Consider the following 55,867-nt stretch of genomic DNA (forward strand, 5'->3'; position numbering starts at 1 on the left):
CTATCTGATTGGCAGATGTAAGGGTTTAATGCGGAGCCTTTGTTAAAATTTATTGTACCCATTTGCTTTTACTGAAACTATATAGGGCTATATGAACGCGAATGCCTAGTAATTTAAAGAGGGCTGATTTCAATAGATGCCGCTCAATCACCGCAACAGCACTCGCTAAATCACCGGAACGCCGCCCACTCATTCACCGCAACGGCGGCCGCTAATTCACTAATTCACTCAATCACTAATTCACTAATTGTCTCCACAAATAACACCGTGTGATGAATTATATTGATTTGGTAAATCATTTCTGGCGATTGGATGACGGTGCTCAATTTACGGGTTGGGAAACCAAGCTGTATTTTTATCTATTAAAAACGGCTAATGGTTTAGGTTGGGTAAATGAATTCTGGCATTCAGACGGGCGGGTGTCTGCCAATGTCGGAATGAGCATTAATACGCTGAAGACTTCGCGTAACCGTCTGAAACAGGCCGGATTGATAAACTTTATTGCCGGAGGCAAGGGGCATGGTAACAAAACCAGGTATCAGATTCTGCCGCCGGAGGTCTGGCAGAAAGCCAGAGCAGAAGCAGGGGCAGAGGGCAGCAAGGGGGGCTCGCGCAGTAAATATATGCCCGAAATGCCCTTGTTTATGAAACAGAACGACACTGGGCCGTCTGCCATGCCTGCCCATTTGCATGCGGAGTCGACGGAGCAAGACCAGGCCCTAAACAAAAACCCAGACGCGCTGCCCTTTGTTGAGCAACACCGCAAGCAGGCCGCCGGACACAGAATTGAGCCTTTTACGAAAGACGACCTGCGCGCCGATTTACAGGATAGCGAAATATGTAAAATGGCGGCAGGTAAAAATGATATTAAGCCTGAAGAATACGCCTTGGCAGTAAACACTTTTGTGGAAATGAAATTTGGCCTGGACAAGCAAAAACAATGGAAAGATATAAGCAGCGCGCGCGAGAATTTTTTGTATTGGCTGCCCTACTATAAACAGAACAACCTCAATAAATATGGAAAAAGTAATGCCCACAAGACCACCGGCCGACAGATTGTTGAACAACCTGCCGACGACCACTCAGTTGTTGAGCAGGGAGCTGACGGGGTCTTACGCCGAATTTCGGGAACGGGAGTACAGACCTTTGCAGGATGAACTGTTCAAGGCTATTTTTCCGGTGCTGAGCAGGCATGCCAATTCGGCCAGGCTAAGCCAGGCCATGCAGCAGGCTTTTGTGCAGGAGCTGGCCGACAGGCTGGCGAGCGAGTATTTCTCTAAAGCATTTGACTACCTGAAAATACAACAGAAACAGGAAGCCGCCGAAACCGCCAGAAAACTGCAGGAACAAAAAGAAACACGTATAGCCGCCATGCGGAGTATATCTGCCGCCGACTTTAAGGGCAGGATACTGGCAAATCTGGATGCACTGGTGGCAGCGCGCAACCCGGGGCGGAAATTCAGACTTGATAATTATTGTGTTAAAGCCTTTGAATTATGCCTCGGTTATTTTCATGCAGGGGGTGCCTCTGCCATGAACAAAAACAAGGGGATATGTTTGCTGGGCAAGGTAGGCACGGGTAAGTCTACCCTGATGGCGGCTTTTCAGGACAACCCGCTGGCGTCGTTCAGGGGTATAAAAGCGCAGGAAATTGTAGAAAGCTATGTGAATAACCCTGAGCAGGTTATTGACGAAATTCTGGCCGAAAAACCGCTTGCCGGTGATGAAAACTGCTATGGATTTACCAGATATGACCTGCTGATTGAAGAAGTAGGGCGCGAGCAACTATCGGTAAATGTAAGGGGCGAGTCTTACAAAACTACGCCCGTGAACGTAATGGAAAAGGTTTTGCTTGAACTCTACGACCGCCCCGGTGTGCGGGTACACCTGATATCTAATGCCGAAACACCCGAAAAACTCGCCACGCTGTATGGCGAAGCAGCCGCCAGCCGCATTTATGATATGTTTAATGTAATAACTTTTGACCCCAAAGCCCCCAACAGGCGGTATGGGGGCTGATTAGGGGTGAATTTTCTGTTCTTGATGCAGCCACCGGCAAACCGGTTTTGCCTGTTGGCTTGTTTTTTGATGGACCAGTCAGTTAAAAAGAATTTCATTGCACACACACTATTTACATGATTTTTGCAGCTTTTTAGTTTGTAAAATAATTACCATGAATCCTTAGCTTGACAAATTTACAGTAGTCAAAAACAAGTCAGTATCCTTTTGCCAAGCAATACCAGTAATTATTGATAAACAATTGATATAGAAACCATTACGGTCAGGAGCGCATCACAAACCATAGCGAGGTTTGGTATGGAAAGGCAATTAGAAGTGTGGCAACCTCCTTTAAAAATATTCAACTTATTCCGTTTAGTAAACAAGGGAAGCCTTGAGTTGCTCCCCTTGTAATCTGTGTAATTGGTTTAGCGTTTAGCTACAACCCCTGCACTCCATTTGCATTTAATTAAAATGCTTTTTTTTAAGCCACAGGCTTATTTTTACCAATAAAATCAGAACGGGAACTTCTACCAACGGCCCGATTACGCCTACAAATGCCTGAGGTGAATGGATTCCGAATACCGCTATTGCCACCGCAATGGCAAGTTCAAAATTGTTTCCTGTGGCGGTAAATGCAATGGCTGCGTTTTTGTCGTACGGAACACCCAAAGATTTATTAATAAAGAAGCTTAAGAAAAACATGAGTACAAAATAGACGACTAATGGTATCGCAACTTTCATGACATCCATTGGCAATTCTATTATTTTATCACCTTTCAGGCTGAACATCACTATTATGGTAAACAGTAAAGCATACAATGTAATAGGCGATATTTTGGGTACAAATTTACGGTTATACCATGCTATACCTTTTGATTTTACCAGGAAATAACGACTAAGAAAACCAGTCAAGAAAGGGATGCCTAAATAAATCAAAACACTTTCGGTCACGTCTTTTATAGATACATTTACATTGAAACTTGCCAAGCCTAATTTGTTTGGCAGTACATTGATAAACACCCAAACTAAGAAACTGTAGCTAAAAACCTGAAAGATGCTGTTTAATGCAACTAATAAGGCTGCGTATTCTCTGTTACCTTTTGCCAGGTCATTCCATACTATCACCATTGCAATACATCTTGCCAAGCCAATCAATATCAAACCAATCATATAATCCGGCTCATTTCTTAAAAAAAGAATGGCTAAACCGAACATTAAAATAGGTCCGATAATCCAGTTTAACAACAGCGAGATGCTGATAACTTTTTTATCTTTCAATACTAAAGGCAACAATGAGTAATCCACCTTTGCCAGTGGCGGGTACATCATCAATATCAAACCTATGGCCAACAGAATATTAGTAGTGCCAACAGATAGCGTATTTGTAATTTTTGAAAAACCCGGAAAGAAATATCCTAAGCCTAAACCAAGTGCCATTGCAAGGAATATCCACAAGGTAAGGTAACGGTCGAGAAATTTGAGTTTTGGTTGCATCGGCTACTTAGTGATTTTTGAAAAAACATAAAACATTTCCAATGCTATCTGTAAGCTCCTTTCTGCATATACTTTTGTCTGGTTAGTGGAATTATCTGAAATTTTTGGATCTTCAAATGTAATGGGAATCCTTTTTTCAGCACCAGCGATAAAAGGACATCCGCTGTCGGCTTGTGAGCAGGTCATTACAGCAGCAAAAGCAGATACTGGATTAAAAGGACTGTCATACTTTTTAGAAAATCCAATTATCGGTTGAGAATTATCACTATATTTTATGGCATAAACAGGATTAGCGCCATCATTTATTTTGAAAATATTAAATCCCTGATTGGATAAAGTTTCTGCTACTTTTGGAAACAATGCGGTTTCTTCTGTGCCTCCTGAATAGCAAATCACATGCTCAATATTGAAATGAGAGGCGGCTACTTGTGCCCAGACCTGTGATAAATGGCTCCTGCGCGAATTATGGGTACAAATGAAATTTATATTTATTTGCTGCCTGCTATTGACTTTCAACTGAATAAAATCAATCAATGGCTGTAAAGTACGTTTACGCTCATCGTTATTAAATTTTTCCCATTTTAACTGTTGAATGGTCTCAGATAACATTGGATACATAAATATTCTATTTAAGGGTTTAACAGCATCCTGAATTTGGGGTGCAGGAATTTGATTGATTTGGGGTTAATTCGGAAAGGCTTTTCTTTTGTTCTACGGAAGGAATTCTGCAAGCATCCTGAGCCAGGCAGGCCGTCGTTTTATTTTTCAATACAAATGTATTTCCATTGAAATCCAAATCGTACTTACCAATAGTATTACTTTGGTATTCTACTTCTATCTCCGCATCTTCAATTCCTAATTTTTCTTCTGAAAGTCTGATTATATTTAACAGCTTTCCTGGTTTCAATCGGTGCTCATAATCATTGGCATCCCACAATTGAAAATTGACTGCTTTTTCATTACGGATTACGCCGCCACAATCAATAAAATTTTTGTTGATTTGTCCGATTTCGGTAACGTGAAAGTGTTCAGGAACAAATGTTCCGTTTTCTAATTGAAATTCAACATTTTCTAATGCTGGTAAAATTTCTTTGATTTCAGATAACTTCATAATACTCAATTTAAAATGATAAAATAGATAAACGTTATATAGCAATATGGCGATGTTAAAATGTAAAAAAAATGCCTTAACAGCACTGATTTACGTTTACATTCTGATTGAAAAAGCCATTAAATTCCTCTTGAAATTGTTTCCATACCTTTTCGTCAATACAGTAACAAACTGATTTTCCTTCAATTGAACCTTGAATAATCCCTATGGTTTTTAATTCTTTTAAATGTTGTGAGATAGTTGCCTGCGCTAATCCTAATTCCTCAACCAGATTATTACAAATACATGCTTTTTGGTTGATAATATACTGCAGGATTGCTATTCTGGCCGGATGCCCTAATACTTTAAGAAGCGATGCAAGTTTATTTTGCTCGTCTTTATATATTTCTGTTTTTGTAACTCCCATTTCTATATCTGTTTACATCGTAATATTGCGATTTCATTGCAATATTACGATAATAGAATTAAATACAAAAGATTTTCGTTTTTTATTTTTGAAGGCTCACGATTTAACCTTTTAAAATCAACAAATAAATATAAAAAAATTGAATCATAACAGAGAAGCTGTTCTATATCAAAACAGAACCAGAGCCTGATTGAGATGGATGATAAAATAACCGCCAGATAGCATATCTGAATGAATGATTGCACGGGTATTTTCACCCAAAAAAAAGACAAGGTATAAAATACCCTGCCTTTCCGACTTAAAGTTTAACCTCTCGATTTCAATCTTTAAAACACATCAATTATTTACCCTAAAATGTTTTTAATTTTTTTCTGCAAGCCGGGCTTTGCCTTGCCCGATTATGCCTTTGGTTGTGGTATTAGAAGCGTTTTTTATAAGCAGGCAAATCAAATGCCATGCCAATTGCAGCCCGTAAATATTAATTTACGGATTTTTCAAATGCACTATGTAAGGGTATTTTAAGCAATAGAGGCAGAGGCAATAATGCCTTTGCAATAGAAAAGAATGTCATAAATAATAGGTTAAAAGTATTTAGTACTCTTGGTACTGGTGGCAAAATAATAAGAAAATATTTAAAACAATAATTTTCAGGTTTTTTTTTGGCCGGGGTATTGGGCGTGGGCTTTGCCGGGCACCGTAGGCAAGGCGGCATTTTTAATGATAAAAATCATAATTCTACCTAGCTGGTATCATAATTTATGTAAGGGCCTGATTCTAATTTTGAACCGCAATAAAGACAATACGGTAATGTTGCGCTGTAGTAGTTTAGCAAACATTCTTTTTTTTTTCGATTAGCTCATGTAGTTAGAAACGCGAAAAATTTACACAACAAGAGCTTAAAAGTATTTGTCAAGGGTTTGTAGAATTAGGTTCTAGATGAGGTCAAAAAGGCAGGCATTGCCTGCCTTTTTTCTACAATTGCCAGGTTGCAGCAGGTTTTTCATTTTAGTATGTAGTAAATAAGCGTGAACGGTTCGCACAATAGACATTGGTATAATGATTTTTATAAAAGCTTAGGATTAGAACAGTTAGGTTAGAAAAAGACAGGCCATGCCTGTCTTTTTTCTGATTATGGCATTTGGCCGTCGGCTATTCTGTTATAAGGGTAAACGTACAGCCTGTAAAATACTGGTTGAAAATTCTTTTAACAGGTAATGAATACTTTCTTAAAACTAAAGCTAATGTCTTGATGTTCAGGGTCTGACAGGCTTCAAACAATCTTGATAATGCAAACACCCGACTCTAAGTTTTTCTGGCAATATAATGTTTCAGACTGGGTTCAATGGCTTGGCAGTTCAGATACCGGCTTAACGGGGGCATCTGCGCAGCAGCGTTACAAGGCATCGCTTTCCGGCCGTAAAAGCAGGTCTGGTTTCAGAAAAGACCTTGATTTGTTTTTGGGGCAGTTTAAAAACCCGCTTATGCTTTTGCTGATAGGCGCGGTTATTCTTTCGGCTTTTCTGGGCGACAGCTCAGATGTATTCATTATTCTGTTCATTATCTTAAGTACAAGCGTGCTTAGTTTTCTGCAAGAACGCAACGCGGGGCGCATTGTAGAGCAGTTGCAGGGGCTTATCAGCCTGAAAGCCATGGTTATCAGAGACGGCCAGCCGCAAAAGGTGGCGTCGGCAGCGGTGGTGGCCGGAGACCTGCTTGTGCTGAAAGCCGGTGATATTTTACCCGGCGACTGCCTGCTGATGGACGCCAATGAATTATATGTAAACGAAGCAAGCCTGACGGGCGAGTCGTTCCCGGTCAGGAAAGAACCCGGACTGATAGAGAAAGAAACTGCGCTTGCCAAAAGAACCAATTGCCTGTGGGAAGGCACCAATATTGTAAGCGGCACAGCCAAAGCCCTGGTGGTTCATACCGGAGCCGACACCATTTTTGGCAGCATTATTAAAAGCAGCGGTGTTACCACAGAAACGTCGTTCGAAAAAGGCATCAGGGATTTTGGTTTTTTTCTGATGCGCATTACGCTCATCCTGTCTATTTTTATACTGGTTGTTAATTTGCTTGAACACGAAAGTGTGATAGAGTCGACACTCTTTGCGCTGGCTTTGGCCGTAGGTATGGCTCCCGAACTGCTGCCGGCCATAACCACCATTGCCATGAGTGCCGGAGCCAGGCGCATGCTGAAAAAGAAAGTAATTGTAAAAAAGCTGGCTTCTATTCAGAATCTGGGTGAGGTAAACCTGCTTTGCACCGACAAAACCGGCACCATAACTGAAGGCGTAATAGTAGTAAATGCGGTGCTTGACGGCACGGGTAACGACAGCCCGTTTGTAAAACAACTGGCGTTCTGGAATGCTACGTTTGAATCTGGCTACAGTAATCCGATTGATGATGCGCTCAGGCAAATGACAGTGGGTGATATACAGCCAGCCACCAAAACCGGAGAAATACCTTATGATTTTATCAGGAAGCGCCTGAGTATTGCCGTTGAAACCGGAGGCGAAAAGCTACTGATAAGCAAAGGCGCATTTACACAGATTACGGCTATATGCAGCCGGATACGGTTATCTGACGGCACTTTGAAGGCCTTTGATACCTACCGCGCCCAAACAGAAGACCTTTATGCCCAATATGGCAGCCAGGGGCTGAGGGTAATTGCTGTAGCCTATAAAACCATAACCATAGGCAACCCCGGAAAAGCTGAAGAGACCGACATGATTTTTGCAGGTTTTGTACTGCTGGAAGACCCCATTAAGGCTGGCATAACAGACACCCTTGCCCTGCTGAAACAATTGCACATAGATTTGAAAATCATTACCGGCGACAACCAGAACATAGCCCGCACCATTGCACAGAACATAGGCATTGTGCAACCGGTGGTAATGACAGGCAAAGAACTGATGCGCACCAGCACCGAGGCGCTGACACAAAAGGTAAAAAGTGTGCATATTTTTGCCGAGGTTGAGCCGCAACAAAAAGAGCGCATTATTCAGGCATTGCGGAAGTCGTACACGGTGGCTTACATGGGCGACGGCATTAATGATGTGGCTGCCCTGAACGCTGCCGATGTGGGGATATCGGTAGATAACGCCGTAGATGCCGCCAAAGAAACAGCAGATTTTGTGCTGATGGAAAAAGATTTATCGGTGCTGGCAGATGGCATGCGCGAAGGCCGCAAAACATTTGCCAATACGCTCAAGTACATATATATAAGCACGGGGTCTACCTTTGGTAATATGTGCAGTGTGGCTTTTGCCTCGTTGATACTGCCGTTTTTGCCCATGTTGCCCAAACAGTTGCTGCTTACTAATTTTCTTACCGATTTGCCTTACCTGATGGTGGCGTCTGACAACGTGGACGAAGAACAACTGGACAAGCCCGGCAAGTGGCGGCTTAAGGTTATCAGAAACTACATGGTAGTTTTTGGGATCCACAGCTCATTGTTTGATATCATTACGTTTCTAACCCTGATGTTTGTGCTGAAGGCCAAAGAGGCCACGTTTCAGACAGGCTGGTTTATTGAGTCTGTTTTGTCTGAGTTGTGCATCTTGTTTATCATTCGCACGCATAAGAATTTTTTCAAAAGCAAGCCGGGCGGCTCGTTGTTTCTGTTGAGTATAGCAGGGTTGGCGCTCACCATCGCATTACCTTATCTGCCGTTTGCGGCAAGCATTGGGCTGGTGCCTTTGCCACCTGTTTATCTGGGAACCATGCTGTTAATTGTGCTGGCCTATATTATTACGGCCGATATCCTGAAAGTCTGGTTTTTCAGGCATTTTCAGGGAGCCGGGAAGGGGTAACGCAGAAGAGTAAAGGCAATAAGCATTGAAAATAATCAAAATTGCAGCTTTAAGGCCATTAAAATGGCTAAATTATGGGTTAATACGGGTCTTTCCTGAGAAAGAACGAGCAGCACGCTTTTTTTCTTCAAGTAAAGAGTTGTCCTGTAAAGTTTCTGAAATTTCTTTTAATGTCTGCAATTTGGTCAAAAAACCAATAATTGCAGCTCTTTGTTCTCTTTGGGTAAATACATTTTTATCTAAAACATCTTTGAGCCATTCGGCAAAGCCATCAGTTAATGCCGGAGACGAACTGATGGAATCGTAGATGGCATCAGATACCAGATTGAAGTCTTCGCGTTTGATATGAAAGATTTCTCTTTGTTTAATATCTGTATCAGTAGTTGTCATAATATTAAAATTTCTTCTAAGGTAATTAACGTTTTTGTTCCTGATTTAGTTACCGCCAGCACCTCAAAACTTGTATTAGGTAAAAATAGAACCTCTTTTTCGTTTTGACCTGATTTTACTCCGAATTTAGAGAAATTTTCAATATCCCTGCCAGATTTGCCATAAATTGTAAACAAGGTATCACCTTTAGAAAACAGATTACCAATTAAGGAAGATTTGCTGGTAGACAAAAATAGTGGCTCCTGGATAGTGGTTCGAGAATTAAATGCTTCAATGTATCTTTGTTTTTGTAATTTATTTAGCTGGCAACCCCTGAATACCAACTGGTTATAAGCAGGTAATTTTTGTAAGGTTAAACTTAAAAACCTAGCATAATCACTCATTAGGTTGCCATTACTTTTAATCAATAATTCGTTTGTTGATTCATAGCCTTCCTCCGAATAATGATATATCAGCGCAATTTCAAAGCTAGTGAGTCGGGCATCAGATAAATCAAGTTTTTGAACGGCAGCAAGCGCTGAAGATAAATGCCTGATTACGTAATCTTCTAATTCCATTTTTTAGTCATGCCTATTTTGTTCAGCCACAGATTTTAATTTTAAAAGCAGTGGCTGAAAACGATTTTTGAAAAACCTGCTATCGGTTTTTAATGCTATGTGCCAAACAGAAGGCTAAATGGTTTCTTCTTTTATCTGCGTTACGTCAACCCCCAGTTTTGTAAACGCTTTTTCTCCTTCGGCGGTAATATAAAAATGTTTGTCGGTTGGTGTTTGTCTGGCAATCCAGCCCTGGTTTATAAAGGTTTCAGCCAGCAGCATGCCCAGTTTACCACCTATGTGTTCGTAGCACATTTTTGCAGGTTTTACTTTTTCAGTCATTTGATTGGTGTTTAAGTTTTACTCAGGCAATATGCTGTCGTTCCAGTCGCGTATGCTGAACGATTTCACCAGCCCTTCCAGTATAAACGGGTCTTCGGTTACAAATTGCTCGGCGGCGGCACGGGTCTTAAAAATGGCCATATTGCCAAAGTCGCTGAACGGCCCGATACCAATTACCTGGCCAGCCTCAATATATTTTTGAACTACAGCCAGGTGTCGTGGATACACGGCCATGATAGTCTCCATTGTTGCGCCAGACGGCTCGCCAATTACTACTGCTTTCATAGAAATCGAAAAGGTTATTGTTTTGTGTTCAGAGATGTTTTGGTGGCGTTTAACCCTCAGGCACACAGACAGGTACTTATGGCTTTGATTTTACCTGTTTTGCCCTAACTGATAGCCTTTGGTTAAAGCCCCGGATAAGGAATGGGCCAAGCCTGCAACCTTCCATTTAATGCCGGAAGCGCCTATGCAAAGATGCTGAAAAGCATGGGGTTTTCAAGGCCATTGTTTAGGTTTATTTTTAAGAGCTGCGGATGAATAATTTGATACAGATTGTATTACTAAATTGAAAATGCTGTTTTGATGCTGCAGGTAGAAATAAGACTTTTGGCAATGGTTGTAAAGACAAAATGAAAAACCCGGCAGGAGCGCTGCCGGATGGTACTTTAAGCGAATTTGCCAATATGAAATTAAGATGGTAACCCAAAATAGAAACTATCTATCTCCATAGGAGCCGGAGAAAAGCCACCTTTCAAAGTAATTTTCTCAATTCTTGGCGTTACCCATTTTTTCTTTTCTTTAGCCGTAGCTTTGTTGTTTTTTTGGGGGGGATGTTCTGTTTTCATGTTCTTAAGCAGTTTGTATGTTAAATTATTGATTTGCCTGACGAATGGGTTGGAAACCGAAAAATGCAGATGGGTGAAAAAGAAACAGCGATTGGTTTAATTTTTACACAGCAATTTTAATTGTCCCATGAAGTAAATATTTAAATTTAATTCAGTATTACAAAATTAAATGTATGTAAAAATAGGTTTTGTGGTGAGAAAGTTATCTGGCGGTGGTAAAAAATGTGCTGTGCCAGGTAAGCGGAAACAGACCAGGCTTTTACCAGAGGGGGGGTAAAAATTAAAAACCCGGCAGAGACGCTGCCGGATGGTAATCTAAGGGTATTTGTCAAAATGGATTTATGTTCAGGACTCAAGATAAAACATTGATATTTCAGAAGGAGCAGGGATAGTGCCATCTTTCAAAGTAATTTTTACAATTCTGGGTGTTACCCATCGTTCCTTTTCTTTAGCCGTAGCTTTTTTGTTTTTTTTGGAGGGGAGGTGTTCTTGTTTCATATTCTCAGAAAGTTTGTATATAAAATTATTGATTTGCCTGACGAATGGGTTGGTAACCGAAAAATGCAGATGGGTGAAAAAGAAACAGCGATTGGTTCAATTTTTACACAGTAATTTTAATTGTCCCATGAAGTAAATATTTAAATTTAATTCAGTATTACAAAATTAAATGTATGTAAAAATAGGTTTTGTGGTGAGAAAGTTATCTGGCGGTGGTAAAAAATGTGCAGTATCAGGTAAGCGGAAACAGACCAGGCTTTTACCTGAGGGGCGTTTTAAAAATTAAAGGGGTTGTATCAAAAAAATTTTATGCCAAACAGTCTTTGGCAAAGACCCCATCCCAACCCTTTCGCGCGACGGTCGCCCCAACAGTGGGGAGCGGACGCCGCTGCGATTGTTTAAAACCAAAGAATATTTTGTAACTTTTCTTTTTGAGTTAGCCCCGGTTTTTTAAGCAGAAACAGTTTTTTAAAGATTATGAATTTACGAAATATGCATAATTTTCAACTGAGGATGGCCAAATATTGCCATTGTTCACGGCTAAAATCTTCATTTTTGGTACTATCCATTTTTTCTTTTCTTTAGCCGTAGCTTTGTTGTTTTTTTTGGGGGGATGTTCTGTTTTCATGTTCTTAAGCAGTTTGTATATAAAATTATTGATTTGCCTGACGAATGGGTTGGTAACCGAAAAATGCAGATGGGTGAAAAAGAAACAGCGATTGGTTCAATTTTTATACAGCAATTTTAATTGTCCCATGAAGTAAATATTTAAATTTAATTCAGTATTACAAAATTAAATGTATGTAAAAATAGGTTTTGTGGGGAGAAAGTTATCTGGCGGTGGTAAAAAATGTGCTGTGCCAGGTAAGCGGAAACAGACCCGGCTTTTACCAGAGGGGCGTTTTAAAAATTAAAAATCCGACAGAGGCGCTGCCGGATTTTTGAAATGTAACTCGCAGGTTGTTTTGAGACGCCGTCTCTTTTTTTAAATTTCGCTTACGTTTTAGAATAAAAGATGTCTGTTGCAAACCTGTCAATTCTCTCAGGATATTTGATCGGTGTAATCAGACTCTTCTCTGTAATTATGGCGAGAGCCACTTCTCAAAGTAATTTTCTGTATTGTTGGTGTTCTCCATTTTTTCTTAGCAGGAGTTTTGGTGGTGTGTACGGTTTTCATTTCTTTTTGGGTAAGTTATAAGTTAATGTTGTTGGTTTAAGTAACGAATAAGCCGGTAATTGAAAAATGCAGAAGAAATTGGATTCAGCAAGCCTCACCTTTACCAAACCAGTACTTACTTAGTTAAGGATGGGGCTGACCAATAAGCAAATAGTGCCAAATAATCTTTGGCTCTATTTGCTTTTGAGTTAGCACCGGTTTTTTAAGCAGAAACAGTTTTTTAAAGATTATGAATTTACGAAATATGCATAATCTTCAACTGTGGATTTAAAAAAATAGCCACTATTCACGGCCAATATCCTCATTTTGGGTACTATCCATTGTTTCTTTTCTTTAGGTTTAGCCTGATTGTTGTGTTTTTTGGTTGGTTCTTTTTTCATTTTTTGGGTAGATTAATTGTTGTTGGTTTACGTAACGAAAGCGCAGCTCTGTTAAAATTGCAGTTGGATGAAAATTAGAACAGGATTCGGAGCCACTGCTTAGCAAGCCCAGTACCGGGATAGCCTGGAATGGGGCCGACCAAAAACTTTTGTGTTAGCCCCGGTTTAATATTCAAGAAGAAATTTTATGGCTTTATGATAAATGATCGTTATAAACTCCACTTTCAATCTCATCTCTAATAGCTCCACTATTCACGGCCAATTTCCTCATTTTGGGTATTATCCATTGTTTCTTTTCTTTAGGTTTAGCCTGATTGTTGTGTTTTTTGGTTGGTTCTTTTTTCATTTTTTGGGTAGATTAATTGTTAAAGTTGTTGTTTTGCCTGACAAATGGGCTGGTACATGAAAATAAGCAAATTGCTGAATACTGAAACAGGAATCAGCAAGCCACAGCTTCGCTAGACCAGAACGAGCATAGCCAGAAGACCGACAGAAGCGCTGCCGGATGAAATATTCATTTTTTATGAATTATTGAAACTTATGAAAATTAAGCTTCGTAAAGATTTTCAAATGGGCCGGGGTAATTCCCATTCTTAAAAACAATGGTATGTATTCTGGATGTTTGCCGCTTTGATTGGGCAGAAGTACTGGTTGTGTAGTTGTTTTTTTGTGTGTGTACGGTTTTCATTTTCTTTGGGTGTGTTATCTTACAAATATTAATTGTGCGTATATTTATAGCCGTCAATCAGCCATTGACGAATGAATAATTATGGGCGGTAGAAAGAAAGAGTGATTGAGTGGTTTAAACATTCACAGCAGTTTTCTTAAGCGTACCTGAACGCAAAAATGTTGAATGGTTTTAAAATTTCAAAAAATCAGGAAGCGAAAAATTAATAATCAATTAAAAACTTATTGAGCGGCAACATTTTACTTTTACAGCCAGAAATAGAAGAAACCAGGCATAAGTTATACCAATTGCTTAGTGTAGCGGATGCGCCGGATTTTGGCACCGCTTACTCATTTTTTAGTTTGTCTGGCAGCGCAATCCTGTAATTTTATTTAAATTGCCGCGCTGTTTAGTTTACAAGTTTCAACCTTTTCTTAATGAGCCACTACTGGGGCTGTATAAGCCTTTCGCAGGATTTTGACGCCCGAAGCGTATTTACCGCCATGCAGCAAAGCATGGAGTTTTTTAAATCCGATGCCCACGTTGATTATCAATCGCCAGAGGCGGTTTTAGCCAATGACATACAGTTTATAACGCCCGAGTCTGTGGGGCAAACCCGGGTTTGCCGCAATGAACGCTTTGTGCTGGTGGCTACATGCAGGCTTGATAACCGCCCCGAACTGGCCGGGAAGCTCTGTCTAAACGATGCCGATACCGATTATACGTATCTGCTGGAAGCCTACATTAAGTTTGGTAATGACTGTGTGAAGCACCTGGTGGGCGACTTCTCTTTTGTGGTTTGGGATACCCACAACCGCACGCTTTTTATGGCCAAAGACCAGCTTGGTATCAGGCCGCTGTTTTATTATCAGGATACCCAAAAGCTGGTTTTTTCAACCACCATGCAGGCCATCAAGGCAGTTATTACACCTGTACTGAACCAGCGCTACATAGCCATTGAGCTTAAAAATTATGTGCAGGATTACGCGCCCACCTTTTTTGAGAACATAAACCGGTTTTTACCTGCTCACTATGCGCTGGCAGATACAGCAAGGGGTATGTATGAAACCGCCAGATACTGGGAGCTGGAGGCCGAGGATATATCGGGGTTCAGGAACGAGGCCGAATTGTATGCCGAGCTTAACAGACGTTTTACCGAAGCGGTGGTATGCCGCGCCCGCACGCTTAAAAACGTGGGTTGCCAGCTAAGCGGCGGGTTAGATTCGTCGGCCATTGCGGTTTTGCTTTCAAGAAATATCCCTAAACAACGCCTGCATACGTATTCATTTGTGTTGTCTGACAAAACACGGCCGTATTCAGAGCGGGGTATTGACGAGCAGGGTACGCAGCAGGCCATTCTTGATTATGCGGGTTTGCTGCCGCAGAATCATCATAAAATAGAGGATTTTCATTTTAAAGATGTATATGAGCAACTGGAGCGCACCCATTTGATAATGGGTGGGTTTGCCAACTCTGACTGCCTGTGGCAGGACCCGCTGTTCATGACGGCCTCGGCCGATAACGTGGGTGTGATGATGAGCGGTTTCCCGGGCGATGAGGGGGTTTCCTGCTCCGGAAGTACCTATTATTATGAGTATTTCGGCAATTTGGATATTCCGGCTATATGCAGGTTCTTTATGAAATATCCGCTGCGCGGCCCCAAAAGAATGCTTGACTACCTGAAAGCCAGATGGCGGGGTTCGCTTGTAAAGGGCTATGATAAAATACAGCAGGACAGAAACCTGCTGCGTGCCGGCAGCCCCTGGCATCAGCAGCTGAAAGACGACAGCTTTTTGTTTTATCCTACATTTAAAAAATGGTTTAAACAACAGATAACCCGCCCGCATACCTGCCACCGGACAGAGTCTGAAGGTGCTTATGCCCTGACACATGGCATGGAAACGGTGTATCCGATGGCCGATATACGTTTAGTAAGGCTGGCATACAGCCTGCCCGTAGAAATGTTTGCTCCTGCCGGGTATAACCGTGCGCTTTTCAGAAATATGTGCAAAGATATACTGCCCGATGCCGTAAGGTTTCAACCCAAGTTTAGCGGAGCCATGACACTGGCATTTGCCGAATACTGGAAGAAAAAGAACATTGAAGACCTGAAGAATTACCAGATAACAGACCCTCTGCAAATGATGGTGCCAGATAAACGCTTGAATGCCGATGCCGGCCTGATGGATTTGATAATGAGGGTTAATTATTACTATATAGACTACTTTGTAAACAAATATTTGCCTCCAGAAACAGATTAGCATCCATACAAAACCCCAATGGTACAGGTTAGTTTAAAGTGTTTTTAACCCTCATTACCTCAGCTGGTTATCCGGGTGGGTTTATGAGTCTTCCAGAGAAGGATTCAGAGATTCACTTTCGGTATTTGAGGGGGTTAAACCGCCTTTTATCTGCAGTTTGATAATGGCTGGTGTTGACCATTTTTTTTTGGTATGCTCATGCGCAATGGGCAATGCACTAATTTTGGTAGTGGTTCTCATTTTGGTAGTAATCAGGTGGTGATGTTTTTTTTTAACAGTTTAGCCTTGCAGGCGCATGGCAAAAATATAAAAAAAAACACTCATGCCATAAAATATGCCGAGTGTTTAAGTCTATTTATTTCTTGCTGCTAAATCAACTTGGTCCTTGTACACCCATTATTTCTATAGGCAGAATAACTATCCCGCTATTCACTTTAACTACTTCAAATTGCGGAGTAGTCCATTGCTTTTTGAGGTTCACGGCTGTTCGCTCATGACCTGTTTTGGTCTGTTCAGAGTTCATTTTTTTTAGTGGTTATAAGTTAAAATAATTCAGAGAACCTGGAAATTTATATTGGCTATAATAGGTTGCAAAAAATATACCTGCACAGGTAACTGCGCTGTTCATCTTGAAAAAAAATGAGGGTTTTGACTTACAGTTTATAGGCTTGCTATAAAGCCGGCAGGTTTGTCCGGCGGTGTTACTAATTACTTCATAAAATTAGGTATTTTATTTTATTGTTTAATGACACAACTAGTTATTTTTTACTAGTTATTATTGAATAATTATCAGGCGGTGCTGTATAATCTGCTTCAGTCGGTTTGTTAAAACTCCTGGCTTTACGCATAACTATGCCATAAGCAAAAGCCTCCTTTTCCGGAAAAGAGAAAGAGGCTTTTGCTTATATTTAATTGCTTACATTAAAAGCAGGCCGCCGTCTACCACAATGGTGCTTCCGGTTATGTAGTCAGATGCTTTTCCGGCCAGAAACAACGCCGCATTGCCAATATCGTCAGGCTCGCCTATGCGTTGCAGCGGCAGGGTTTGAATAAACTGCGCTGTCTGGGCCTGCATAGCCTCCAGTTGCTCTTTGGGCAGGTTGTCGCCTGCTATTTTTTGTACACCCGGAGTATTTACCCCGCCCGGCGCAATGTCATTTACGGTTATGCCATATTTGCCGGCTTCTTTGGCAAAAGAGCGAGTAAGCATTCTTACACCACCTTTAGAGGCATCGTATTGAGCCAGGTTTCCGGTTGGTTTCAGGCTGTCAATAGACGAAATGTTAATTATTTTGCCGCCATGTTTTTTTTCGATGAGTGTATTAATAAAAGCCTTCGACAAAAACGCCACTGCTTTCAGGTTTAAGTTCAGGGTTTTATCCCATAGGTCTTCGTTCAGTTCCGTAATGGGCATATATTTAAAAATTCCAGCGTTATTCACCAGAATATCTAAGTCGCCAAAAGTATCAACCGCGGCCTTTACTATACCTGGTAAAAGGGCAGTATTGCTTAAGTCGGCCTGAATGTAGGCTACTTTACCACCCTGTTGCCTGATACCGTCTAAGGTAGGGGCGGCCTCCTGCTCACTTACGATGTCGGCAATCAATACCGACGCCCCGGCCAATGCCAGCCTGCCGGCAATACCTTTACCTATACCCATAGCGCCACCGGTTACAATGGCCGTTTTATTTTGTAGTCCGAATAAATCCTGAATGATGTTGTTCATAAAGCTGATAAGATTGAATGATAAACGCGGGGCAAAGCAACGAAAGCCGGCGAATAAAAATTATGAGAAAAATCATGAAGGATGATGCCCGACAAGTGCGGGATGTCAGGCACAGACCTGACCGGAATCATATATACGGCTGTCTGGTGTCAGCTTATGAATGGTAATTGTGTGGCAATTTTGTGGTGTAAATTTAAAGCCCGACATGAAAAAGATAATTTGCACAACCGACTTTTCAAGAGCATCCTCTAAGGTTTGCCGCTATGCCGCACAACTGGCAGCACAAACAGGGGCAGAGCTTTACCTGCTGCACGCCTCGCATCCATCCTATACATTCAACCCCGACCTTCAGGTTATGCCTGTAGAAGACGTATCTGTTGAGCTTTATTATCAGGCCAGGCTGAAACGCCTGGCAGCCAGACTAACCAGACTAACCGAAGGCACCGTTTATATAGAGCCAGTAAACAGGGTAGGGCTGGCAGCAGATGTAATTGCCGAAACAACTGCCCTGTTTAAACCAGACCTGCTGCTGATGAGCACCGTAGGGCAATTGCCGAGGAGCCCTGGGGTGTTTGGCAATGTAGCCAGCGAAATGATAGGCAAAGTAACCGTACCTACCATGTTTGTGCCACCCAGGGCAGGTTTTAAGCCTTATGAAAACGTGTATGTGGGCATAGATGTAACCGAAAAGATTGATGCTGTAGCCCTGCAACAGATGATAGACCGGCTGAAGGCCTTCAAGGCGGTAATTACCATTTTTACGGTGGTTAAAAACCCTGAGGCTCCGGCGGTGAAAGAGGTTACTACCAGGCTGCGCGAAATGCTGCACGAATACCCGCACGTAATAGACATTACCCAGGGAGAAAACTTTGCAGATGCTTTTCTGAGCCATGCACATGCCAATAAAGCAGACTTACTGGTGGTGTTTCCGAAACAGCACAACTGGCTGAAACGCTGGCTGACGGTATCTAATACCGAAGAGCTGGTTTTCAGAACCGGGCTGCCCATGATTGCCATAGCCTGATAACAAACCGCCATGATAACAAACCGCCATGATAACAAACCGATAGCCATGAATGCAGTAACAGATAAAATATGGGTAAGCAATAACCTGAACAATGCCGAAACCGCCACCGCCCTGAAGCACAAGCTGATGGCTTTGGTGGGCGTATTGCAGGTGCAGGTAAACCCTGCCGAACACTGGGTAGAAGTAGAGCATGAAGACTTTACAGATACCGAGAGTATAACCGCCACACTGGCAGCACTGGGTTATAAGGTGGCTTTTGTGGCATAAATATTAACAGCAATTTTAATTTTTTAAATTTTTCAATCTTTAAATGTATGAAATCGTTAGTGAAAAATCCGCTTGCAGATTTGTTTAAGGATGATTCGTTCTTTTCAGGTTTGCTACACAAAGACAACGTTCCGGCTATAAATATCAAACAGACAGAAAATGCCTACGAAATGGATATTGTTGCGCCGGGTATAAAAAAAGAAGGTTTTAAACTAGAGGTAGATAATGGTTTACTGACGGTGGCGGGGCAGGCAGAAAGCAGCACAGAAAACGACACCGGCAAGTATTACAGAAAAGAATATAGTTTTGAGTCGTTCAGCAGGCAGTTTATTTTGCCTGAAGGATTAGATACCGATAAAATTGCGGCCAGCTACGCCGACGGCGTGCTGAAAGTAACCCTGCCCCGGCAGGCAGAAGAAAAAACAGATAAGAAAAAGACTGTAGCAATTGTATAGTTATAGAGGTTTAATGTTAGCGTTGAAAGGCAGGGCAGGGTTTGCTCTGCCTTTTTTATGAGTTTTATCATAGGCGGCATTCAGCTTTGCTCATGTTTTAAAACAGGCCTGGCCATTACCTTTGTGGGCATCTATACGCACAAACACCAAACAACAATTCCGCTATGAAAAGCACTGCAAGCCAACACCCGCAACAGAAGCTCTGGCAGAAAGAACTGGAGCTGATGGCCGAAGACAACGACTTTATGCTAAGCCTGCTGGCATCGTTACAGGCAGAGCAGATTCTGACCCATAAGTATGACGACCGCACCAGTATTTTCTTCAACCATTTTCAGTATTTCTTTCATCAGTCGAAACACCTGCAGGAAGGGCTTGAGCTGATAACCAATGAAGAAACCCTGCCCGAAACCCACTATTGCCGCCTGAAGGAAGAAATCAACAACCTGATTGAAAAATATGAGGTTTTCAAGGGTAATTTCAGAGGGTTTTTGTCGTCGCTGGCTGTCAGAAAAACTGCCGTTACTTTTTATTGAGCCAGCCGCCAGCTAAGCAGGCAGGCTGTTTAATGCCCCGCCGATGAGCCCCACCAACTATATGTGCACTTATTGCCTTTCTACCCAATACTGAAAAAGGCGGCAGATGCCTTTGCGCAGGATATGCCAAAACGATAACTTGCGGAATGGCTCCTGCAGAATGTGGTTCAGCAACCTTTTAACCAACCAGTAAAGCTGATAACCACCAAAGCGGGCGCTTGCCACAGCATATCGCGGGTTAAATATCCCTGAAAACTATACACGCCGAAACGGCTTAGGTCTACCATAAAATCAATAAGGGCCGATTGGCCAGAAAAATATCTTGTTGTACATTAAATGAGGCCTGCGCCAGGCCTTTTACGGCTCTGCCCGTGCCAGGCCAGCCGGCCAAGCAGCAGAGATAATATGCCCGGCAACAGATGAAAACTCAGAAAATGATTGGCGACAGTTACAAAAAACACTGAAGAACCAAAGCCGCCTATGGTACTGATTGTTTCAGCAAGCAGGGGTCAGAGCTAAAAAAGAAAGCCGGGAGCGCAATACATGTACGGCAGGGTTTGCTGGTTAAAAAAGCATAATTGCGATACTTTTCTGATTTGTAACGATGAAAAGAAAAAAAATCAGGATAAAATCCTGATTTTTTAAGATTTTTTTGCTGTGACTAAAAAAGTTTGCAAATGTTGCAAGATTTTTTTTCAAAAAACAAACATGAAGAAAAAAAATATGCGTATAATTGTTAAAATTCTTTAATTTAGAAAGAATATAAAGTATAAAGCTAGCCAAAGGTGTTTCAGGGTATTACTGCCGATAGGCAATGAACGTCAGGACCTGGCCATGAGGCTAATGATTTTATTTTAAACCGGCTGATGGCCTGTTTTACAAATAACAAAGTAAACCAAAGATAGGAGTGAATACCATTTTGGCTTCAAATACAGATACTATTGATAATTGCTATTTGAGATTGATTTGTAATCTGCACCAAACCGGGTGATTTTTTGAAAGCATGGCCCGGTGAGTAGTTGAGTATGCTTGTTTTTGTTCTTTAGTTTTGATGCCGTGTTACCAGATTTGTCAGGCAGTGTAATACGGAAGTCAGAATTACGTTTTTACTACAACTGCTGAAACCCTATAATAGCTATTTGATTGATCCTTCTTTTGTAAGGTCTGAAAACCAATAATTTATAACCATCACAATTCATGCAACTATACCGGGGCATTATCTGCTTGTAATTTTTGGTATATGCGCCTGATTTACAGATGCTGTTTTAACTATTAATATCCGTCAGGCCATCACACACCAATTTTAGAATGAATAATAACTTATCAACAACAGACACCGGAGAACCGGTTTTGGATTCCGGATTAAAACTTATCCTTAAGTCGGGGTCGGTAAGAGAAAAAGAATTTGCATTGCTAAACAGGGCGCTCAGCAACGAAAACAGCCTGGGTAATATGAACCTGTTTCTGAAACTGATAAAAGACCCCGAGCTTGAAACCATTGCCTTTGTGTGCCTGGGCAAATTGCTTGCCCATGCGCCGGTAGTGAGCCTGCCGCTTGTGCTGCCAGTGTTAATTAAAGGCCTGGGTAGCGCTAAAGAAGCAGTACGGCAGGCCAGCCAGGCCGGGCTGGACAGCCTCATCAGGCCATCGGGCCAGCGGGAAGATGGCCAGGCGGTTGTTCATCTGGGGGTTCAGCTTAAACCCAGGCAGGTGCAGGAGTATCTGGAGTCTGATTCGGCAGAGGAAATCATTACAGCTCTGGTGTACCTTTACTACAAACCTCATAAAGATGCCGACCTGTTTGAGATTCTTGACAGCCAGCTTGATAAAAATATAGAAGCCGTTGATTGTGTGGTAGGTGCCATTGTAGATACCAAATTATGGGCGATTATCAGGAAAATAACCGACCTGAGTGACCTGAGCCTTAAAACCTATGCCCGTGCCAGGCACAAGGGTATGAAGTCGAAATCGTCGTGGGTGTACAGGCGGTTTGACTCCATGCGTGAACTGGCCCGCGAACACCTGAAGTTTATGAACGAAAGCGCCTGAAAACTCCATTTAACGCCCCGACTTAGGCGTAACCATGCCTGTGAGCTTTGATGGTTGCAGGTTATTAGCTGGTTTTTTCTGAATTTCGGCTCAAAGTTTAAACAAAGCCTGCCCAAAGCTGTTTCTACTATTGAAGAAAGAACCTTTACCCTGTTTCCTTTTCACCTATTATTTATATGAGTTTTTCTGATTTTTTTGACACGAAATCGGCCGGCAGTCTGTCTCATCAGTGGTCAGGCCACCTATCTGCTTATGCGCCATCCTTTCAAATCATTAAACTTTTATTCAGGCATAAACCCCATGTTAATACCCCGCACCTACTGGCAGAGCTGAAGACGGTTTTCGGAAATGCTGAATTGGCACCAGACGGTAGTTTTAGCGTGGATTTTATGCCCGAATACACCACAGCCACCAACCGCGAGCCAATGAAGGCTGCAGCAGCCATTATGCCCCAGGTAACCGAAGCAGCCACAGAAAAATATATAAACGCCACAAACCATGCCTGGCACTGGCCAGACGCCGCCGCTGAAATACAAAATTGCCGCTACGAAATATGCCTGCAAGAACTGATGCCGGCAGCTCTGCCTGCGGCCATTAGGCTTGAGTTTTTTCAGAAGTTTGCCGGGGTGGTTATCAGTGCCTGTAAGCCTGCGGTGGTTTATTTCGGGCACAGCCATAAGCTGGTGGATGCCTGTGATTTTCTGAACGCCCTGAGCCATGAACCACCTGCTTTTTTATACGGCGCCATGAGCGTGCGCCTGATACCGACGGCAGATGGGAAGGTGCTGGCAGATACCCTCGGGCTGAATGCCCTGGGCCTGCCAGACTTTGAATGCCTGCCCGGCGCACTTGAACCGGCTGGAATGGCAGGCACACTGACCGACCTGGCTTATGAAATGCTGGAAAGTAACCGGGTTATCAGTGATAACGAACTATTACAAGCGCCGGGCAGAAACGAAAGCTGGAAAACACGGCTGGAACCAGCATCAAACGGGCCTGACAGACTGGTAATTAAGCTGCTACCTGCCTGATGGTGGTTATGGCCGCACCTGTACTGAATGCACCCTGACAGACATGCCGTTTGTTATGGTTCATTAAGAATTTCTTATTTATTGTTACTGAATTGTGTGGATAAACGTTTCTGATTAGTTTTACCGGAAACTTAACCATAACAACCAACAATAATGGGACTATTCGACATTTTTAAGAAGAAATCTGCTGAGACTACTCCGCAAAGTATTGCACCTAACCAACCGGCTATTCAGTTTGTAAGCCTCTTTTATGAAAACAAACCTGAAATAAATACAGATGCTATTCTTGCTGAACTGAAACAACGTTTTGCCAACGTTGAGCCCTTGCAGATTGACGGCACAGCGGCATTTGCATTCCCTGATTTTATGACAGATTTTAACGGCGTAAACGTACCGGCACAAGGCCTTATTTTAAACACAGACGCTGAAATTGACCTGGATAAGTATAAAGAAGCCATTGCTGATTCGATACAGTGGTCTGGTGCTGAAGACGCCATGAAAAAGTGCAGGTATCAGGTAAGTGTTACCGAGCTGCTGTCTAAAGGTTTGCCGCATCAGGCAAGGCTGGAGTTTTTTAATACCCTGGTTTGTGCCGTGGTGCAGGCTACCGGTGCACAGGTGGTATATTACAGAAACAGTAATAAACTGCTGGATGCGACGAAATTTATGGAAGCCTGCGACGCGCAGGAGCCGGAGTTTCTGGAAGGCGCCATGAATTTCAGATTGTTTGAGCTGAGCAACGGAGAAATACTGATGGATACCCTTGGCCTGCATGCGTATGGCATTGCTGATTTTCAGTGTTCGTTTCGTAAGTACGAAGCACATGAAATAGCAGGTATGCTGAATATGCTGGCTTACTACGTGGTTGACACCGGCGATTTTATCAGAGACAATACCACCGTGCAGGGTATTGGTAAAAACCCTGTATGGAAAACCAGATATGAGGCTTCAAAAGTAGAACCAACCCGGCAGGTGGTAACCGTTATACCTAATTACTAGGGTTTTAAGCTGTTTGTAACCGTGCCAGACTCTTTTGCATAAGCATATTTGGTTTGGCACGGTTGCGGCGCGCCGCGGCTATTTCCACCGGCGGTTAAGGTAGGCTGCTTCCCAGAAATCATATTCCAGCCGGGAGGATGCCGCGAAGGCTTCTGTCATTTTAGCCCGGATGGCCTCTGTTGTTTGCGCCGCATTTCTGTCACATATATCTATGGCTGCCTGTACGGCCGCGCCAAATTCTTCTCCGGCATAAGTATCAATCCATTTCTGATATGGGTTATTTTCTTTTTGCTGATGCCCGTAAATGTAGTCACCAACGGCTTTGTAAATCCAGAAGCAGGGTAGCACGGCTGCCATGCCAACTTCAACGGCGTCAAGCGCGCAAGTGCTTTTCAGAAAATGCGCATAGTGGTGGCAGGCTGGTTGAATGTTGTCTTTGGTATCAACGCCAAAATCTTTAAAGTAAGATTCGTGCAGGGCGTTTTCTACAATAATGGTGGTTTCGGCAAAACGGAAAAACGCCAGCATATCAGGTATGGCATTGGCTCTGGCACCCACAATGGCCAGCGCCCTGCCGAAATGTTCGAGGTACAGGGAATCCTGCATCAGATAAAACTGGAATTTTTCAAGCGGCAGGGTGCCGTTGGTCAGTTCCTGAATAAAGGGCATTTGCAGAATGGATTCATAAACAGGGGTAATGTTTTGCCAGGCGTTGTCAGACCATTTCATTTTTAATCAGTTTTTGAGGATTGAAGAAGTGATTCAATGGGCCATTGCCTTTACCGATGGCCACATTTGCCCCATGCCTGATGGCCTTATGCACGTAAGTCTGCCCAAGTTTTACGGCTTCAGACAAGCCATTGCCCTGCGCCAGATAAGCCGCAATGGCAGACGACAACGTACAACCCGAACCATGCGTATTGTTGGTAGCGAATTTCTCGAACTCGAACGGGTTGATGTTGCCCTGCCCGTCGAAAAACAGCGAAGTAATGACGGGTAAATCAAGATGCCCGCCTTTCAGCAATACCGATTTGCAGCCCAGGGCCATTATTTTTTCTCCGGCCAGGTACATATCGTCCAGCGTTTTAATGGGCATATTTGCCAGAATGGCGGCTTCGTCCATGTTGGGTGTAATAACCGACGCTATGGGAAACAGTTGCTCAATAATGGCCTGAATGGTGGCGTCTTCTATGAGTTTGTGGCCGCTGGTGGCCACCATTACAGGGTCAAACACCAACGGAACGGCAGGGTATTGCTGCAAGGTGGCAACAATGGTATGTACCAGCTCTGCGGTATGCACCATGCCGATTTTGATAGCACGCGGGGGGATGTCGTCCATGATGGCTTCTATCTGCTCGGCCACCGCCTGATAGGGTATTGGGTAAATGCTGCGCACGCCCTGCGTATTTTGCACCGGCAGGGCAGTAAGCACCGACGTAGCGTAACAACCCAGCGCCGAGAAGGTTTTGATGTCGGCCTGAATGCCTGCGCCACCGCTGCCGTCGAAACCGGCAATGGTGAGGGCAGATGAATAAGTGTATTTTTGCTTCATTTCAAAATCAGGTTTCGTAATTCGTAAGCCGCTTTTTGGGGGTGCGGCGCAGCGCAAATGGCCGACACCACCGCCAGGCTGTCGGCTCCGGCCTGCCAAATGGCGGCAGCATTGGTTTGGTTAATACTGCCTATGGCTATGAGGGGTTTGTTGGTCAGGCTTCTGATGTGCCGCAGGCCTTCCAGCCCCCATTCTGTAACGGTATCTGTTTTGGTAGGCGTAGCAAAAATGGGGCTGATGCCGTAGTGGTCAGCCGTTTCGGCTTCTGCGGTATCCAGCTGGCTCAGGTATTCTATCGAATAGCCGATTTGTAATTGCGTACCCCATTTTTTTCTGATTTCTGTTGGCGGAGTATCACTCCGCCCTACGTGTATCCCAAAAGCCCCAACCGCGTTGGCCACAGCCAGGTTGTCGTTAATGATGAGCGGTATGCCGTAGCGCTCGGTTATTTCTTTCAGTTGCAGGGCTTTTTCTATAAAAGCGGGCGTGGGCAGCGTTTTTTCTCTCAGCTGAATAATCTCCACACCTCCGGCAATGGCCTGTTCGGCCACTGTCAGAAAGCTGCGACCTGCGCAGGCGGCTTCTGAAATAACCAGATATAAAGCGTACGGAAACTGCGGATGCCCGGGCATGTCAGGAAATTTTGATGGTTTGCAAAAACTCTTTTTCGGTAATGTTGAAGAGCTTGTCAAGCAGCAATACCTGCAAAGTGCCGGGGCCTTTTGCTTTTTTGGCGGCCAGTTCACCACAAATGCCGAACAAAGCCATAGCGGCTGTCAATGCCTCGGTTTTGTCTTCAATAACAGCTATAAAGGCACCGATAACGGCAGTGGCCGAGCAACCCAGGCCCGTAACGCGGGTCATGAGGGCATGGCCGTTGTTGAGGTAAATGCGCTTGTCTTTACTAACAATGATATCGGTCTTGCCGGATATACACACCAGGGTATCATATTCGGTGGCTATTTGCAGGGCGGCATCAATGGCCTCGTTGCTTTCGGCAGTGCTGTCTACCCCTTTGGTTGGGGTGGTGTTGGCGCGTGCCAGTGCCAGTATTTCAGAGGCATTGCCGCGGATAACGGTTGGTTTATATGACAATAACTCGCTCAGGGTGCTGTCGCGGTAGGGAGTAGCTCCGGCGCCAACGGGGTCAAGTACCCAGGGTTTGTTGAGTTTTTGTGCCTGCTGAGCGCCCAGAAGCATTGATTGCACCCAGTATTGGTCTAGCGTGCCGATGTTGATAACCAATGCCTGGCAGATACGGGTCATATCCTGCACTTCGGCGTGGGCATGTGCCATAATGGGCGACGCCCCCACAGCCAGCAACGCGTTGGCGGTGTTGTTCATGACAACGAAATTGGTAATGTTGTGTACCAGTGGCGACTGTGTGCGGACAGTCTGGATGTGTTTCCAGAGGGTTTTTTCCATTGTTCGGGATTTTAGGATACAATGGCCCGGGCGAGAGAACTTTGAAAAAAAAGAGGATAAGATATGCGCTGTGCAGCTATATATTATTCGCTTTTCCCTACGTCGGTATCAACCGTATCAGGTTCAAAGGGACTCTCTCAATTCTATACAGAATACCCCTAAAGCCGTGGCAAAGATAAGGCTTTTGAGGGGAATGGCAAATTATAGTTGGGGAATGTGGGGGGATTGTGAGTAGGGGTTCAAAATTTTGAACCCCTACCTATTTCCAAAATGAATCGTTTTTCCAATTTGAGGGGAAACCTTTAAAAGCGAAAATCTGCCCGGGTGCGCTGATCTGACGAGAAGCGTGGCAGGTATTATTAGATGCAAAGAAAGAATGATTTTTAATTTCTCTATTAATAGTACAGATAAATAAATCTTAAGACTTGATACAATTGTTTTATTTTAAGAGATTTGTTTTTTTCTACCGGAATTTTTATCTGCTTTGATTTGCAAAAGAGCCATACATTCCCTTGTAAGTATTTATTAGCTTTTCTATTTTTGTTCATCACTAACCTCAAACCCCGTAACATGAAAAACTTTTTACTGCTATTGCCGGTGCTTGTGGTGTTAGGCTGCGGCAAGCAATCCTCTGAGCCGGATTTATCTGCTGAAATAAAAGGAGCTTATCAGGCTTTTGATGTTATTATTGATGCAAAGGAGTATCCGGCCCCATTTGCAGGCGGAGAGTTCTTGCTGGAGTTAATTCCACAGTCTGAAAGTAAATGTACGCTGAGAACATCGTCAGTTATACCCAATGCTTCTGAAGCTGGCAAGATGGAGGTCAGTCTTGTAAAGAAGGAGAAGTCAACCGAATTGCAAAAAGACAAACAAAAAGTCGGCCTTGTAACCGGGCAAATACTGGAGTTTTATTTTGTTGATAATGACGGCAAGGCTGTTACCATTAGAGCAAGAAAGAAGTAGTTTTATGTAGGCAACTACCACCAATTGTACCAGCAGACCACCGGCGCATGAATGATAACGATACCAACCGATTAACCAGACTGACAGCCCTGCTGACCCAATTGCAAACAAAACGGCTGCTGACAGCGGCTGAACTGGCAGCCCGGTTTGCAGTAAGTAAAAGAACAATTTACAGAGACATAAAAGCGCTTGAACAGGCCGGAGTGCCTGTGCTTACAGAAGAAGGGAAGGGATATACATTAATGGAAGGGTACAGGATTCCGCCCGTGATGTTTTCTGAAAGTGAAGCTAATGCCCTCATTACGGCCGAACAATTGGTGCTCAACAACAAAGATGCCTCTTTTGTGGATGATTATACACGGGCCATCAGCAAGATAAAGTCGGTGCTGGTTACTAATACTAAAGATAAAGCCAATTTGCTTGCAAGCAGGATTTTGGCCAGGCCAAACGCTGATAACAGCCACAGCAGCAATAATTTATCTACTCTGCAACTGGCGCTCACCCATTTTAATCCAGTAAAAATTACGTATTACTCGCCCGATAACAGCCAGACTACCGAGCGAATCATTGAGCCATTTGCGTTGTACACCACTCAGGGCAACTGGTTGCTGGTGGCGCTTTGCCGATTAAGAAAGGACTACCGGGCTTTCAGGTTAGACCGCATTGAAAGCCTTTCGGTATTACCTGCTACATTTGAGCCACATCCAATAACGTTTGAAGAGTATTTTGATATCTGCCGTAAAAAATGTTTGGTACCCTTGCCATAGGGTTGTCGCAGGGGCATTTTAAGTTTGCACCGTAACAAAATATGCAGGTGAATATGAAAAAAAAGTGCTATCAGTGGCTGCTGATTTGTATGCTTTTATCTTTCACGGCACAACCTCAAACATTAAAAGCAATGAAAAATCAGACTATTCAGCAATTCTATGTAATCGGCATTTCAAGCAGAACCACCAATGCGAACGGGCAGTCGGCCATCGACATTGAAAAGCTGTGGGGGAGATTCTGGGGTGAAGAAATTCAGAAGCAAATTCCGAACCGGGTGAACGACGACATTTATGCGGTTTATACCGATTACGAAACCGATTTTACGGGGCCATACACCACTATTGTAGGTATGGCTGTCAGTTCTTTAGAAACTATTCCAGAAGGTTTTGTGGGGTTGACCATCGAATCTGATGTGTACAAGCCATTTGTATCAAAAGGAAAAATGCCGGAGGCGGTTTTTAATACCTGGCTGGAAATTTGGCAAAACAAAACCATGAAGCGCGCCTATAAGGCAGATTTTACGGTACATGGCAAAAAATACTATGACGGCGACGACGCAGAAGTAGAAACCTTTATATCAGTAACGGAATAGTTTTTTTGCAGATTCTTAATGGATAAAAACTCACTCTGGCACGCTTGTTCTCCTTTTGAAAGCGGGCGTGCGGGGTGAGATTGGGCTATTTAATGAGTAACTCAAGCCGCTGCGGCAGAGTCCCCTTCAAACCGCAAGGCTTGGCGCGTGGGAGACTCTGCTTAGACCTTTGGGTTTTTCCAAGCCATCAACTAGATACATAAGGCAGGGATAATTTCAATGCGGAACCTCTTTCACCTCACTTCAACTTCCTGAATATCTTCTGCATAGTATCAGGGTCTAGTGTATTCATTTCTACCAGTTTTAGTGATTTCAGTTGGCAAGAGGGCGTGTCACGGTTAGATTGGCATTATACTCATCCCTGCCGTTTCACCATTTCGTTTATCCATATTGGGGCAAAGGGGCTGGTGCAGCCTTTAGAAACGGGGTAGTCGCGGTAGATGCCTAGTTTTTCACCTAAAGCTAATGCCTGTTGCCTGTATTGAGGATGATTGATGCCTATCTGTGCCAATGCCGAGTTCATGGTCCATTGCACAAACGGGTCGGCGGTGGGCATTTCGGTTTCTATTCTATTGAGCAGCCCGGGTATATCTATTCCTTCCGGCTCGCGGGTTATTCTGCCACTCGTCAGGCTCCATCCATGGCGTGCCACCGTGGGTTCGGTTTCCTGCATCCACTTTATACGTAGTTCTTCTTTACCGGGGTGTAGTTTAATAATATAAGAATACAGCCAGTCCGCCAATTGAGGGAATTTCTCTGAGCGTGCGATTTTATCCAGTTCATCGGTTGATAACTTCTTTGGCACCATTATCAGCGTTGCCAACAGTCTGGCTTCAATATTGCCTGTTGCCCATAGCTCCAAAGCCAGGGTGTGGTTGGTTTTTATCTTGTTAGCTAACTTTCTGATGTCGCCCATCATTACCCCAAACTGGTTGTTGTGCGCACCGTTTTTCTTGTTCATCTTCCACACCTTCTCGTTCGTGCGGGCTTTCAGGTCGGTCAATATCTCGTCAATGGTCATAGCTGAATAGTATTCATCCTTAAAATTATTCAATCTTTATCAACCTGCGTATTTGTGCCAACGTTTGTTGCAGATTTTTTATTTATTCTCAGCTGTAATTTGCTGCGTATCAAATCTATGGTTTTCGGTTCGGTGCTGTTCCAGTAAGCTACGTGCGACAAAAACGGTATTTTGTTCAGGGCTTTTGCCTCAGCAGCTATATAATGGTTTTCTACCCCATGCCCGAAGGCATCAATATTGCCACCCACAAAATCTTTGGCAAAGGTTATGTTTGTCCAGCGGGTAAGTGCAAAAGGCGCGGCATGGTGCAAGGCCGTTTTACGGGTCTGGTAGCTAAAGAAAGTAAATTTTTTGCCTGTTTCAGGTGTTGGCGGGCAGGTGGGGTACTCGCGTTCTTCCTGCTTTTGTTGCAGGTCGGCCGGGCTGGAGGCCAGCAGCAGTTCGGCATGTGCCAGCGGGCTGCCCAGCGTAATGAAGTCTGATATACGCCATGAGCCAAGCGATTGATACTGGCTGGCCCAAAGCTCAAACTGTTTTTCGCGGTAGGCGTTCCGGTTGGTTTCTGTCGGGTCGGTATTCAGTTTATCTGCGGCGTCTTCAATGGCTTCCAGTTGGGTTTTTGTCAGTTTAAGTAACTCATTTTGCCTGGTCCAGAGAAACTTGATTAAGTCGTAGGCAATAACTGAACCCAGGCTGTGGCCAACCAGAATGATGCGGTCATATTTGTTTACAAAGCGTTTGGCAGGTTTGTCTGGCGTGGGGCTGTCGCCTGTTTTCCTGGGTGCAGGTACTTCAATTTTTGCCTCATGCAGCCGGGTAAGTAATTCAATACCCGTTTGCCTGATGTCCTGCCTTTGCTCAATATTGCCCGTGCGGGGCGTCATGTACCTGACGGCATCGCCTAAAAAGTAAATCAGAAAAAAGCTGATAACCGCCCACACAAGCGGAAGCAGCACTTTACTGATGGTGAGCAACTTGGGTAACAGTGGCGAAACCGAAGCCAGCCAGGTGTAGAGGTTGTTTTTCCAGTTCAACTCAAGGGTTTTGTCGGCAAAGTAGGTTAGTGTTGCCAGTAATGCCAACACCATACCCGACCAGAAAAAAGAGTATATCCACCTGATACGCGGCGGGATGTTTCGCCTGGGTCGCCACAGAATTTCTTTCATCCACCAGCCAATATCAGATAACTTCGTACCGCTCATTTTATAGGCCCAGTAATACTCAAAGTAGTCGGTCTTGAAAGTCCTGGCGTGTTCGCTGGCCGTGAGGCGTCGCAGCTCAAAGGTTTCAGAGAGGGCATCGGGCTTGTTAAAAAACTTCCTTTTGGGTGGCTCATGGGCATCGGCATTGCCGGCAAGGGGTACCGGAGGGGCTATCGACTGCACAAAGTCGCGGAGGGTATCCATTGGTCTTTGTTCGCCAATGCCATGAATTACGATAATGGCCTGGCGTTGCACATCAAATTCGGGTTCTTTTTTGTCGGGCATGGTAGCAAAGGTTTTTACTAATGTACGATTGAAAACAGACCAGGTGCAAATGATTACTTTGGTTTTTATTATATGGCATCAGGCTGATGCTCAGATAAATAGCCAGGCATAAGGGGCCAACGTCTGCATCGCCAGCACTTTTGAATATCGGCTGTTGATGCCCCTGCGCCATGAAGATGATTTTAAACCGATTTTTCTTGTTTTGCTATGGTTACTCTATTAGTTTTGGTATTTAGAATATTTCTAAATTATTCCTTTACAGGAAACTCAACCATTATAGAAACAATGAAAAAGAATATTTTTTTGATGACGGCCCTGCTCGTGGCCGGGCTATTTGGGGTAGCCGTTGCGCAGAGCAATCCGTTCGGCAACGCGGCCAGCGCCTACACTTTGCCTACTTTTACTAAAAATAATAAGGGTGAACCCGTTTTGTACTGGACCGAAAAAGATGCAGCCAATGTACTGAGCCTGTTCTTTGCGGTATCTAATGATGGCGGCAAAAGCTTTGGCGACAAAAAACTGATTTTTGCCAGCCCACTCATGGGCAGCAGCCGCCTGATGCGCCCAAAATTGCTGTTTAAAAAAGATGGCAGCATGGCGGCGGTTTTCTCGTTCAGAAACGAGGTGGCGGCTCCGGCAGTTGAAGAAGGCGGCCATGCCAATCATGACAAACCTGCTGCCCCGGCGCCCAAACCCAAACGCGATTTGCAGATCAGATACACGGTTTCTAAAGACAATGGCCAAAGCTGGACAGCCCCGGCATCGGTTGATTCGGACACGTCGCGTCTGACGCGTGGCTTTTTTGATGCCGTTGTGCTGGCTAATGATGAAATAGCCGTGGCTTACCTGAAAGACGTAAAAGGCAGCACCAAACATGAAGAACGCGACCTGCGCATGGTAATTACCAAAAACGGGGTGTTTCAGCCTGAAAAAGTGATTGACCCTGTGGTGTGCGACTGTTGCAACATCAGCCTGTTGGTTGATAACAAGGGTGTGCTGAATGTTTTTTACAGAGATAACAATGATGATATCCGCGATATTGCGCGCATGACCTCGGCCAACAATGGGTCGACCTGGACAAAACCGGAGATTCTGCATGACGACAAATGGGAAATTAAAGGTTGCCCGCATTCAGGGGCTACTTCTGTAGCTACCCAAAATGGCGCGCTGGTAACGTGGTTTTCAGGAGCCGCCGTGCAGGCTGGCGTGCGGCTGGCCACCACCGATGGCCATTTATTGAAGGTACTGAACGCCAACGCCAAAAACGGTACCGTAACTGCCGACGACAAGCAGGCCTTTTTTGTGTGGGAACAAACCACCGAAGGCGGTGCCAGCCGGATTTTATATAGCAAAGTGGCAGGCGGCAAAGCACAGGACGACCAAGTACTGAAAGGCTCTGACTACGGCCAGAACGCCACCACATTACTAGCCAACGGCAAGCTATTGATAGCCCACGAAGTAGCCAAACCCAACCAGAAAACTGCTTTGAGTGTGAGGGTGGTGGAGTGAGCTAATGAGCGAATTAGTGAATGAGCGAATTAGTGAATGAGCGAATTAGTGATTTAGTGAATTAGCGGGCGGCGTTCCGCTGAATTAGTGAATGAGTGAATGAGCGGGCGGTGTTCCGCTGAATGAGTGATTGGTGAATTAGCGACTGGCTTACTGGGGAATTAGTGGCTGGTGCGTACGACAGCCTTTGTCGAGACATTTTATATATTGGAAGCCAGCGCGCAGCGCTGGCTTTTGTTGTTGTTGAGAGTTTTAAGGCCGCTGGCGACAGCATCCCCTTGCCTTGCTTAGGGCTTAGGTGCACAGGAGAATGTCGGGGCTTTTTTTGCAAAGACAGTATTATCTGATGACCTGAATGGCATTTTTAGTGCGTTTGAGTTGATAACCCATATTGTTCCAGTCGAATAATTCTATATTCTTTAGATTAATAGTTGATTCGTTGGCTTTCAATGCCTTTAAATTAAAATGGCTGAGACTCTTTAGAATCAGACTAATGGATATATATTTCGTACTTTCAGGAATATATATTTCAATGGCCGATTGATTGGCTGGTAGAGGTGAGGTATAATGTTTAATGACTTTTTTGTCGGCGTCGTTTAAGTAAATGGAATAGCTTAGCTGATTTTTTTGTGTAGTCGCTGACGTTTCAAATTGTGCGGAAAGTGTCAATTTTCTGTCTTTAAGAATTTTATTTTTTATCTCTTCACCAAGATTCACAAAAAGCGTGCAAAACTCTTCTTTGTTATAAAAAGTATAAGGCGTAGATGTCCTGATATATATTAGGCCATCAAATGCATCGCCAATCATGCCTTTTCCGTCAGCCAGAAATGTTTTTGCGGTTCCTTTTGAAATTTTTATTTCAGGTTTATTAAGGATGGTTTTCAGTGAATCATTCATTAAAAAAAATAGAAATTTATGAGGTGTTAAATCTCCTATAATTGAGCCAAGTTTATGTTTATTTTCAATGATTTTCTCTCTATTGAAAGTCCCTGACAAAAACTGGCCTTTTGCAATTTCGGTTCCGATACTTACATAACCCCGATCATATTTTTCTGACAGGTATTCGCCAAATGATCTGGATGAGTATGAATATGATTCTTGCTCGATTGTTTTTTTGTTGACGTGAAAATTATGCGCCAGTATGATAGCTGTTTTGCCTTTAGTACTATACATCCATTCCAGATTTTCGGATATTATGGCATCTCTCTGCCTGAAAAACTCCAGTGAGTTATTAAGATTTGTAAAAGTCTTACCTGATATCCGGAGAGACCGAAGCATGCAGTCAATTTTAAAATTGAGCGAGTCTGTTTGTCCTTTCGATGCGTTTAAAATTGTACTTAAAGTCTGGATATTTTTATTAAGAGAATCGGTTACATGAGGCTTTGTAAGAGTGTTTTCTTTTAATAAGCTTTTTAGATTATTCAGATAAGGCAAAGCTGAATAGAGCTGATAATATCTACAATGGGTTTCAATAAAATCATAGGTTTTTTGCGGAGTATCTACCCCTGAACCTAACATCCATACCTTATCTCTGAAAGCTTTATTTTCGTTAAATGTACGCAACCATAACAGCAATGACCGAACATCAAAATGAAATAAATTGGCAATTTTATTGATGTCTCCGCTGCCGTTTACCACAAAATCAAAGAATGAATAAGAATCTAACAATGGGGTTTCACCTAAGGCAATGGCCTTAAAATTGGTTTTTGATACAAGACCTTTGGCCAGCATTAGTTGAAAAAGACGGATTTCGTCGGTTCCATGTGTGGCTTCTCCAATGGCTACAATTGACTTATTTCGGGCGAGTTCATAAATAGGCTGTAGTTCATTTAATGAGTCATCAGCAGTCAGAATTTTGTCATTAAGGGGAATAAGGGATTCTTTAAGGGTGTTTATTTCATTTTTGGCAAGAAATGAAGTGTGTTGTGCCTGACTAATCAGTGTATTTAATGACAAGAGAAAGCAAAAGACAGCGAATTGTGGGGGCATTTCGGATGCGTGGAAATAGGTTTTTATAGTAAGGGTATGTTTTAATAGTAAGGTTTAATCAAAGAGCATTATTGTATAGAAATTGATATTTAGTTTTATGGGGATAAAATAATAAGCGGAAAGATTTCAGGGCGGGTCGGTATTTTTAAAACCCTCAGCGACAGAGTCCCTTTGCCCGGCTTAGGGCTTAGGCGCACGGTAGACTCTGTCGGGGCGATAAACTGCTTTGAGTGTGAGTGTGGTGGAGTGAACGAATGAGCGGGCGGCGTTCCGCTGAATGAGCTGGCTGGGGTATTGTTCAATTTTTGGTTGGCTTTGGTTTTTTTTTGGGTGTTTGAAAGGGGTTTATTCCTGATTGGAGGTTTAGCGGTTTAGCTATGCTGAAAGTTGAGAATAAACCTTCTTTTTTGCTATTTTGAGATATTATTAAATTATTTTATTAATTATGGGTTAAAAACCTGTTTTTTTTATTAAAACGTATTGTACTTCACCCTTATGTGCTTTTATTTGTATAAAAAGTTAAAATAAATTGTAATTAAAGCAAAAACCCCCTTTGTTTAGGGGCTTTTTTGTAGGTGGGGGTGGGTGATTGTGATTGTGAAAATTAAAATTTGTAAATTTGATTTTGAGACTTCTTAAAATTTACTCTTAATTTTTTTTTGAAATGAATGGAGATAAAAATTTAAATAAATCAAAGGATAATTTATCTATTGATATGTTTAAATATCTTTATGATATTTATTTTGACGTTGACTGGTTAAAAGATGACAAGGATAGTGCATTTGTTGAATTATGGAACTTGACGGACAATGATATACAAAAAGATTTAATAGAGTTCTTAATAAAAAAATTTGTCGTTATAAATGATGAATTACTTGGTACAGTTGCGGATGGAATTGTTGAACAAATTATTTCTACATGGAGTTTAGAAGCTACAAATACTAAATTGTTTGCTGTTTGTGAAGACAACACACCAGATGGTTCGCAGGCGTTATTACAATTTCTAAAGAATAAATTTAAATATCCTTGGGTAGCTGGAAACTTCTTCAATAATCTAAATGCTGTTGAGGATAATATAACTGACGATGTTAATATAATTCTAATTGATGATTTTATTGGAACTGGGAAAACAATTGAATATAAATATAAAACAGTATTAGAGAAAGTAAGATTATCTGGATGTCAAAATGTAAAAGTAAGAGTTGCAACTATTGGGAAAATGGAGTTTTCAAATGAGAAATTATCACAAGCAGGTATTGATAATTACTCATATTATAATTTCAAGAAAGGAATAAGTGAACTATGGAATGGAGACAATATTGACACTGTTATTGCAGCAATGGAAGATTTAGAAAGAAAATTAAAATCTAAATCTCAAGGAAGAAAATTAAGTAAACATAGATTTGGTTATGAAAGGTCAGAAGCATATTTTTGTTGGGGCCAATTTAATGTACCCAATAATGTTTTTCCAATATTCTGGTGGCCAGAATTAAAAAATGGATTTAGAAGAAAAACCTTATTTTCTCGATTGTAGTGGATACTAAAACTGAAGATAGAATAATTCTAAAGGAAGTTTTCCAAAAAAGTAGTGTTGATTTATACTATTTTCATTCAAAATACCAATTGTCAATAGCACAAATTGTCAAAAGTGTTAAAAAGTATAAGATTTTAGATTTAATTAACGTGATTGACTATAAAATTGAAATAACCGAAAAGGGGAGAAAATGGATTTTTGTTAATCGAGCAAAATTATTCCTAGACCAGGATGCATGTTATTGGAAAGAAATACCTCCTGAATTTTTAGATAAAAACTCTAGTAAAGTTTGAAAGATAATTTAAAATTTTTTTGAAAAGAGATGGGGAAATTAGCATCACTTGGAGGTGTAATCGCCTCTTGATTAAATGCCTACGTTAGCCGTTCCCTGTAACTTTAGTTACAGGGAAGCAGTTTTTCAAACTGCTTGTCTAAATTTATGCTAAATTTAGACAACGAATAAATTGAGTTGTATCACATTCAAAATACAAAAAGTAATTTTCCCATTCTCTTATCATGTCTTATGATTCAGAAGAAAATATTGAACAAAAGCTAAAGATTATAAGGAAATATTCAAAACAGAAAAATCATTATGAGAGTTTATTAAAGGATATTTCCATAATGGAACAAAAAGGTTCTATTCTAATTATCAATAATAAACATTTAGCTGATTTAGTAGGGATTTCTTTTGATGGAATATTGAAAATTATCAACAGCTCGCAATCTTTCTATTATTCATTTTCAATTCCTAAAAAGAATGGAGGGTATAGGGTGATTTCAATGCCTTTTCCATCGCTGATGAAAGTTCAAAGGTGGATTTACGAAAATGTTCTTTTAAAGCATCAAATTCATAAAGTTGCAAAAGGATTTGTTAAAGAATTATCCATAAAAGATAATGCCTCTGAACATTTAGGAAGTAAGGAATTGCTGAAAATGGACATTCAGGACTTTTTTCCTTCAATTTCAAAAAAAAGGATAATATCAATTTTCAAAAGATTGGGATATAACAATAAAGTTTCATACTCTTTGGCCTCTATTTGCTGTCTAAATCAATGTCTTCCTCAGGGAGCTCCAACAAGCCCAACTCTCAGTAATATTATTGCCTACAAATTGGATAATAGAATACAGGGATTAGCTAATAAATTTAATATCATCTACACAAGATATGCGGATGACTTAACTTTTTCTGGAGATACCTTCCCTCCTTTTTTTTATTCGACAATACAAAGAATACTACTAGAAGAAGGGTTTAATGTAAATAAGGATAAAACACGCCTAATCAAGGAAGGAAGACAGAAAATTGTTACAGGAATTTCCATTTCATCAGATAAGATGACAATTCCCAAAATTAAGAAACGTGAGATTCGCCATGCAGTATATTTTATTCTTAAGCGAGGATTGTTTGCGCATCAGCAAGCAATTGGAAACTACGACCCAATTTATATTGATAGAATAATTGGATATTTACACTTTTGGCAATTTGTGGAGCCAGAAAATGAATTTGTTAGAAAATCAATCATTGAAATAAAGACTAATTTAGCTTCATTAGAGGAAGAATTTAAAGTTTATATTGACTCTAATTTGAAGTATTAACTTCATTATGATTGATTCTCAATTCCTCCCCGACATACGTAGCCTCTATATGCCTGTGCAGCCTACTGTGCGGCAGTCGGCGGATGATGTGGTTTATCAGGAGTGGGCGCCGCATGAGCGGCTGCTGCCTTTTGTGTATTGCTACTGGGAACTGAAAACGGTGCAACCCCTGCAAGATTCGTTTGTGTATAGGGTGGTGGCCGATGGCTGTATTGATATTTACTTTGAAATTAACAACCCTGCCGATGCCTACGTAATGGGTTTTTGCAGGCAGTTTACTGAGTTTCCGCTGGGTAATGTGTTTCATTATGTGGGTATCAGGTTTTTGCCTGCGCAGTTTCCGCAGTTGTTTGGGGTGGATGCCGCCGGGCTGAGCAACCGCTACCTGCCGCTGGCTGATGTGCTGCCGCAGATGGCTGGTTTGATGGCTGCTTTACCGCCCGGCATGGCTGGCATGGAAACCCTTCGCCACCGGCTTGATGCTTACCTGCTGCGGCATCTGGCGCATTTTGTACCTGATTTTGATAACCGGCTGTATGGCGCCATTGGGCTAATTCTGCAAAATTGCGGTGTGCTGAATGTTGAAAAAGACCTGGATACGGGTATAAGCGCCAGGCAATTGCGGCGGCTTTTTGAATTTTATGTGGGCGACACCCCCAAGACCTTCGCCCGGGTGGTGCGTTTTCAGCATATTCTGCGGGCCAGGCCTTCTTCTCAAAGCCTGCATAAAAACCCGCTGTTTTTTGATACGGGGTACTACGACCAGGCGCATTTCATAAAAGAATTCAGGAATTTCTACGGGGTTACACCCAGCCGGGCTTTCGGCCGCTGATGATGTCCGTTTTTTACAAGGAATGCTTTTGCCGTCTGCCGAACTTTGTGGGGTAATCAATCAGCATAAACATGAAACGTATCTTTATTTTTGTGTGGCTGCAGGCATTGCTGAACCCTGCGGTTGCGCAAAACCAAACTAACAAACACATGAAACTGAATGCAGGTATTATTACCCGGAAGCTGGCCGAGACCAAGGCTTTTTATACGCGGAATCTGGGCTTTGGGGTTACGTTTGAAAACGAATTTTATCTGCTGATGCACACACCGGGGCAAGAGGCCGAAATCAGTTTTCTGCTGCCTCATCACCCCAGTCAGCAGCCGCTTTTTCAGACGCCTTTTAACGGGCAGGGCGTGTACCTGACCCTTGAGGTGGCCGAGGTTGACCGCGTTTACGAAGAAATGAAGAAAAAGGGGGTGGCTATCAGTGTCGACCTGAGAGATGAACCCTGGGGCGACCGCCACTTTGCCATTGTTGACCCCAACGGCATTGGCATTGATATTGTAACGTATTCGCCGAGATAGGGCGGGGTAAATGTACGCCTGGTCAGATTAGCCAGGCTCTTTTTTATTTGCGCGTTTAGGCGTGCCAATGTTTGAGGATTTTTTTATTTTGCGACCTGAAACAAAACGTTGTGGCTAAAATGAAAACAATTTTGGTGTGCTTTATTTTTTTATTAGGTTCGGCAGTTGTTTTTGGGCAGCCGAATGATGTACCAACTGACTGGCAGGCTGGGGATGTATGGACGTACGAATTAAAAAAGCGTGAGGCTACCAGATGGCAGGAACGGGATGAAAAGAGCCTGATTGTTTTTGAGCTGAAAATAACAGGCAGCAAGCCCGGCAAGGCCGGGAGCTACGAAGCTGAATGGCGGTATTTGTCTATTAATACCCTGCCTGACGAAAACAAATATGACAGTTGCCTGAACCTTGTAAGGAAATTTTTATTGCATACGCCCCTGCGGCTTAGTTTCAGTAAAGATGGTGGGTTTGAAGGATGGACAGACCTGCCCGGCCTCAGGATTGCACTGTTGGCCACCCAAGGGTTGAGTAACCATCAGAAACGGAGCGATGACTGCTTTTATATGCAGGATTTTATACGTAAGTCGCAGGGCGATTCGTCAGATTTTCTGTCTGGGTATGTGCCGGAGGTTAAACAGTTTTTTAAGTCTTTAATGTTATTAAGTGAAGACTCTCACCTGACCCGCGATACCGTTACAGTAATGGAAAACGAGCTGGCGGGTAGGATGGAAATACCCAAAACAATAAACAGAGTAGTGCGCACCTCAGCAGCGGGCTATGAGGTTAGCCTTAACACTGCGCTTTCGCCTGCTGCTTTCAAGCAATTCAAAACGGCCGGTTTTGAAAAAGCATGGATTGAGATGGGTTTGCCGGTAGAATCTATGGCTACAGCCAAAGCGCGGCTGGAGGCATTTCAACCACAAAGAAAAGAGACCATGCTGGCTGTTTTTGAAAAGCCAAATGGAGTAATGAAGCGATTTGTGTATCAGTATGATGAGTACGTGTCGCCCATGGAAGATGACCTGCTGGTTTATGAATTTGTGCGTAAATAGTACTGCCAGCCCCCACACTTTAAACTGTTTGCCGGTTTTGAGCATAATTGTCTCGTTTACCCCTCATTTTGGCGTTTTTGTACCGTTGCCCGGAACTTAAGCCGGGGTATCTTTGCAGGTGTAAACTGAGGGCCAGTTTACTATGCCAACCATAAGTAAGACCAAACCCTACATGAAAAACATAAGCCGCGCCGAATTTATTGCCCTCATGGCCTGTATTGAGTTGCTTACGGCTTTGGCCATTGATATTATGCTACCCACTTTTGCCGATGTGCGCAGGCATTTTGGCCTAAGCAGTGTGTCGGCGGCTACGGCGCGGCTGGTTACGTTCTTTTTTTTGGGACAGGTTTGCCAGTTGATTTTTGGGCCGATGGCTGATAAATACGGCCGCATACCCGTTATGCGCACAGGTTTTGTGTTGTTTATCGGCGCTTGTGTGGGTGGCGCGCTGGCTCCTGATATTATCTGGCTGTCGGCGGCGCGGTTTGTGATGGGCGTGGGGTCGTCGGCTATGTTTGTAAGCGTGCTGGCCTGCGTGCGCGACCGGTTTTCGGGCAACGAAATGGCTCGAACGATGTCGCTGATACTGACTATTTTTCTGATTGCCCCGGTGCTGGCTCCTTTGCTGGGGGCAGCTATTCTGTCGGTTTCTAACTGGCAGGTGGTGTTTCTTACGCCTGCGGCTTTTGCGGTGGTGTTTTTTGTGTGGTCGTTGCGTTTGCCTGAGTCGGCGCCAGCAGAAGGGCGGCAAACAACCGACGTGCTGGCTTTGGTGAAATCGTTCCGCGCTGTTTTCAGCAACCGGCAGTTTGTGCGTTACACCGCCATTACTACGGTATTATTTGCGGCTTTCAGCTCTTATGTAGGTAGTTCTGAACGCATTATCGGCACTATTTATGGGCAGCCGCAATGGTTTGTGTATATATTTGGCAGTATTGGTTTTTGTATGAGCCTGTTTACGTTTATGAATGCCCAGCTGGTTGCAAAATTCGGCGCCAGGCGCACCCTGCGTATGTTGTTGCTGGTATATGTGGCCGGGGCCCTGGTTCTGTTGGCGCTTACGCTTGGTTGGCAGGCACCAGTGCCGCTGTTTGTGCTGTTTGGTATTATTGGTTTGCTGCAGAGTATCAACGTAGCCATTGAGCCCAATAGCAGTTCGCTGGCGCTGGAACCAATGGGCGACAAAGCAGGCATGGCCGCCTCTATTTACGGCACGTCTTATCTGGTTATCGGGGCGTTTCTGGGGTCTGTTATCGACAGCCTGCTGGTAAATTCAACCACCCCGCTGACCATTGCCTACTGCATAGATGGCTGCCTGGCGCTGGGCTTGTTTTTGTGGGGGAGGGGAAAAGCGCCAAGTGCAGATAAGTAAGAGCATAGCGATATTTGAATGAAATTCATCAAATCGGAATACGGCTTCTTTCGGTACAGCTTTAACCTGCCCGATAGAAATTAAATGATGAAAGTATTATCATCACTTCACTGCTTCAACCTCAACAACGGGTGGTTGATGCCGTTGATTTCTTTTCTGATTACTTCGTATTTATCCAGGTTCTCCAGTAGTTTCGATAACGTTTTGTAGCCATACGTACGGGAGTCAAAACTTGGGTCGATTTTTCTTAACGAAAGCCCGATGTTTGATACGTAGGTTTCGTCGTCGGTGGTTGAAATCTCAAAGGCTTTGTCGATAATGGCCTCGTCGAGTTCCTGAAATTTTTTGAGGTGGGTAACGGCCGGGGCTTCTTTTTGTACCACCTTGCTTTGGCGGTCTTTTTTCTTGCTTACCTGTATGGCCTCGGCCATTTCCGATTCGGCTATCAGGTTTTCTGAAAAAGTAAATATATCGCACGAATTAACAAAAGCGGTTGGCGTATTGGTTCTGCCTATACCCATTACAAAGAGGCCTTCTTCACGTATTCTTTTGGCAAGCCCGGTGTAGTCGCTGTCGCTGGAAACAATGCAAAAACCATTGATGCTTTTGCCGTGCAGAATATCCATGGCATCTATAATCAGCGAGCTGTCGGTTGAGTTTTTTCCGGTTGTATAGGCAAACTTCTGAATAGGGTTGATGGAATACTGGTTCAGAACCTCTTTCCAGCTTTTCATGCCGGTGTTGGTCCAGTCGCCGTAGATACGTCTGATGGTGGCCTTTCCGTATTTGGATACCTCAGCCAGAATTTCTTTGATTAATTTTGCCTGAGCGTTGTCGCCATCAATCAGAACCGCAATGTTAAACTTATCTCCGGTCATGTTTTTAGTGTTTTTGTAAGAAATTTTGGTGCAGGTAAGGTATCTTTTGAGGATAGGTGAAGCCAGAAAATCAATTACCCTGCACAAATATATGGTTTCTTATTTATTTTCTGTTTTTATGGCCGGCAAGATGTGGTTTGCAACAGCCAGGAACAAAGATTAATGAGCCTTTTTGAATGCCTGATTGGCGGCGCCTGTTTAATGGCGAACCAATTGGCATAGATTTTTGATTGTATGGGGTATTCACACAATTTAAAATTAAATACTATGAAAACTATTAAGATACTGGGTTTGGGTGTGCTGGCTTTTTTTGCCTTGCAGGCTTGTGAAAAAGAAGAGGAGCTTACTGACGAACCCGTAAGCATTGCAGAACTGACCTGCCCCGGGGCAGTATTTACGGGTTCGGCAACGGCAGGTACTACTTATAATGGTGTGTTTACGGTGCCTTATAATGGCGGCGACGGCAGCACATACGGTTCAAACAACGGGGTGTCGTCAACGGGTGTAATGGGGTTGTCGGCCATATTGGTGCCGGGTACGCTGGCCCAAGGTTCGGGTATGCTTACCTACTCAGTTGCCGGAACCCCCAATACGGGCGGCATAGCATCTTTTGTGATTAATTTTGGCGGACAAACCTGCACGGTGTCTATGGCGGTGGCAGGGGCGCCGGTTGAACCGCAACCTGTAGGGCAATAGCTTGCCCTGAAAAAATATCTTTGCGAGCCTCTGCGTGCAGGGGCTTTTTTTATTACCATAGGCCGCCTTTCAGCAATGAGGTATGCCTGAGGGCTGTTGCTGAATAATATCCCTGAAATGCGCCATAAAAGAGGTTTTTTTGCCTGATGTTGCAGAAACAGTGCCTCCGTGGGCTATGGTACAGCGTTTTTAGCTTTCGGTTTACAAATCAAAAAAACAGAATGTTATGAAAATTGTCAAGATTTTAGGACTGACGCTGATTGCGCTTTTTACTTTACAAGCCTGTGACAAAGACGACGATAACCAGATAATTATCGGGTCGATATCAGGGCTGAAATGCCAGGATGCTGAATTTGCCAGCAGAGCCAAGGCAGGTACAAGCTACACCAGTACATTTAAAGTGCCTTATGCAGAAGGTAATGGAGTAACTTATACCACCAGCTCAGGTATAGCCTCTACTGGTGTTACGGGGTTGTCGGCTACGCTTGCGCCCGGCACACTGGCAGTAAATGGCGGCCATTTAACATTTAATGTTACCGGTACACCAGCTATGGCAGGTACGGCTTCATTTTTGGTTAACTTTGGTGGACAGAGTTGTACGGTGTCTATGCCGGTAGATTCGGCCTCTACTAACCCGTAAGGTTTTGGAGTGTCCAAATCAATTTATAGTAAAGGACACTTGCTATAAAACGCCAAAACGCCGCTGAATGAGCATTCAACGGCGTTTTGGCGTTTTTCACCTGTTGGTTTTATACGGCAGCGGGGTAGTCTGTAAAGCCTGCGGCATCTGCTGTATAAAAAGTATTGGTATCTGGTTGTGCCAGCTCAATATCGTTAGCCAGGCGATGTAGTAAATCAGGGTTGGCGATAAACGGAGTACCGAACGATATCAGGTCAGCCTCATTATTGGCCAGTGCCAGATTCCCTCGTTCTTTGGTATAACCTGCATTAAGTATCAAGGCCGGTTTAAAACTGGTTCTGATGCTTTGCAGCAATGCACGGCCCTCTTCGGTGGCGCGTGATGCGTAGTCTATCAGGTGCAGATACGCCAGCTCAAGTTTGTTCAGCTCAGTAGCCAGGTAATCATATAACGCGGCGGTATCATCATAAGCAGGCATATTGTTAAACGTGTTATAGGGCGACAACCGGATGGCGGTTTTGTCGGCTCCTATTCGCTCTACTACTGCCCGGGCGGTTTCAATCACAAATCTGGCTCTGTTTTCTATGCTGCCGCCGTATTCGTCGGTACGTTGGTTGGTGCCTGCATTGAGAAACTGCTCAAGCAGATACCCATTGGCGCCGTGCAGTTCTACGCCGTCGAAACCTGCTTCAATGGCATTGGCGGCGGCCTGTGCAAACTCTTCGATGGTAGCTTTGATTTCGTCAGCCGTCATGGCTTTGGGTGTTTCGGTCGTTTGCATACCCTGGGTGTCGGTCCACATGGGGCTGTCGGCATTAATGGCCGACGGCGCAAGTAACTGCGCACCGGCAGGTAAATTGGCCGAATGGCCCACACGACCTGTGTGCATCAGCTGCATAAATAGCTGGCCTCCGGCTGCATGAACGGCCTGTGTTACGGTTTTCCAGCTTTCGGTTTGTTCGGGGCTGAATATCCCCGGTATGCGGGCATAGCCTAATCCGTTAGGGCTGGGGGCTACCCCCTCAGTAATAATCAGCCCGGCTGTGCTTCTCTGGGCGTAATATGTGGCTATTAGCGGATTGGCCAGGTTGCCTATGGCGCGGCAGCGTGTCATAGGCGCCATTACAATTCTATTTTTCAGGTTTAGTTTACCCTTTAAAGGAGTAAATAAATTTATTGTTTCAGACATGAACCTAATGGTTTAAAATTTATGTTGCAAAATTGCAATAAATGAAATTGAGAGTCAATTAGTCAGAAAAACATGACCACTACTACTGCCGAAATTAAGACTAATCTGGTTTGCCCTCTGGAAGGAGGCGTGCCTGTGTGCCCTACACAGGATGTATTAAAATTGCTGACCAGCAAATGGACGTTGCAGGTGCTGTTTATTTTGCATGTAACGGGGAAATCGCGCTTTAGCGAGTTTCTGCGCCGTATTCATGGCTCTAATAAACAAACGCTGTCTGTTGCACTGAAAGATTTAACCCAAAACGGTTATATTCTGAAAAACACCATTCAACTGAAACCCCTGCATATTGAATATTGCCTGACCGACAAAGGCAAGCAGCTTATACCTTTGCTGCGGCAGTTTGAAGCCTTTAATTAAAGCCGCTAAAAAAACAAAAGCCATGTGAAGGTATCACATGACTTCGGTTCTGCAAACAATATTTTCTTAATCCGGGTTTTTATCGGCGTGCTTTGAAGGCGGCCAATGCTTTTTTGAAACTTTCAGCCTGTTTTGGTGTTAATTCTTTTCTGGCGCCAGTTGTATTCTCCATATAAAGTGCCACCAGTCCTAAATCTTCGTCTACAACCATAACAGCAAGGTATTTGTTATTGTCAGAGAAAAAGTAGATTTCAGAACCATCAACTCCGCTAACTGGGTAGCGTTCTTTCATGTAGGTTGTGGCTTCTTTTACTACTGCTGAGGTAGACTGAAAAAGTACTGCAGCATACTCCAACTTATTGTTGGAAAATGTATAAGCAACATTTTCTATTTTGCTGTTTTCACCGGTGTAAAGAAGTCCTTCGGCGGCTTCTTCTTCCAGTTTTCGTTTTTCTTTTGATTTTACACTTGCTTTAGACAAGCCGAAATCAACTACCGGTTCGGCAAAGAATGTAGTGTATGGAAAAATTTCTATAGATGCGCTTACAGAACCATCGCTGGTTGATGCTGTAACATCTGTTTTGCCAATTTTGCGGGCTTTAAAATTACCGTTGTTATCGACAGTGCCAACTTTGGTGTCGCTGCTTTTCCAGGTAATGCCTGAAACGCTATTGCCGCCTTTTTTTACTGTAAATTGGTGGGTGCCGTCATATTTTAACTGACCATTCGGCTGGTTGATAGTCATGGGGTCTTCTTTAGAGCAGGCAGCAAGGCATAAACCTATGAAAAGGATAGTGAGTTTTTTCATAAATGTGACAAATGATTTTTTTGTAATACGTGGTTTAAATTATTATGGTTTGGATTAAGAAAATCTTGTTGTCAGTTGGTGATATTTTACAGCGAGTTCTGCTGAGTTTTACAGTTAATTCTGATTTAAACTTTACTTCTAAGGATTCTTAAGAATTTGTTTTAATAAAACCTACTGTACTTATATGCCCTGTTGTTACTTTTTACGCAAAAAGTAACCAAAACTAGCCGTTCGCCTCAATAGAAAATGATGTTTATAGGACTTTAATTTTTAGTTGTTATTTAATCTCTCAGAGATATTTCTACAATTTGGCGCTTTGAATTTTAATAGAGATTAATGCTCTCTTTTTATTTGGCTGAGTAAATTATTGTTAAGTCTTCGTCTTGGGTTTGCGTTAATGATACAGTAAACAGCTGTTCATCAGGGTAGTAAACTTCGGTGTTACCATTTTTTACCATAACCGGGTATCTTTCTTTTAAGAATGTGACTACTTCATTCCTGAAAATACTGTAAGGGATGCTAACCATACACTTGATCATCTTCCCGTTTTCAAAGTAATACACAAGGCTGCATGGCAGACCCTTGATGCCATTGGAGTATTGAAGCGTTTCAGTACTCTCTTTTTGAAATATTCTTTTCTCTTTGGCCTTTATGGCAGCTTTTGTGGCATAAAAATCAAGAACAGGGTCCTGAATAGACCTGTCATAGGTAACCACTTCTACATCGGCCTGATAAATGGCATCTTTAGTGTAGGCCGATACCACGCTTTTGCCCAGCTTGCGCGCATGAAATGTGCCGCTAACATCAATGGTACCGACTTTTTCGTCGCGCGATTTCCAGATAATCTTTGCGTTATCAATGGGCATAGTGCCATACTTTAGCACAAACTGATGTTTGCCGTCATGGTTGAGTTCAATTTTGGTGTCAGACAACGTGGTTTCAGGTTCTTCTTCGCCAATACATGAGACAACAGCAAAGGATATGAAAAGTATGGTTAGCTTTTTCATCAGATGTACACTGGGAAAAGTATGGGGCTTTGAACCTAAAAGTCTACAGCTACAAATTATATAAACGAACGACAGGTGATTGAAGCTATATTGTGTGGCTTTCTGTGGTAAATATAAAAAGATTAGTGCAGTGGTGCAAAAAAAATAATTTAACGGTACTTTTTGTAAATAATAAGCACTGAAAGGCGACCAACTCTGCCTGTTGCCCGCCTTCAGTTTTTAATACCACCAGTGATATTAATGTTATTTTTGCCAGTTATAGCTTTGTACAAGACTTAATACCTTACCTGCCTGCGCATCGCTATTGGCTATGCGGCGACCATTGACGGTTTGAGGAAGGTAGGTAACCGCCAAACCTGCGGCGGCCTGTTCATTAATAAGGGCTGCAAATTGCTCGGTGTCTGCCAAGTAGCCTGATAAATCACCACGGGTAATGGCTTCGGGATAGCGTTCGCGCAGAAAAGTGTTTACCTCTTTCTTGAACGATTTGTCGGTAAAGAACACGCCACAGCCAATTAGTTGGTCTTTTTCAAAAAAGTAAATCAACCTTTCTGCTTTGGTGTTACCGATGTGGTAAACCAGCATGATTCCGTCGTCGCTTACCAGCTCACGCTTTTCTTTTGCTTTGATAGATTGCTTTGAAGAGTAGAAGTCCAGCACGGGTTCTGAATAAGTGTTGTAATAGGGCTCAATTTCAACTTCAGCCTTGAAAGACCCATTCTGAGTAGCGGCGGTAACTTCTGTAATGCCGATTTTACGGCCTTCGAATTTACCTGATTTGTTGATGTTACCAACTTTGGTGTCGGCACTTTGCCAGGTAATTTCACTGCTTGAGACAATAGAATTGCCTCTTTTCACAACAAATTGATGCGAGCCATCATACTTCAATTGAACGTTGGTGTCGTCCATGATGGTCAAAGGTTCTTCAACAGTAGTGCATGCAACGCATAGCACCAACAGCATTGGTGAAAATCTTTTCATAAGATTTACTAAAGGGAGGTTAATTAAAACAATCTACAGCAGATTATTTTTACTTTTTGTTTGTAATTATTAGTGAAAACACGATTTTTCTATGCCCTTTAAAATTGCTTTTCAAAGTTAATAGAAGGTAACCGCAAATCTATGATAAATTTATTAAACGGTAAGTGTTTTTTAAAAAAAAATATGATGGCTATCATATTAAAAACTGCTTCAGGTAATATTCTGAGGCCGATTTTGTTTTTTTGGGCTGTGGCAGGTCTGTTATTGTATCCGCTAAATGCGGGTACGGGTATGGGAAGTTTTGGGCTTAAAAAAAATGGGAGGGTATTCAGTTTATAATACTGTTTTCATCATCATTTTATTGTTTTCAATACGAATAAATTCTTTAACCATTCCGAAAATGGCATGGTATTTCATGGTTGTGTAACTGTCGGGAACAGAAACCTTATAGTTGTGGTGGCTTTTCAGGATAGAACAAAAGCATTCTAAGTGATTTTTCTCCAGGTTTTTTACCATTTCTTCTGTCTGTGGGGTAGAGGCCTGCAGTTGCTCTTGCATGAAGAGATGAAATACCTTGTCATGCTTTTTACATACCTCAATGGTTTGTTTGAAAAATAACTCGAGTGTTTCGGTTAGCCCCCGGCCGTTGTCGACCGGAGGATGAACCGTGTCAAAACTTTTCTGGAGTTGTTGTAGCACAGCCAGATACAGGTTTTCTTTGCTCTGAAAATAATAATTGACCATTGCATTATTAACTGTGGCCTCTGCCGCAATATTGCGGATGGTGGTGGCATGGTATCCTTTACGGAAGAATAAATCTTCAGCCGCTTTCAGTATCTGTGCTTTGGTATTCATATTAAGGTTTTGTTGTGGTTGGTTATGCCTTGGCTTATTGCCTGCATCGGCATTCAGATAGATAATGTCATTGCGCTTGGTATGCTTTGCCAGACTATGAAAACCATTTTTAAAAGCATCAGGTAAGCCTGTATCCTTTTATTGAATTTCCTCTTATGATTTTTCTTAAAAGAACAATTCTCTTGAAATGAAACTTACCATAGCTATGTGTGGCAATGATTATCAGAACCGGAATAATAAGCCAGCACATAGACCCCAGCACGATTTTTCCGGAGGCCATCAGGGCATTCAGGCTTATGTTCTGGTAAATGGCCATTCCGTTCGGGAAATCCCCCGTATCAAGATAAGCCGAAATGTCGGTTAGGCTTTGCCATTGTGCCTGATAACCGGCCCAGCCTATAATGGCACCACCAATGGCAGTGGCAAGAAAAGCTCTGATAACAATTAATATGCCCATTATACCTAATAATTGCTGCATAGACAGGTTCAACGAGGTGTAAAACCATATTCCGATAAAAAGTATGCCCATACCCAGGCCTTTCAGAAACATGGCGAATGCCAGATAACGGATGTCGGCATACGGCTGTATGATGAGATACAAGAGCAGGGTATGCAGGAAGAAAGATACAAAACCTGCTGCTATGTAGTATTTGATATACCAATTGTTTTTGAAGCCAAAGTAGGCCATTATTCCGGACACCACAATGCCTGGTATCATCCAGAGGTTCAGCTGTGCGTTGATAAGGTTGTTGTATCCAAGAACAGCCATTGAATATTGAGAGTAAATGCTTGAACTTGCCAGATACGCACCCAGAAAAAGTAATAGAATTATAGAATGGCTTACGTTTTTCTTCATTAATGCACTGAAATCAATGAGTTTTCTTTTCAGGAACTGCTGCCTGTAAATAAGGGCCACAAAAAGCAAAACACCGGCTATTAATGTACCCACGATAGAGGGAGAAATAAACCAGCCCTGCTGTTTCATGAAGACAAGGGAATAATTGAAACACATTAATGAAACCGCCAATAGAGCCAATGACAGCCAGTCTACCTGGTATAATGGCATTTTGAAACTGAACCTTTGGTTATGCTGGAATATGAGCGACAAGGCTGCAATGCACAGCATTATGGCCGACATAAGAAAATAAGGCGCCTGCCAACTGCCATTGAATACCAATGAAGCAAAGGTATAGGCCGAAAGCTGACCAAAGCCGATAGACAAAGGATAAAATATGGCGTAAAACTTGCCTCTGTCGCCGGTGGGCGCTATCATAAACATCACGGGCAGAATCATTTCAATAATGGGCAAAAATTTTATGAATCCAATCATGAAGCTGCAGCCGATTAACACCAGGGGGTTGTCGGTGGTGGCGCACATATAAGATAACACTGCCAGCAGAATGGCGCTGGTGGTAATAATTTCTTTGCTTCTGAAACGCATTTTTAAGCGCATGGCTATCGGGAATATACCACCCATGCCTATTGTGCCTGCATTGTTGGCCATAGAAATGTATTCGGTGTAAGTTGCCAGGGCCCCAGTTACGTCTGTGAGCGTGGTTGGGTACACCCCCGAAATGGTCATCATCGGAAATAGAAAGACCAATATAAGTATCAGCATAACCGGCTTGGGAACCCAGCTTGCAAACGGACCTTTGTTATACATGGTTTGTTTCTTGTAAGACATTGGCAGTAATTACCTGCCGGTTAATTTAAGGTTACTTCTACATTCATACCTGCCCGAAGCTGTTTAAGGTCGGCGGGATGGTTGTTGGCGGTAAATTCAATTCTTACCGGTATCCGCTGCTGAACTTTTACAAAATTACCTGTTGAATTATCCAGCGGCACGGCTGCATACTTTGCCCCGGTTGCTCCGGAAATGGCCACTATTTTTCCTTCAAAGACTTTGCCTCCTAGTGCGTCGGCCTTTATAGTTGCCAATCCGCCTATTTTAACGTTCCCCATTTGTTTTTCGCGGTAATTGGCTGTAATCCAGATATGATCAATATCAACGATGGTGGCTACCTGCTGGCTGGGGTTGAGCAACTGCCCGGTATTGACGGTTCTTCTGCCCATGATACCATCATGCGGAGCCGTAATAATGGTGTATGAAAGATTGAGTTTTGCCATTTGCAAGGCACTGGCTGTCCGTTTGATTTCGGCATCGTTCATGCCAAGCCGGGATTGTACCTCGTTTACCGATAATTCGCTGGACGTTCTGGTGTTGATTGCAGACTGGTACTGCGATATCTGTGCTTCCAGTTGTGCTTTCTGTGCCTGATATTCGCTATTTATCTGGTCGAACTGCTGTTGGGTTACGGCTTCGTCTTTTAATAACCTTTGGTAACGTTTAAAGTTCTGTTCTGTATTCCACAACCGGGCTTTAGATGCTTCAATGTTGGCTTTGGCGGCATCGACATTTGCCACCACTGTTTTTACGTTGTTGGCCACCGTTTTAATGGTGTTAGAGGTGGCATTGCGTGAAGCCAGCGCAGCCATGTAGGCGGCTTCTGCCTGCCCCAGCTGGGTTTGTATCTCGCGGTCGTCGAGTATGAGCAGGGTATCGCCTTTTTTTACGTACTGGTGCTCAATAAAACGGATTTCTTTTATGTAGGCAGACACCCTGGTATTGACAGGGTTTATGAACGCCTCCACCTGTGCCGCATTGGTGTAGTTGTCTTCACCAACACTAACGTACGACTTTGCAACATAATACAAGCCTGCCAGTACCAGCGCCAGCACAAGCATATTTACTATAAATGCGCCTCTTTTTTTAGTTTTATGCTTTGCTTTATGTGCGGTTGCTTTGGGTGCAGCGGCCTGTTGCACGGCTGCGGGTTGTTGGGTTTCTGTGGTTGTATTAGCTTTATTTTGTGACATCTTCTTTGTTTCTTTTGATTTTGCTGTTAAATATTTTACAGTTTGCCGCTTTCTTTCAGTAGCTTATAATAGGCATAAATGATGTTTATTTCAGAATTAACATATTGCAGCCCGGCATCCAGTTTCTGGTTACTGGCATCAATGAGATCCAGTAAAATGGCCAGTTGGTTGTTGTATTTACTCTCCATGATGCGGTAGTTTTCGTCGGCCAGGTTTTTGTTGGTTGCCAGTGTGTTATTCTGCGTCAGGGCTTCATTGTACTTAATGTAAGCGGCATTAATGGCAACGTCTATCATCAGCCGGGCTTCGTTTGCCTGTGCCAGGGCTTTGTCTTTTTCAAACTGTATCTGTTTTATTTTCTTTGGGGTTTTGTATAAAGCATCAATATTGAAGTTGAGCGACAAGCCCGCGCTCCATCCGTTGTAGTACATATCACGGGCAGGCAGAGAAGTGGTTATCGGGCGCGCCAAACGGTTTCCGGCAAAGGCCGACAGTGCGGGCATCAGCTCTGCTCTGGTAATATTTTCTGAGGTTCTGACCATTTCAACGGCTTTTTGGGTCATGAGCACCATAGGATGATTCACTGCCTCATTGCGGTAATTGTCTGGCGCCAGAATTTGCGGTCTTGCAGTCAGCAGGGCTTCGTCGGGTATTATTTGTGTCTGGTCTGTTAAACCCAAGGCGGTGGTTAGCTGCCTGTTGAGTATCTGCCGGTTGTTTTCTAATACCTGCAGGGCAAGCCTGAGATTAGATAATTGCAACTGCCCGCGGATAACATCATTGCGCGTAACCATGCCTTCGCCGAAAAACCTGTTGATGTTTAGCAGCCTTTGTTCGGCAAGTATGATGTTCTGTTCATAAATCTTTTTTTGATTGATGAGCTTATACAAGTCCAGATAGTATCCTAAAACCAGAAGTTTGATGTTTTGCTCGTTGCCTTTGTAGCTCAGTTCGGTTAGTTCTTTTCGTTGTTTTTGTGCCTCAATACCATTGCGTACCATGCCTCCGCGCCAGATAAGCTGGCTGGCATCTACCGAAAAAGTATTACCCAGGTGCGGCATATTTATGCGGGTATTATCGGATAAATCTTTTGTGATGATTTGGGCATCGCCCAGATAATAGCCCTGCAAAGCTGTGCTGATGGTGGGCAACATGGCATTTTTTGCTACCTCTATGCCCTGTTTTGCGATATAAATATCGGTTTTTGATACAGCCAGGCTCGGGTGGTTTTCTTCAACCAAGGCAAGCAGGCTGGCTATCGAAATTTTTCTTTCTACCAGTTGGGCATGGGCAGGCTGTAATGAGGATAGTGAAATGGCCAGCAGTAATAAAATGTTGTATCGTTTGCGTTTCATTAATTTACACTTGTTTTTACAGTGCAAAGATTCAATCAAACGCTTGATTAAAAAAGGTCGTAAAAACACAAAAAGAAGTCCGGATGGTATCAAATGGGCTGAATTGCATTGAAAAGCGGCCACCAGCTATACTATATTGCTGAGCTGATTCTGTTTTCTGAAGTTTCTGGGGCTTAAACCCGTATGTTTTTTGAAAAACTTGCCGAACGCATATTGGTCAGAGTATCCGAGCGTGTCAGTAATCATACTTATGGTAGCTTTGGAGTTGAGCAATGCTATTTTTGCTTCATTGACCAGGATATCGGCAATAAACGTGGTAGGCGGTACGCCGGTTATTTCGCGTACACAATTGGATAGGTATTTAACAGAAATTGACAGTTGGTCGGCATAGAACCGCAGTTCTTTTTGTTCTTTAAAATGTAGAGAAACCAGGTTGAAAAATTTAATTGTAATTTCTTCTTTCCGGGAGCTGTTTTTAAAATCAAAATCTTTTTTTTCAATTAACAGACCCGTGATCATATAGACGACAGACGTAACCAGGCCAGTAATGATTTCTGCTTTAAAAAATCGGTGAGTATCTGCGTAAAGGTAGTTGTAGATTTGTTTGGCAATGCTTAAAAGGGAATCAAATTCACTTTTCTCGACTTTTATTACATCGCCTTTCCATTCAAAATTGGCTAACCGGTAAACATCATACAAACTAAAGTTAAAATTGATTCTGGCACGAAGTACCTCCCTGTCAAGTACCAGTATATATACTTTCAGGTTTTGAGAGTGTTCTTTCAGCCGGTAAACTTTTAGCGGAGAAACCACAAGAATACTGTTTTCCTGGTATATGTTCAACACCCCAGAGAGTTCTATTTCTAAAGTTCCCTGATATATGATAAACAGTGCATAGTTGCTAGGCCTGAAAGAAACACTCTTATTTTTGTTTTTAAAGATGTTTTCTTCAGTTAAAATCTTGATCATGCTTCAGCATTGAAAATTAGAAAAATCAGAGAATCAAACACAAAATGCCGGTGGAGCGGCAGGTAATTCTACACTTTATTCTGTTAGCATGGCAATTTCCGGTTTGTTTCTGTTTAAGGTAAACAAGGGTAGCTATATTTTTTTTTGCAGTTGCAGGTCTGCTACTGCTTTTTCAATCCGCCGCGTGCGGGTCTCGGCAGTTTTGGCCTGTTCAATTGAGCCAATGTAAAACTTCTTGTTGCTGTTAGAAAGCCCCTCAAAAAACTGTGCGGCGATGGGGTTGGCATCTAATGCAGCCCGGAAATCGGCCGGAACCTCAACCACCCTTGGCTGGGTGTCGGCCTCAAGGGTTATTTCTATAATGTCTCCTGCTTTTATGCCTGCTTTTTCTCTTACGTCGGCATTGACAGGCAGCATAAATGCGCCGCCCATTACAGCTACTGTACTGCGGTAAGTGTGGCCATTAATGGTAACTTTTACGGGTGGGCGCTTGCTTGTGCCCAGTTGTTCTACCACGTGCGTTGGCACTTCAATGCCTGTGGCTGTTTTTTGCGCCAGCAGCAGCTCGGTAGTAAATGATATTTTTTCGGGTGCCATTTAATTAAGCGGGTTTTATTTACAAAGTAAATGTAAATTAATAAAAATAGATAAACCAAAAGACGACAAAATACGGGGTTATGTACGACAATTAAAATTGCCCTGCAGCGGCAAAGAGAATGAATTAAAAATTGAGAGGTGGTTTCAGGACGGGTTACGGTGGTTATTGTTCAGCAATGAAGCTGGCAAAGGAATCTATCCAGGTTGGGTGAATTTGACTTGACAGGCGGAACTAAAAGCCAGTTGATGAGGCATTTGGCCTAAATAGGAAAAGGCGGTACAAAATTCTGTCGGGGTATTTACTTTGAATTAATTTATTAGTAATATACCTTTGTAGTAGAATAGTAACACTGTCTGTGAAAAAAAGGGTGTTGG

The 55,867-nt window shown here is 43.0% G+C and carries 58 protein-coding genes and 1 riboswitch; of the genes, 24 read left to right on the forward strand and 34 right to left on the reverse strand.

The window, feature by feature from the left end; translation table 11 throughout:
• Nucleotides 1–1,017 precede the first annotated feature (1,017 nt).
• On the forward strand, nucleotides 1,018–2,019 hold the full coding sequence (locus C0V77_RS11095; RefSeq protein ID WP_143706070.1) for a hypothetical protein: 1,002 nt from the start codon (nucleotides 1,018–1,020) through the stop codon (nucleotides 2,017–2,019).
• A 444-nt stretch (nucleotides 2,020–2,463) separates the two neighbouring features.
• On the opposite strand, the gene arsB is transcribed toward C0V77_RS11095, so the two are convergent.
• From arsB to C0V77_RS11120, 4 genes are all read right to left on the reverse strand, one after another.
• Nucleotides 2,464–3,495, reverse strand: a complete 1,032-nt coding sequence (arsB, locus tag C0V77_RS11105; RefSeq protein WP_101726429.1) for an ACR3 family arsenite efflux transporter — start codon at nucleotides 3,493–3,495, stop codon at nucleotides 2,464–2,466.
• A gap of 3 nt (nucleotides 3,496–3,498) precedes the next feature.
• Nucleotides 3,499–4,113 (reverse strand): low molecular weight phosphatase family protein, encoded by a 615-nt coding sequence (locus C0V77_RS11110; RefSeq protein ID WP_101726430.1) that lies wholly within the window; start codon nucleotides 4,111–4,113, stop codon nucleotides 3,499–3,501.
• 19 nt (nucleotides 4,114–4,132) lie between these two features.
• Nucleotides 4,133–4,606, reverse strand: a complete 474-nt coding sequence (locus tag C0V77_RS11115) for a DUF6428 family protein (RefSeq protein WP_101726431.1) — start codon at nucleotides 4,604–4,606, stop codon at nucleotides 4,133–4,135.
• A gap of 76 nt (nucleotides 4,607–4,682) precedes the next feature.
• Nucleotides 4,683–5,012, reverse strand: a complete 330-nt coding sequence (locus C0V77_RS11120; RefSeq protein ID WP_101726432.1) for a helix-turn-helix transcriptional regulator — start codon at nucleotides 5,010–5,012, stop codon at nucleotides 4,683–4,685.
• A 1,286-nt stretch (nucleotides 5,013–6,298) separates the two neighbouring features.
• On the opposite strand from C0V77_RS11120, the gene mgtA reads away from it, so the two are divergent.
• A complete protein-coding gene (gene mgtA / locus C0V77_RS11125) occupies nucleotides 6,299–8,827 on the forward strand; it encodes a magnesium-translocating P-type ATPase (RefSeq protein WP_101726433.1) in 2,529 nt (842 codons plus the stop codon).
• Between the two features lie 72 nt (nucleotides 8,828–8,899).
• Here the strand turns inward: mgtA and C0V77_RS11130 are convergent, their stop codons facing one another.
• From C0V77_RS11130 to C0V77_RS23105, 9 genes are all read right to left on the reverse strand, one after another.
• Nucleotides 8,900–9,217 carry a hypothetical protein gene (locus tag C0V77_RS11130; protein WP_101726434.1) on the reverse strand — a complete coding sequence of 106 codons (318 nt, stop codon included), beginning with the start codon at nucleotides 9,215–9,217 and terminating at the stop codon, nucleotides 8,900–8,902.
• Entirely contained in the window at nucleotides 9,214–9,774 is a 561-nt protein-coding gene (locus tag C0V77_RS11135; RefSeq protein ID WP_101726435.1) for an ADP-ribosyltransferase domain-containing protein, read from the reverse strand. Before C0V77_RS11135 ends, C0V77_RS11130 begins: the two co-directional genes overlap by 4 nt.
• 114 nt (nucleotides 9,775–9,888) lie before the next feature.
• Complete coding sequence (locus C0V77_RS11140; RefSeq protein WP_101726436.1) at nucleotides 9,889–10,095, reverse strand: ArsR family transcriptional regulator; 207 nt, start codon at nucleotides 10,093–10,095, stop codon at nucleotides 9,889–9,891.
• An 18-nt stretch (nucleotides 10,096–10,113) separates the two neighbouring features.
• Nucleotides 10,114–10,380 carry a YciI family protein gene (locus tag C0V77_RS11145; RefSeq protein ID WP_101726437.1) on the reverse strand — a complete coding sequence of 89 codons (267 nt, stop codon included), beginning with the start codon at nucleotides 10,378–10,380 and terminating at the stop codon, nucleotides 10,114–10,116.
• Between the two features lie 407 nt (nucleotides 10,381–10,787).
• The gene (locus tag C0V77_RS23085) at nucleotides 10,788–10,943 is read right to left on the reverse strand and encodes a hypothetical protein (protein ID WP_158237932.1); all 156 of its coding nucleotides are present in this window, start codon (nucleotides 10,941–10,943) and stop codon (nucleotides 10,788–10,790) included.
• A 345-nt stretch (nucleotides 10,944–11,288) separates the two neighbouring features.
• The gene (locus tag C0V77_RS23090) at nucleotides 11,289–11,441 is read right to left on the reverse strand and encodes a hypothetical protein (RefSeq protein ID WP_158237933.1); all 153 of its coding nucleotides are present in this window, start codon (nucleotides 11,439–11,441) and stop codon (nucleotides 11,289–11,291) included.
• Between the two features lie 475 nt (nucleotides 11,442–11,916).
• Nucleotides 11,917–12,069 carry a hypothetical protein gene (locus C0V77_RS23095; RefSeq protein WP_158237934.1) on the reverse strand — a complete coding sequence of 51 codons (153 nt, stop codon included), beginning with the start codon at nucleotides 12,067–12,069 and terminating at the stop codon, nucleotides 11,917–11,919.
• 776 nt (nucleotides 12,070–12,845) lie between these two features.
• Nucleotides 12,846–12,998 carry a hypothetical protein gene (locus C0V77_RS23100; RefSeq protein ID WP_158237935.1) on the reverse strand — a complete coding sequence of 51 codons (153 nt, stop codon included), beginning with the start codon at nucleotides 12,996–12,998 and terminating at the stop codon, nucleotides 12,846–12,848.
• A gap of 193 nt (nucleotides 12,999–13,191) precedes the next feature.
• Nucleotides 13,192–13,344 carry a hypothetical protein gene (locus C0V77_RS23105; RefSeq protein ID WP_158237936.1) on the reverse strand — a complete coding sequence of 51 codons (153 nt, stop codon included), beginning with the start codon at nucleotides 13,342–13,344 and terminating at the stop codon, nucleotides 13,192–13,194.
• 758 nt (nucleotides 13,345–14,102) lie between these two features.
• Here C0V77_RS23105 and C0V77_RS11150 point away from each other — a divergent pair.
• On the forward strand, nucleotides 14,103–15,926 hold the full coding sequence (locus C0V77_RS11150; protein WP_101726438.1) for an asparagine synthetase B: 1,824 nt from the start codon (nucleotides 14,103–14,105) through the stop codon (nucleotides 15,924–15,926).
• Between the two features lie 81 nt (nucleotides 15,927–16,007).
• Here C0V77_RS11150 and C0V77_RS23110 read toward each other — a convergent pair whose 3' ends face one another.
• From C0V77_RS23110 to C0V77_RS11155, 3 genes are all read right to left on the reverse strand, one after another.
• Entirely contained in the window at nucleotides 16,008–16,166 is a 159-nt protein-coding gene (locus tag C0V77_RS23110) for a hypothetical protein (protein WP_158237937.1), read from the reverse strand.
• Nucleotides 16,167–16,299: 133 nt separating this feature from the next.
• Entirely contained in the window at nucleotides 16,300–16,449 is a 150-nt protein-coding gene (locus tag C0V77_RS23115; protein WP_158237938.1) for a hypothetical protein, read from the reverse strand.
• A gap of 393 nt (nucleotides 16,450–16,842) precedes the next feature.
• Entirely contained in the window at nucleotides 16,843–17,652 is an 810-nt protein-coding gene (locus C0V77_RS11155; protein WP_101726439.1) for an SDR family NAD(P)-dependent oxidoreductase, read from the reverse strand.
• A 205-nt stretch (nucleotides 17,653–17,857) separates the two neighbouring features.
• Between C0V77_RS11155 and C0V77_RS11160 the strand changes: the two genes are divergently transcribed.
• The 7 genes from C0V77_RS11160 to C0V77_RS11195 all read left to right on the forward strand — a co-directional run bounded on the left by C0V77_RS11160 (nucleotide 17,858) and on the right by C0V77_RS11195 (nucleotide 24,013).
• Complete coding sequence (locus C0V77_RS11160; protein ID WP_158237939.1) at nucleotides 17,858–18,676, forward strand: universal stress protein; 819 nt, start codon at nucleotides 17,858–17,860, stop codon at nucleotides 18,674–18,676.
• Between the two features lie 12 nt (nucleotides 18,677–18,688).
• Nucleotides 18,689–18,946 (forward strand): heavy metal-associated domain-containing protein, encoded by a 258-nt coding sequence (locus C0V77_RS11165; RefSeq protein WP_101726441.1) that lies wholly within the window; start codon nucleotides 18,689–18,691, stop codon nucleotides 18,944–18,946.
• A 47-nt stretch (nucleotides 18,947–18,993) separates the two neighbouring features.
• The gene (locus C0V77_RS11170; RefSeq protein WP_101726442.1) at nucleotides 18,994–19,401 is read left to right on the forward strand and encodes an Hsp20/alpha crystallin family protein; all 408 of its coding nucleotides are present in this window, start codon (nucleotides 18,994–18,996) and stop codon (nucleotides 19,399–19,401) included.
• Between the two features lie 164 nt (nucleotides 19,402–19,565).
• Nucleotides 19,566–19,934 (forward strand): hypothetical protein, encoded by a 369-nt coding sequence (locus C0V77_RS11175; protein ID WP_101726443.1) that lies wholly within the window; start codon nucleotides 19,566–19,568, stop codon nucleotides 19,932–19,934.
• Nucleotides 19,935–21,242: 1,308 nt separating this feature from the next.
• Nucleotides 21,243–21,983, forward strand: coding sequence for a hypothetical protein (locus C0V77_RS11185; protein WP_101726445.1), 741 nt, complete (start codon nucleotides 21,243–21,245; stop codon nucleotides 21,981–21,983).
• Between the two features lie 176 nt (nucleotides 21,984–22,159).
• Complete coding sequence (locus C0V77_RS11190; RefSeq protein WP_101726446.1) at nucleotides 22,160–23,014, forward strand: DUF4261 domain-containing protein; 855 nt, start codon at nucleotides 22,160–22,162, stop codon at nucleotides 23,012–23,014.
• Nucleotides 23,015–23,167: 153 nt separating this feature from the next.
• A complete protein-coding gene (locus C0V77_RS11195; RefSeq protein WP_101726447.1) occupies nucleotides 23,168–24,013 on the forward strand; it encodes a DUF4261 domain-containing protein in 846 nt (281 codons plus the stop codon).
• Between the two features lie 78 nt (nucleotides 24,014–24,091).
• Here C0V77_RS11195 and tenA read toward each other — a convergent pair whose 3' ends face one another.
• Genes tenA through thiM form a run of 4 tightly spaced genes read right to left on the reverse strand, consistent with a single transcriptional unit; the run spans nucleotide 24,092 to nucleotide 26,990 of the window.
• Nucleotides 24,092–24,742 carry a thiaminase II gene (gene tenA, locus C0V77_RS11200; protein WP_101726448.1) on the reverse strand — a complete coding sequence of 217 codons (651 nt, stop codon included), beginning with the start codon at nucleotides 24,740–24,742 and terminating at the stop codon, nucleotides 24,092–24,094.
• The gene (thiD, locus tag C0V77_RS11205) at nucleotides 24,729–25,565 is read right to left on the reverse strand and encodes a bifunctional hydroxymethylpyrimidine kinase/phosphomethylpyrimidine kinase (RefSeq protein ID WP_101726449.1); all 837 of its coding nucleotides are present in this window, start codon (nucleotides 25,563–25,565) and stop codon (nucleotides 24,729–24,731) included. The genes tenA and thiD overlap by 14 nt, the downstream gene beginning before the upstream one ends.
• Entirely contained in the window at nucleotides 25,562–26,197 is a 636-nt protein-coding gene (thiE, locus tag C0V77_RS11210; RefSeq protein WP_101726450.1) for a thiamine phosphate synthase, read from the reverse strand. Before thiE ends, thiD begins: the two co-directional genes overlap by 4 nt.
• 1 nt (nucleotide 26,198) lies before the next feature.
• Nucleotides 26,199–26,990, reverse strand: a complete 792-nt coding sequence (gene thiM / locus C0V77_RS11215) for a hydroxyethylthiazole kinase (RefSeq protein WP_101726451.1) — start codon at nucleotides 26,988–26,990, stop codon at nucleotides 26,199–26,201.
• A 77-nt stretch (nucleotides 26,991–27,067) separates the two neighbouring features.
• Nucleotides 27,068–27,160: riboswitch (TPP riboswitch) on the reverse strand.
• Between the two features lie 400 nt (nucleotides 27,161–27,560).
• On the opposite strand from thiM, the gene C0V77_RS11220 reads away from it, so the two are divergent.
• The 3 genes from C0V77_RS11220 to C0V77_RS11230 all read left to right on the forward strand — a co-directional run bounded on the left by C0V77_RS11220 (nucleotide 27,561) and on the right by C0V77_RS11230 (nucleotide 29,313).
• Nucleotides 27,561–27,953, forward strand: coding sequence for a hypothetical protein (locus C0V77_RS11220; protein WP_101726452.1), 393 nt, complete (start codon nucleotides 27,561–27,563; stop codon nucleotides 27,951–27,953).
• Between the two features lie 47 nt (nucleotides 27,954–28,000).
• Entirely contained in the window at nucleotides 28,001–28,720 is a 720-nt protein-coding gene (locus tag C0V77_RS11225) for a YafY family protein (protein WP_101726453.1), read from the forward strand.
• 131 nt (nucleotides 28,721–28,851) lie between these two features.
• Nucleotides 28,852–29,313, forward strand: a complete 462-nt coding sequence (locus C0V77_RS11230; RefSeq protein WP_101726616.1) for a GyrI-like domain-containing protein — start codon at nucleotides 28,852–28,854, stop codon at nucleotides 29,311–29,313.
• Between the two features lie 355 nt (nucleotides 29,314–29,668).
• On the opposite strand, the gene C0V77_RS11235 is transcribed toward C0V77_RS11230, so the two are convergent.
• Together C0V77_RS11235 and C0V77_RS11240 are read right to left on the reverse strand one after the other, a co-directional pair.
• On the reverse strand, nucleotides 29,669–30,367 hold the full coding sequence (locus C0V77_RS11235; RefSeq protein WP_229236265.1) for a DNA alkylation repair protein: 699 nt from the start codon (nucleotides 30,365–30,367) through the stop codon (nucleotides 29,669–29,671).
• The gene (locus C0V77_RS11240) at nucleotides 30,364–31,821 is read right to left on the reverse strand and encodes a hypothetical protein (protein WP_101726455.1); all 1,458 of its coding nucleotides are present in this window, start codon (nucleotides 31,819–31,821) and stop codon (nucleotides 30,364–30,366) included. The genes C0V77_RS11235 and C0V77_RS11240 overlap by 4 nt, the downstream gene beginning before the upstream one ends.
• 285 nt (nucleotides 31,822–32,106) lie before the next feature.
• Between C0V77_RS11240 and C0V77_RS11245 the strand changes: the two genes are divergently transcribed.
• Entirely contained in the window at nucleotides 32,107–33,330 is a 1,224-nt protein-coding gene (locus C0V77_RS11245) for a sialidase family protein (RefSeq protein ID WP_229236266.1), read from the forward strand.
• Nucleotides 33,331–33,669: 339 nt separating this feature from the next.
• On the opposite strand, the gene C0V77_RS11250 is transcribed toward C0V77_RS11245, so the two are convergent.
• A complete protein-coding gene (locus C0V77_RS11250; protein WP_101726457.1) occupies nucleotides 33,670–35,319 on the reverse strand; it encodes an erythromycin esterase family protein in 1,650 nt (549 codons plus the stop codon).
• A 664-nt stretch (nucleotides 35,320–35,983) separates the two neighbouring features.
• Here C0V77_RS11250 and C0V77_RS11255 point away from each other — a divergent pair.
• The 7 genes from C0V77_RS11255 to C0V77_RS11285 all read left to right on the forward strand — a co-directional run bounded on the left by C0V77_RS11255 (nucleotide 35,984) and on the right by C0V77_RS11285 (nucleotide 42,223).
• Nucleotides 35,984–36,853, forward strand: coding sequence for a phosphoribosyltransferase (locus tag C0V77_RS11255; protein ID WP_101726458.1), 870 nt, complete (start codon nucleotides 35,984–35,986; stop codon nucleotides 36,851–36,853).
• The gene (locus C0V77_RS11260) at nucleotides 36,853–37,146 is read left to right on the forward strand and encodes a hypothetical protein (protein WP_101726459.1); all 294 of its coding nucleotides are present in this window, start codon (nucleotides 36,853–36,855) and stop codon (nucleotides 37,144–37,146) included. The genes C0V77_RS11255 and C0V77_RS11260 overlap by 1 nt, the downstream gene beginning before the upstream one ends.
• A 223-nt stretch (nucleotides 37,147–37,369) precedes the next feature.
• Nucleotides 37,370–38,446: a retron St85 family RNA-directed DNA polymerase gene (locus C0V77_RS11265; protein WP_101726460.1), complete on the forward strand. Its 1,077-nt coding sequence runs from the start codon at nucleotides 37,370–37,372 to the stop codon at nucleotides 38,444–38,446.
• A 7-nt stretch (nucleotides 38,447–38,453) separates the two neighbouring features.
• On the forward strand, nucleotides 38,454–39,278 hold the full coding sequence (locus C0V77_RS11270) for a helix-turn-helix domain-containing protein (RefSeq protein WP_101726461.1): 825 nt from the start codon (nucleotides 38,454–38,456) through the stop codon (nucleotides 39,276–39,278).
• Nucleotides 39,279–39,349: 71 nt separating this feature from the next.
• Nucleotides 39,350–39,802 carry a VOC family protein gene (locus C0V77_RS11275; RefSeq protein ID WP_229236267.1) on the forward strand — a complete coding sequence of 151 codons (453 nt, stop codon included), beginning with the start codon at nucleotides 39,350–39,352 and terminating at the stop codon, nucleotides 39,800–39,802.
• A 119-nt stretch (nucleotides 39,803–39,921) separates the two neighbouring features.
• Nucleotides 39,922–40,851 carry a hypothetical protein gene (locus C0V77_RS11280; RefSeq protein ID WP_101726462.1) on the forward strand — a complete coding sequence of 310 codons (930 nt, stop codon included), beginning with the start codon at nucleotides 39,922–39,924 and terminating at the stop codon, nucleotides 40,849–40,851.
• 172 nt (nucleotides 40,852–41,023) lie between these two features.
• Nucleotides 41,024–42,223: a multidrug effflux MFS transporter gene (locus C0V77_RS11285; protein WP_101726618.1), complete on the forward strand. Its 1,200-nt coding sequence runs from the start codon at nucleotides 41,024–41,026 to the stop codon at nucleotides 42,221–42,223.
• A 107-nt stretch (nucleotides 42,224–42,330) separates the two neighbouring features.
• On the opposite strand, the gene C0V77_RS11290 is transcribed toward C0V77_RS11285, so the two are convergent.
• Nucleotides 42,331–43,101, reverse strand: coding sequence for an NYN domain-containing protein (locus C0V77_RS11290; protein WP_101726463.1), 771 nt, complete (start codon nucleotides 43,099–43,101; stop codon nucleotides 42,331–42,333).
• 267 nt (nucleotides 43,102–43,368) lie between these two features.
• On the opposite strand from C0V77_RS11290, the gene C0V77_RS11295 reads away from it, so the two are divergent.
• Both C0V77_RS11295 and C0V77_RS11300 read left to right on the forward strand, forming a co-directional pair.
• The gene (locus C0V77_RS11295) at nucleotides 43,369–43,797 is read left to right on the forward strand and encodes a hypothetical protein (RefSeq protein WP_101726464.1); all 429 of its coding nucleotides are present in this window, start codon (nucleotides 43,369–43,371) and stop codon (nucleotides 43,795–43,797) included.
• 226 nt (nucleotides 43,798–44,023) lie between these two features.
• Nucleotides 44,024–44,437 carry a hypothetical protein gene (locus C0V77_RS11300; RefSeq protein WP_101726465.1) on the forward strand — a complete coding sequence of 138 codons (414 nt, stop codon included), beginning with the start codon at nucleotides 44,024–44,026 and terminating at the stop codon, nucleotides 44,435–44,437.
• A 109-nt stretch (nucleotides 44,438–44,546) separates the two neighbouring features.
• Here the strand turns inward: C0V77_RS11300 and C0V77_RS11305 are convergent, their stop codons facing one another.
• Nucleotides 44,547–45,626, reverse strand: a complete 1,080-nt coding sequence (locus C0V77_RS11305; protein WP_101726466.1) for an alkene reductase — start codon at nucleotides 45,624–45,626, stop codon at nucleotides 44,547–44,549.
• A 72-nt stretch (nucleotides 45,627–45,698) separates the two neighbouring features.
• Here C0V77_RS11305 and C0V77_RS11310 point away from each other — a divergent pair, with 72 nt between their 5' ends.
• Nucleotides 45,699–46,043, forward strand: coding sequence for a helix-turn-helix domain-containing protein (locus C0V77_RS11310; protein ID WP_101726467.1), 345 nt, complete (start codon nucleotides 45,699–45,701; stop codon nucleotides 46,041–46,043).
• 79 nt (nucleotides 46,044–46,122) lie between these two features.
• Here C0V77_RS11310 and C0V77_RS11315 read toward each other — a convergent pair whose 3' ends face one another.
• From C0V77_RS11315 to C0V77_RS11360, 9 genes are all read right to left on the reverse strand, one after another.
• Nucleotides 46,123–46,851, reverse strand: coding sequence for an Ig-like domain-containing protein (locus C0V77_RS11315; protein WP_101726468.1), 729 nt, complete (start codon nucleotides 46,849–46,851; stop codon nucleotides 46,123–46,125).
• A gap of 347 nt (nucleotides 46,852–47,198) precedes the next feature.
• Complete coding sequence (locus tag C0V77_RS11320; protein ID WP_101726469.1) at nucleotides 47,199–47,858, reverse strand: hypothetical protein; 660 nt, start codon at nucleotides 47,856–47,858, stop codon at nucleotides 47,199–47,201.
• A 243-nt stretch (nucleotides 47,859–48,101) separates the two neighbouring features.
• The gene (locus C0V77_RS11325) at nucleotides 48,102–48,839 is read right to left on the reverse strand and encodes an Ig-like domain-containing protein (RefSeq protein ID WP_101726470.1); all 738 of its coding nucleotides are present in this window, start codon (nucleotides 48,837–48,839) and stop codon (nucleotides 48,102–48,104) included.
• A gap of 333 nt (nucleotides 48,840–49,172) precedes the next feature.
• Complete coding sequence (locus C0V77_RS23485; RefSeq protein WP_101726472.1) at nucleotides 49,173–49,694, reverse strand: TetR/AcrR family transcriptional regulator; 522 nt, start codon at nucleotides 49,692–49,694, stop codon at nucleotides 49,173–49,175.
• A gap of 118 nt (nucleotides 49,695–49,812) precedes the next feature.
• Nucleotides 49,813–51,378: a hypothetical protein gene (locus C0V77_RS11340; protein ID WP_229236268.1), complete on the reverse strand. Its 1,566-nt coding sequence runs from the start codon at nucleotides 51,376–51,378 to the stop codon at nucleotides 49,813–49,815.
• A gap of 20 nt (nucleotides 51,379–51,398) precedes the next feature.
• Nucleotides 51,399–52,571: an HlyD family secretion protein gene (locus tag C0V77_RS11345; protein WP_101726473.1), complete on the reverse strand. Its 1,173-nt coding sequence runs from the start codon at nucleotides 52,569–52,571 to the stop codon at nucleotides 51,399–51,401.
• A gap of 35 nt (nucleotides 52,572–52,606) precedes the next feature.
• Complete coding sequence (locus C0V77_RS11350) at nucleotides 52,607–53,926, reverse strand: TolC family protein (protein ID WP_101726474.1); 1,320 nt, start codon at nucleotides 53,924–53,926, stop codon at nucleotides 52,607–52,609.
• Between the two features lie 126 nt (nucleotides 53,927–54,052).
• On the reverse strand, nucleotides 54,053–54,895 hold the full coding sequence (locus C0V77_RS11355) for an AraC family transcriptional regulator (protein WP_101726475.1): 843 nt from the start codon (nucleotides 54,893–54,895) through the stop codon (nucleotides 54,053–54,055).
• A 132-nt stretch (nucleotides 54,896–55,027) separates the two neighbouring features.
• Nucleotides 55,028–55,492 carry a YdeI/OmpD-associated family protein gene (locus tag C0V77_RS11360; RefSeq protein ID WP_101726476.1) on the reverse strand — a complete coding sequence of 155 codons (465 nt, stop codon included), beginning with the start codon at nucleotides 55,490–55,492 and terminating at the stop codon, nucleotides 55,028–55,030.
• Between the last annotated feature and the right edge of the window lie 375 nt (nucleotides 55,493–55,867).

Origin of the sequence: Emticicia sp. TH156 (genome assembly GCF_002855535.1) — a bacterium.
Classification (GTDB): Bacteria; Bacteroidota; Bacteroidia; order Cytophagales; family Spirosomataceae; genus Emticicia; species Emticicia fluvialis.

Bases quoted from the DNA above. Each gene is read 5' to 3' on its own strand.
- C0V77_RS23115 (WP_158237938.1), bottom strand. From the start codon at position 16,449: ATGAACTCTGAACAGACCAAAACAGGTCATGAGCGAACAGCCGTGAAC.
- C0V77_RS23105 (WP_158237936.1), bottom strand. From the start codon at position 13,344: ATGAAAAAAGAACCAACCAAAAAACACAACAATCAGGCTAAACCTAAA.
- C0V77_RS11230 (WP_101726616.1), top strand. From the start codon at position 28,852: ATGAAAAATCAGACTATTCAGCAATTCTATGTAATCGGCATTTCAAGC.
- C0V77_RS11145 (WP_101726437.1), bottom strand. From the start codon at position 10,380: ATGAAAGCAGTAGTAATTGGCGAGCCGTCTGGCGCAACAATGGAGACT.
- thiE (WP_101726450.1), bottom strand. From the start codon at position 26,197: ATGCCCGGGCATCCGCAGTTTCCGTACGCTTTATATCTGGTTATTTCA.
- C0V77_RS11265 (WP_101726460.1), top strand. From the start codon at position 37,370: ATGTCTTATGATTCAGAAGAAAATATTGAACAAAAGCTAAAGATTATA.
- C0V77_RS11120 (WP_101726432.1), bottom strand. From the start codon at position 5,012: ATGGGAGTTACAAAAACAGAAATATATAAAGACGAGCAAAATAAACTT.
- C0V77_RS11340 (WP_229236268.1), bottom strand. From the start codon at position 51,378: ATGTCTTACAAGAAACAAACCATGTATAACAAAGGTCCGTTTGCAAGC.
- C0V77_RS11195 (WP_101726447.1), top strand. From the start codon at position 23,168: ATGGGACTATTCGACATTTTTAAGAAGAAATCTGCTGAGACTACTCCG.
- C0V77_RS11220 (WP_101726452.1), top strand. From the start codon at position 27,561: ATGAAAAACTTTTTACTGCTATTGCCGGTGCTTGTGGTGTTAGGCTGC.
- C0V77_RS11245 (WP_229236266.1), top strand. From the start codon at position 32,107: ATGAAAAAGAATATTTTTTTGATGACGGCCCTGCTCGTGGCCGGGCTA.
- C0V77_RS11240 (WP_101726455.1), bottom strand. From the start codon at position 31,821: ATGCCCGACAAAAAAGAACCCGAATTTGATGTGCAACGCCAGGCCATT.
- C0V77_RS11160 (WP_158237939.1), top strand. From the start codon at position 17,858: ATGAAAAAGATAATTTGCACAACCGACTTTTCAAGAGCATCCTCTAAG.
- C0V77_RS11320 (WP_101726469.1), bottom strand. From the start codon at position 47,858: ATGAAAAAGCTAACCATACTTTTCATATCCTTTGCTGTTGTCTCATGT.
- C0V77_RS11095 (WP_143706070.1), top strand. From the start codon at position 1,018: ATGGAAAAAGTAATGCCCACAAGACCACCGGCCGACAGATTGTTGAAC.
- C0V77_RS11155 (WP_101726439.1), bottom strand. From the start codon at position 17,652: ATGAACAACATCATTCAGGATTTATTCGGACTACAAAATAAAACGGCC.
- C0V77_RS11345 (WP_101726473.1), bottom strand. From the start codon at position 52,571: ATGTCACAAAATAAAGCTAATACAACCACAGAAACCCAACAACCCGCA.
- mgtA (WP_101726433.1), top strand. From the start codon at position 6,299: ATGCAAACACCCGACTCTAAGTTTTTCTGGCAATATAATGTTTCAGAC.
- C0V77_RS23100 (WP_158237935.1), bottom strand. From the start codon at position 12,998: ATGAAAAAAGAACCAACCAAAAAACACAACAATCAGGCTAAACCTAAA.
- C0V77_RS11130 (WP_101726434.1), bottom strand. From the start codon at position 9,217: ATGACAACTACTGATACAGATATTAAACAAAGAGAAATCTTTCATATC.
- C0V77_RS11285 (WP_101726618.1), top strand. From the start codon at position 41,024: ATGAAAAACATAAGCCGCGCCGAATTTATTGCCCTCATGGCCTGTATT.
- C0V77_RS11225 (WP_101726453.1), top strand. From the start codon at position 28,001: ATGAATGATAACGATACCAACCGATTAACCAGACTGACAGCCCTGCTG.
- C0V77_RS11135 (WP_101726435.1), bottom strand. From the start codon at position 9,774: ATGGAATTAGAAGATTACGTAATCAGGCATTTATCTTCAGCGCTTGCT.
- C0V77_RS11355 (WP_101726475.1), bottom strand. From the start codon at position 54,895: ATGATCAAGATTTTAACTGAAGAAAACATCTTTAAAAACAAAAATAAG.
- arsB (WP_101726429.1), bottom strand. From the start codon at position 3,495: ATGCAACCAAAACTCAAATTTCTCGACCGTTACCTTACCTTGTGGATA.
- C0V77_RS11190 (WP_101726446.1), top strand. From the start codon at position 22,160: ATGAGTTTTTCTGATTTTTTTGACACGAAATCGGCCGGCAGTCTGTCT.
- thiD (WP_101726449.1), bottom strand. From the start codon at position 25,565: ATGAAGCAAAAATACACTTATTCATCTGCCCTCACCATTGCCGGTTTC.
- C0V77_RS23095 (WP_158237934.1), bottom strand. From the start codon at position 12,069: ATGAAAACAGAACATCCCCCCAAAAAAAACAACAAAGCTACGGCTAAA.
- C0V77_RS23485 (WP_101726472.1), bottom strand. From the start codon at position 49,694: ATGAATACCAAAGCACAGATACTGAAAGCGGCTGAAGATTTATTCTTC.
- C0V77_RS11185 (WP_101726445.1), top strand. From the start codon at position 21,243: ATGAATAATAACTTATCAACAACAGACACCGGAGAACCGGTTTTGGAT.
- C0V77_RS11350 (WP_101726474.1), bottom strand. From the start codon at position 53,926: ATGAAACGCAAACGATACAACATTTTATTACTGCTGGCCATTTCACTA.
- C0V77_RS23110 (WP_158237937.1), bottom strand. From the start codon at position 16,166: ATGAGAACCACTACCAAAATTAGTGCATTGCCCATTGCGCATGAGCAT.
- C0V77_RS11360 (WP_101726476.1), bottom strand. From the start codon at position 55,492: ATGGCACCCGAAAAAATATCATTTACTACCGAGCTGCTGCTGGCGCAA.
- C0V77_RS11300 (WP_101726465.1), top strand. From the start codon at position 44,024: ATGAAAATTGTCAAGATTTTAGGACTGACGCTGATTGCGCTTTTTACT.
- thiM (WP_101726451.1), bottom strand. From the start codon at position 26,990: ATGGAAAAAACCCTCTGGAAACACATCCAGACTGTCCGCACACAGTCG.
- C0V77_RS11115 (WP_101726431.1), bottom strand. From the start codon at position 4,606: ATGAAGTTATCTGAAATCAAAGAAATTTTACCAGCATTAGAAAATGTT.
- C0V77_RS11165 (WP_101726441.1), top strand. From the start codon at position 18,689: ATGATAACAAACCGCCATGATAACAAACCGATAGCCATGAATGCAGTA.
- C0V77_RS11325 (WP_101726470.1), bottom strand. From the start codon at position 48,839: ATGAAAAGATTTTCACCAATGCTGTTGGTGCTATGCGTTGCATGCACT.
- C0V77_RS11280 (WP_101726462.1), top strand. From the start codon at position 39,922: ATGAAAACAATTTTGGTGTGCTTTATTTTTTTATTAGGTTCGGCAGTT.
- C0V77_RS11270 (WP_101726461.1), top strand. From the start codon at position 38,454: ATGATTGATTCTCAATTCCTCCCCGACATACGTAGCCTCTATATGCCT.
- C0V77_RS11295 (WP_101726464.1), top strand. From the start codon at position 43,369: ATGAAAACTATTAAGATACTGGGTTTGGGTGTGCTGGCTTTTTTTGCC.
- C0V77_RS11255 (WP_101726458.1), top strand. From the start codon at position 35,984: ATGAATGGAGATAAAAATTTAAATAAATCAAAGGATAATTTATCTATT.
- C0V77_RS11140 (WP_101726436.1), bottom strand. From the start codon at position 10,095: ATGACTGAAAAAGTAAAACCTGCAAAAATGTGCTACGAACACATAGGT.
- C0V77_RS11170 (WP_101726442.1), top strand. From the start codon at position 18,994: ATGAAATCGTTAGTGAAAAATCCGCTTGCAGATTTGTTTAAGGATGAT.
- C0V77_RS11250 (WP_101726457.1), bottom strand. From the start codon at position 35,319: ATGCCCCCACAATTCGCTGTCTTTTGCTTTCTCTTGTCATTAAATACA.
- C0V77_RS11110 (WP_101726430.1), bottom strand. From the start codon at position 4,113: ATGTATCCAATGTTATCTGAGACCATTCAACAGTTAAAATGGGAAAAA.
- C0V77_RS11175 (WP_101726443.1), top strand. From the start codon at position 19,566: ATGAAAAGCACTGCAAGCCAACACCCGCAACAGAAGCTCTGGCAGAAA.
- C0V77_RS11315 (WP_101726468.1), bottom strand. From the start codon at position 46,851: ATGAAAAAACTCACTATCCTTTTCATAGGTTTATGCCTTGCTGCCTGC.
- tenA (WP_101726448.1), bottom strand. From the start codon at position 24,742: ATGAAATGGTCTGACAACGCCTGGCAAAACATTACCCCTGTTTATGAA.
- C0V77_RS11150 (WP_101726438.1), top strand. From the start codon at position 14,103: ATGAGCCACTACTGGGGCTGTATAAGCCTTTCGCAGGATTTTGACGCC.
- C0V77_RS11275 (WP_229236267.1), top strand. From the start codon at position 39,350: ATGAAACGTATCTTTATTTTTGTGTGGCTGCAGGCATTGCTGAACCCT.
- C0V77_RS23085 (WP_158237932.1), bottom strand. From the start codon at position 10,943: ATGAAAACAGAACATCCCCCCCAAAAAAACAACAAAGCTACGGCTAAA.
- C0V77_RS11305 (WP_101726466.1), bottom strand. From the start codon at position 45,626: ATGTCTGAAACAATAAATTTATTTACTCCTTTAAAGGGTAAACTAAAC.
- C0V77_RS23090 (WP_158237933.1), bottom strand. From the start codon at position 11,441: ATGAAACAAGAACACCTCCCCTCCAAAAAAAACAAAAAAGCTACGGCT.
- C0V77_RS11310 (WP_101726467.1), top strand. From the start codon at position 45,699: ATGACCACTACTACTGCCGAAATTAAGACTAATCTGGTTTGCCCTCTG.
- C0V77_RS11290 (WP_101726463.1), bottom strand. From the start codon at position 43,101: ATGACCGGAGATAAGTTTAACATTGCGGTTCTGATTGATGGCGACAAC.